Origin of the sequence: Pseudoalteromonas luteoviolacea (assembly GCF_021654285.1) — a bacterium.
Lineage (GTDB): Bacteria > Pseudomonadota > Gammaproteobacteria > Enterobacterales > Alteromonadaceae > Pseudoalteromonas > Pseudoalteromonas luteoviolacea_J.
In genome coordinates this window covers 115,344-173,014 of sequence record NZ_JAKFZS010000004.1, presented here as the reverse complement: position 1 = coordinate 173,014, position 57,671 = coordinate 115,344, and the positions used below count along the sequence as shown (strand labels likewise).

Sequence of the window (57,671 nt, the reverse complement as noted above, 5' to 3'; positions counted from 1 at the left end):
GCACTCGACAGCGTATCAGGAAATGTGATGATAGCCGACCCTGACCTCAATGTGATTTATGCCAATAATGCGCTGCAAAATATGATGTTAGACTCCGAGCAAGATATCAGACAGCATGTCGGTGCTTTTGAAAGCACGAACCTAATGGGTTTTGCAATTCATAACTTTTATTTAGAACCTGAGCAGCAAAAGCTGGTATTTGAAAACTTAGATGATACCCACCGCAGTGTAGAGCACATTGGTAATAAGGTGTTTGCCCTCACAGCCAATCCGATTGAAGTAGATGGCAAGCGCATTGGTACCGTGTTGGAATGGGTAGACCGTACTGCTGAGGTGAACATAGAGAAGGAGATTGACGACATTGTACAAGCCGCTTCTCAAGGTGACCTAAGTAAGAAAATTGACCCAACAGGAAAGTCTGGTTTCTTTGGCAACTTAAGCCAAGGACTAAATGATTTATTAGGCACCGTTGAAGTCGCGCTCGATGATGTGATGCAAACACTGGGGGCGCTGGCTCATGGCGATCTCACAACCCGTATCACCAATGAATACCAAGGTAAATTTGGCAAACTCAAAGGAGATACGAATGCAACCGCAGATAAGCTAACGGAAATAATTTCTAGCATTCGCTCATCTGCAGGCAGTATTTCCCAAAGTGCCAATGAAATCGCGCAAGGCAATATGGACTTGAGCCAGCGCACAGAGGAGCAAGCATCCAGTCTTGAAGAAACCTCAGCCAGTATGGATGCCATGACAGACAGTGTGAAACAAAGTAGTAAACGCGCTGAAAATGCCAATGAGTTGTCACTTGATGCAGAGCGTCGTGCAGAGCAAGGCGGCCAAGTCGTCAATATGGCCGTTACCGCCATGAAAGAGATCAGTGATTCAAGTAAAGAAATTTCTGAGATCATCGGGGTAATAGACGAAATTGCCTTCCAAACTAATTTATTGGCTTTAAATGCTGCGGTTGAAGCAGCCAGAGCGGGCGAACAAGGGCGTGGATTTGCCGTCGTCGCAGGGGAAGTCAGAAACCTCGCTCAGCGCTCCTCTGAAGCAGCCAAAGAAATCAAAGATCTAATACGTGATAGCCAAACTAAAGTTGAAGAAGGTACCTCTTTAGTCAACAAGTCTGGTGAAACACTGTTGGAAATTGTCGAGGCGACCTCAAAAGTGCGCGTCATGATGCAAGATCTCGCAGAATCTTCACGACAACAATCTGAAGGCATAGTACAAGTGAACAGTGCTGTGACTCAAATGGATGAAATGACGCAGCAAAACGCAGCATTGGTTGAGCAAGCAACAGCTGCTGGCCAGTCTATGGCAGATCAAGCCAATAGTATGAATAGCACTATGGATTTCTTTACCATAGAGCAAAGGAGTACCGGACTTAGGACTTTAGCGTCCTAATTGATAGCGTAAAAACCAAGGGGCATTCGCCCCTTTTTTCTTGCCTCTCATCTTTTTTCTTCATTTTTATAATCAAGCTTGACCTGTCTATCACTTTATACTTTAAAGTCTGTACTCATTAATTTTATTGAGTGACGTTCATGTACAAAATATCAGAACTCGCAAAGCGCGTTGGACTGTCTCGCACGGCACTACTCTACTATGAAAAGCAGCAGCTCATTACAGGGAAGCGCCAAAGCAATGGCTACCGAGTCTATCTTGATCGCGATGTGCAACGGGTACGACTTATACAAAAGTTGCTCGCGGGCGGGCTTACCATAAAAGAATGTAAGGCATGTCTTGATAGCAAAATAGACCCTCAACTTTTACGTCAGCGGCTGTCTGTATTAGACGAGGAAATAAAACAAAAACAGCAAGCTCGCGATTTGCTATCAGCAATGTTAGGTGATGCGCCGCAACACGCTTGGCATGAAGAGCTCAATGCAATTGCGCCTGATGCACACTTAAACTGGTTAATACAACAAGGCTTTAATGAAAAAGAAGCCCTCAGATTAAAATGGTTATCAAAAGATATGAATGAACATGAAAAATATATGGCTGATTTTATGAAAGTTTTTTCTCCTCTAGCACGCTGGGCGCCGGGTAGTGAGGAAGATACGCTTAAAGCGCTGTCATATGTTCCCTTTTCTCCACAATTAATTGCCGACATAGGCTGTGGAAAAGGCTATGCAACTCAGCTACTTGCAGCGCATACTAAAGCCAACATTATTGCCGTAGACAACGAGCAAAGCGCACTTGATGCACTGACCGACAGCTTTACTCAACAAGGGCTGAGCCACAGGTTACAAACTGAATGCGCAAGTATGACTGAACTGAGTTTTAACACGCAAAGCATTGACCTTATGTGGTCAGAAGGCAGCGCCTATATCATGGGCGTACAAAACGCATTAAAGCAATGGAGCGCGATGCTCAACAGTGACGGTGTGCTTGTTTTTAGTGACATGGTATGGCACACAGCAAAGCCAAGTGAGCAGCCACAAGACTTTTGGGCTAAAGAATATCCTGATATGCAATCAGTTGAATCGAGATTGGCGCAAATATCCACACTCGGATACAAAGTCCTAGCGCATTTCCCACAAAGTGCTCAAGCGTGGCACAACTATTACGGACCTTTGCATGAACGCGTCATTGAACTCAAAGACACAATGGCAGATTCTACCGCACTGCAAGATATTCAAAAAGAAGTCGATGTGTGCACTGAGTATGCCAATGAATTCGGCTACCACATGTTTATTTTGCAAAAAATTTAACATGACACAGATAAAGGCGCTCAATGCGCCTTTTTACAAAACAGAATTAATATTTAGTGATCGCCAATAGTGCGTTATTGCTCTCACCATCGTGACACCTTCTGTCGCCGCTATCGCGGTTTTCTACAACTAGTGTATATTTTACTTGGTTGTTTTTTGACTGACGAATTGCTTCTAGCACAGGGCCTAGCAAGTAAGTTTGCTCTGGATAAATGATCAAAGGCTCTAGCTCAAAACCGCCATCAGAATAGCGAGAATAACGTACTTCATACGCGTTATTACCAATTGAAAAAACGTTTTTTAAATAACCAGAACAGTTAAAAACAGTTGCAGCTTGAGACTGAGCGGCAAACATTAACGCACTTACTGATAATACCTTAATATAGTTTTTCATTTTTTGTCCTTAAATTTTATTTATTAGTCACCATTTTGGTGACACCTCAACTTAAAGAACAAAAGTTAAAATAATATTAAAAGCAAGAAAGTAACAAGGTAGAAGCTGAAAATTAAATGCTTCCACTAACTATTATCACTTATTACCTGAAATCAGGAGTAGGCAAATTAGCATGAAAATCGATATAAAGCGTTTTCAATAATTCCGGTAACACCTGCCAGTAACCTTGTGCGTTTTCTACTCTGACTTGCCAAAATAGATTTTCTGTAAAAGATACATCAATACAGTCTTTTACCTCATCAATTCCACATTTATATTGTGTCTCAAAGTACTTAAAAACATCTACATAGTGCGCAGAGGGTGCTCCCTTGTTCATTTCAATGTTAATTGCTTTAGCGACACTTTCAAACCAAGAGTACGCATATTCAGGGTCGAGATCTCCCCATAACTTTAAGTGTGCTTGATCTGCCTTTTGGGTAACTTCAGCAAAACGGCACCTGAAGTCAAAATACATGTCTAATACGGTCATTGTGATGCTGCTTGGTGTATTTTAGTAAACCGCTCAGACAGCTCACTTGCTTGGCAATACCCTAAAGTCAGTGCATAGGCATAGTTTTCATCAGTCACATAAAACAATGCCGGGAAGCCACCCACTTGTAACTGGCGGGTTAACGCCAAATGCTGCTGCAGCTGCGCTTGCGTATCTTGTGCATTAAGTGAAGATAAAAACTGCGCTTCGTCTAGTCCAATAGACACCGCGCATGCTGCCAAAGTCGCATCTAATGATGGGTTTGCTGCTTGTTGATAATAGGCCGATTGAATCGCCTTTGACATTGCTTCTGCACCATTTTCTTTCATAGTTTGCGCCACAATCACAGCCCGACAAGCTTGGTAAGTAGAACGGTAAGGCGTGTTCTGGTGCCAATAATCGTGATTAAACGAGACTTGGGTTCTTTGTTCTATCTGATGCCAATATGAAGCGATTGTGTCCCTTAAGCTTTGCTCCATTGGCTCAGTATTGTCTGGCGCAAGGCCGCCCATAACCCATTCTACCCGAGCACTTGCATGCCCACTTAAAAACGCCTCTAATTCTGGCCCAAACCCAAAGCACCAAGCACACATTGGGTCCATCACATATACAAAACGCATCGACACTTAACTCCATCTCTTTAATTATACAGCCAGAAGATACACACAATTATATAAGTATCAACTATATCACTGATATTTAAAGCATCCATGCTAGTTTATCAGCCATGCATCAAGCTAACGCATACTCAAAGCTTGCTCCAACTGGTTGTCCCTACATATCGCCTTTGCCAGCTTTTACCAAAATGGAGTTTAAGCTTTCTAATTTGCCCTAGTTCATTGCGAACAATTTCAAATTGTTCATTTAATTCACCAGAAGGGTTTATTACAGTATTTTTATCAGTCCATTTAAGAGGCAAAATATAGTTCCCTTCACTGCGCGCAATCAGCCTGCCATCTTGCACAATCACTTCAAATATTTTGCCATTATTAGACACATACTTTCCTAGCAGCTCATCCAACTCTTTTGATGTTGCTTTATAGTCTGGCGTGACATGAAAGTTTACTGCATTGCGTACTCTAGAAATAATGTCAAAGTCCAAGCGCTCAGGATAATACGTTTTAAAAAATGACTTTATTTCTTGATGTTCAGTGATCTCCTCTGGTGATAGACCTTTAGCTGAAAGTTTTTGTACAAGTGACTTAAACAAACCTGTACTTTTGATTTGCTGCATGACGTCTGCACGGCTTGCAAATAACTGATCGGGTAATACGTTACCCGGTACAATCACGGTCTGCTCATCAATCATTGTCAATGCAGACTCAAGGCCCCCAATATGCCCATCAACCCCCTTTGGTCCAAATACCGTTAACCAGTCACTGCGGTAGCTGTCAGCCATAAACAGAATATTGGCTTGCTTTAACCGTATATTCATATGCCCAAATGAGTGCCCGCCACTGTGGTGCATTGAAATGGTTTGCCCACCAAATTCCATAGAGTAACCATCATCAACCAGGTTTTGTGTGAAAATAGTGCTGTATTTAAGCGCTTGGTGAGAAATGATCTGTGCGCCTTTATGAGCAAAATAGCCATTGAGGTGCGCATTGCCACCATCATAATTATTGTTTAATACATATTTGACGGGTAAGTCTGATATTTTCCGAAGTGCCTCTTCAAAAGGATGCGCATCTGACGCGATATTGCAATTAACCAACAGCAAGCCATCTTGCCCAACAACTACCCCATAGCTAATACTAACGCCTTCCCAGTGACGGGTCATAATATACACGTTATCTGTTAATTTTTGATGCGTATATTTTTGAGCACTGATCACCATACTCGAAAAGAAAAGCATAAACAGTGCGTAGATAAATAGACTCGTGTTCTTCATTTTTTGCCTCAATTACAACTTGAATACAATCAATAAAACCTAAACAAAGCGCACAGTAAATGTGCGCAGGGTATGGTTTTACTGATGCTTAACTGATGTAACTAAAAGCAATAAATTCATATAGATAAGAATGCCAACTCAATTAAGCATCACAGCAGTTGAGCAATAAACTCCACGGGATGCTTTGGCTTACGCCCTTCAAAGCGTTTAATTTGACTGCGGCAAGAGAACCCTGTTGCGACTACGATTGATGACTGCACATGTGGTTGCCAAGATGCGTTATATAATGCTCTTGATGCAACTTGATTTTTACTCTCATGGCCAAAGGTACCTGCCATGCCACAGCACCCGATACTAGGCGCGTTAATTTGTATGCCGAGCATATCAAAAATACTTTTCCAAGTTGCCGATGCTGCTCGTGCGTTCGTTTCTTCGGTGCAATGAGGCATTAGAGTCAATGACTCAGCCACCGATGTTGGCGTTAAAGTACCAAGGTCTTGTTGCTTGAGCCATTCATGAATTGTGAGTACATGAAAATCCCCTCGCTCTGCGTCACTAAGTACTTTGCGATATTCATCATCGTATACAAATACCAGTGCGGAATCTAAGCCAACCATAGGAATGTTTAAGCTTGCAGCTTGCTGTAAAAACGCGCTGGTGGCTTTGGCGGTTGCTTTAAACTCAGGCAAAAACCCTTTCACATGCTGGGTTTTACCGTTGCCATGAAAAGGCAAAAGAATGGCTTTTTTACCGAGCTTATTTACTAATTTAATGGTTGCAGCTATTAATTCAGCTTCATAAAACCAAGTGAATGGGTCTAATACCACCAGCACATGGTTATCTTTTTGCGACTGACTGAGCTGACTTAACGATTCATAGTTATATTCAACTCCTTTGGGCTGTTTGGTACTGAGCAATGGTAAATCTTGATAACCTAATCCCCACTTACTGAGCTTATTCACAAGCTTTGAGCCAATCACAGGATTGAGTATTGATGCGCCAAGCGACATCAAAGGCAGCAGCTTTTCAATATTGCCGACGACATAATCCTTAAGCCCACGACCATACTTTTGATGATAGAAATGCAAAAAATACGCCCGCGAATTTGGGATATCCACTTTGACAGGGCATGCCGTTGAACATGCTTTACAGGCCAAGCAAGTATCCATAGCACGCTTTACCTCGTGGTTTAACTGGGCAAGCTCTCCTGCTTCTGAGATCTGTACCTGAGACTTAGTTGCATCAAAGTATGCAGACTGTTGTAATGGTAACTCCACACCTTGGGCTGCTTGTAAGCGTGTCCACTCTTTAAATAACATAGCGCGCCCTTTGGGAGAGTCTCGCCTATCTTTGGTTATTTTGTATGATGGGCACATTTGCGTGCTTTCGTTGTAGTTAAAACACAGCCCGTTGCCGTTGCAATTTAGCGTATCTTGAAACGAGGTTTTTATATTAATAGGTATAAGCTGATCATATCGCGCTCTAAGCGGCCCCTCTACGCCTGCAAGTGCAGCCTCTTTATCAATCGGCGTACATATTTTCCCAGGGTTGAGTTTGTTATTTTTATCAAATGCAGTTTTAATCTTTCTCAATTCTAAAAATAATTCGGGACCAAAAAAATCAGGGCCATACTCACTGCGAAACCCTTTACCATGCTCACCCCAAAACAAGCCACCATACTTTTTTGTCAACTCAGACACTTTATCTGATATGGGTTTTAACATGGCTTGCTGCTTATCATCACACAAATCCAAGGCCGGTCGTACATGCAAAACACCAGCATCAACATGACCAAACATGCCATAACTCAAGTTATAGCTATCAAGCAGCGCTCTGAATTCAGTGATAAAATCAGCAAGGTTTTCTGGTGGCACAGCGGTGTCTTCAACAAATGCAACTGGCTTTTGCGCGCCTTTGGTATTGCCCAATAATCCCACCGCTTTTTTGCGCATCGCATAAATTTTTAAAATATCAGCCTTATTGGTGGTAATTGAATAAGATAAAACCCCAGCTTTTTTGCTTTCAATTAATGAATCTAATTGGTTCGTTAATGCCCTCACCTTGGTATTGATGTCAGACTCATTTGTGCCATTAAACTCCACCATATTTAACCCATCAGAGACAATATGAGCCGGAGTTTCTAAAAAATCGGCGACACTGCGCCAAATCATATCTTCACGTGCCAGATTTAAAACTTTGCTGTCCACGGTTTCAACAGAAGTCGAACGGGCACTCACCAAAAAAGGCGAGTGCCTCAAAGCAGAATCAAAGTTGTCATAGTTAATATTGACCAGTGTTTTGTATGGCTCAATAGGTAGGATGTTCAGTTTTGCTTCGGCGACGACCGCAAGGGAGCCCTCACTGCCTGCAATAATACGGGTTAGATCAAAGGACTGCATATCGTCACTGAGTACATTTTTAAGGTCATACCCAGTTAAAAAGCGATTTAATTTTGGGAAAATGTCTAAGATTTTGGTGCGGTTTTCTAAACAGCTGTTAAGTACGTCACGAAAGATATGTCCTTGGCGGCTATCCTGCTTGGCGATTGTCTGTGCTGCCTTCATCGGCATTTGGCATGTCTCAAGCTCATAGCCATCAGCTAAAAAGCACTTTAAAGCCAATAAGTGATCGCTGGTTTTACCATAAACCAAAGAGCCCTGCCCTGATGCGTCAGTATTTATCATGCCGCCCACCGTTGCACGGTTGCTGGTAGATAAATCAGGCGCAAAAAAGAATCCCAGCGGCCTTAAAAAATCATTGAGTTGATCTTTGATAACGCCACCTTGTACTCTAACCCACTGTTCTTCCGTGTTTACCTCTAAGATTTGTCGCATATGCCGCGATAAATCCAATACAATGCCTCCTGTGAGTGATTGTCCATTAGTACCTGTGCCACCGCCACGTGGACCAAAGCTGAGCTGACGAAACTCCGCTTTCTCAGATAACGACAATGCTGTTTGAATATCCTTATTTGACTTGGCAAATATCACAGCTTGTGGAAATTGCTGGTAAATACTGTTATCCGTTGAGTGCACCAAAGTGGTTGAATAACTGGTATCAACTTCCCCTTTAAACCCTGACGCTTTCAACTCGTTTAGGTATTTTTTAACGATACTGTCCAGATTCAAACGGACTTTATTTTCCTGACCCATTCTTGCGCCCCACGCAAAAATGATACAATATAACATAACTTAAAATATTCGTAACTAGACTTAACGCGCGAACACAGTCCAAAAAGCAGCACATAAAAAAGCGGCAAGATTGTCATCTTGCCGCTTTGAATTAGTTGGGAGATCTAATTTTAATAGTGTAGTTGAATTACTCAGCTTTGCTTAATTGAATATTGGCAGCCTGACCAAAAAAACTGTGCGTTTTGATAAGCGTATTGCCTTTAATATGTTGATAGTCGGCATCATTTGTTTGCCAAATGCCTTTTAGAAGGATTTCAATAGGCACACTCTGTGTTGTATGTGTTTTACTTACTTTTAACTCTGGCGAAGACACACTTAGAGTTGCCTGCTTAGCATTTAATTGCACAAGTAACTGCGCAGTCGTACTCACTGAACGCACCGGACCAAACTTAAAGTTTGTGAAGTCAGTACTGCTGTAACCATATAAGTTATTTATGCGATTACGGATGTACATACCTTTTTGATCTGTTTTACGAATATTAAAATAAGGGTAGCGAGCCATTTTTTGTGCCAATTCACTCATCTGACTCGGTGTCGCATCCATTACAACAACATATTCATAACTTGCATTAAGTGGCGCTGTACCGTGATTGATCCACGCTTTGGTAAATACACCTTTTGTTTGCTGCTTCGTCTTATTATGACGAGACGTTTGAGATCCACGACTGACTTTTACTTGCTCAACATTTTGTAAAAAGTAGCCAACGCCATTGTCATCTATCAACCAATCCCCTGTGCCTAGCGTCAAATCAAAGCGAGTACTATTAATTTCTTCGCCATTGACCCAGATTGAACGCGGCGTGTCTGCGACTGCCAATTGGAACAATGTCGTTTCAGTGACATTTTTACCATCTAGATTTGAGATCCCGTTGCCAGTTAAAAACAACATGTTGTCGGCAGCAAGCACATGCTTTTCTGCTACAAAACTCGACTCAAACTTGTCTTTATCTTGCGGTGCTTGGTGCTTAAACGTAAATAAACTAAATTTATCCTGCAGCGATGTAGATCCACTCACTCCAGTGTCAGAGCGCAACATTAAACTATGTTTATTTGGGCTTTCTAACTCGTCTAGACTCACGCGAATAGTAGTTGCACCTGGGTTTCGGTTCCAATCCCAACCAGCTTCTTGATAGCCCCACTCATCGGGCTCACCAAATGGCATCACATGCACGCTACCATGGCTTTGATAACGACCATAACGGTTGTCTTTTCTGTAAATTTCAGACGACCACACATCTTTATTATAGCCTTTTATAAGCGCCATCCGATCCCCGTGTCTATGCACGACAAACGCACCGCCATTATAGCTCCAGCTCCCTTCTGGTAATTTCGCTGGCGCAATATTTTGACCAAATATCTGGCTTCCTTGATCTGCTGATAGATTTGTCACTTGCAAGTAAATGGCGGCCAGCTCTTCATCCAATATAGGATATGCCATAGCCAAATCACGCAGGCCGCTACTGTAGTGCTTAACACCCAATTTGCTAAATGGATGCCTACCAGATAAACCTAGAGGCACATACGGGTTGGTATAACGCCAACCTGCGACCATGACCTTTTTCAAGCTGTCTAGCGCGGTGTTTTGCAGTGCAAACTCAGTGCCTTTTAGAATATACGCAACTTGTGCCGCACGCTTAAATGCTGGAAAAGCATAGCCTGCATAATGGCCATAGTGACGCCATGCTGTGCCATCTGGCCTAAAACCGTCGTGATATCCAGAAGGCGTTTGGCTTAGCGCTCCAGAAAAGAAATGAGAAAACTGCTTAACCAACGCAACACGTTCTTTAACATCAGGATTTAAAAGCAGTAATGCTAAATGTTGATTAGACAAGGTATTAAAATAGTCTAGGTTAGAGCTTTTCTCGTTTAGTGCCATATCAAAGCTCGATTTAAACTCACGTGAGAACCATAGTAACGCTTCATAAGTGGGCTTAAGTAGGTTCTGCTGTTCAAGTTCATTAGCCATCATCAGTGCAGAAATATACCACCAACGAGTGCTATAACCCCAGTGATGTGTCGTCACCAAACCACTACCGGCTGCGTAGCCTTGATCAAGTAAGTGCTTGGTCAGTAGGCTATACATGTTCACAATGTCAGACTTGTATCCATCAAACGCGCTGTTATGGTAGGCCTTTGCCAAATCCAACATCAAGTCAGTGTAATCATCTAATTCACGATATGCGTTCACTAATGCTTTATCTTCGCTAGATAAGTGCTTAGTTTGATATATGGTCTTTTGATAGCCCATGACGATATGGCGACCAGTTATAGTGCCATCTGCTGCGATGCTGATCTGATAGTCATCAAATCGTTTTTGCAACGACGCAAAACTACCCGAGCGACCTTTGAACTGATCAATCAGTTGCTGTTGCACCCTATCGATATCTGCCAACTGAGCTGTAGTTGGCGAAGGTAAATCTTTGCTTAAACCAAAATGAATCTCAGGTAATTTATATCGCGTCGTGACTTGATGATCTGACCATTGGTAACGCTTATCATCAACTGACACCATAACACGGTCAATAAAAACAGGCTGTGCTGCCTGTGTAATCGTACTCGGTGCTTTAAATATCAGTTTAGATAAATTATGTGTCACCGCAGGTTTAAAATCAGCATTCAGTGACACACCTACAGCACGCCAACCTGTGAAGTTCATATTGACTGGAAGCGTGGCCGTTTGCTCTGCATCCGTTAGCAACACTTGCATAATGTCATTTACAGCAACTGGATTATAAATCCAAAAAGACAGCACTTGTGTCGCACCTCGACCATACGCTTTACTCGCCTGCTTATCAGTCATGCGTACAAAGTCTTGCTCAATGGTAAGCTCATGTGACTTACCCCAATCCCAAAGCAGTGACTGTTCACCATTTATTGCTCTTTGCTGTGTGAGCCGAGCGTCATTGCTATGTACATTATCAGGGAGTCCATTTCCTTCAAAACTCAAAATTTGCGACTGTAAACTGTGAGCAGATACATTGCTCGCAACACCTAAAGAAAGTGCAGCCAACAGTGACAGTTTAAATTTTGCTTTGTGCATGTTTTGAAGCATATTGCTTTGCGCCTATCATTACTTTTTACTAAACCCCAAGTTAAAAACAATACCTAGGGATGAAATTCGGTGCGCATAATGCGTTATTCGCAATAATTTGGTCAACCGTTCCAAAACAAGTGTCATAAAAATTTAATAAACAACATACCAGAAAAAACGTTTAACATTAAAAATAAAACATAAAAATCAATACCTTAAAAACTAGAGAATTTTAAATTAGCCAAAAAACCTAAAGCAGAAACAAATACAATAAACTTTATCCCGCACATAAAAAGATCAAAAAACGCACGCAAATAAGAACAAAAAACCAAAGAAAAAAACAAAATATAGGTAGTTAGGATTAATCCAAATAACACAGCAGCACTTGGAACGATACAATGAAGGCAAGCGCTTCGTATGCACAAGCCATATTCATGACTTGTGCGACTTTACTATCACTTGTGTACATTACTGTAGCCTGTAATATGCTGTGCAATAAGCTGGTAGCAGATATCGTTTCTTGTGATACATAATGTATGTTCACCCACAGTTGATGAAAGCGCAATCCAGTCTGTTTGTGACAACTGCTTCGCATTGACGCCATTAAAGCTCACAACTTCATCACCTATCTTGATCCCTGAACCAAAGGCTGCCATATCCGGCATCACATACCTCACAACAAACGCACCATTGGTCAGCTTTCTCAATTCCAAACCCAGCAAATTGTATCGTGCTGTAAACTTAGTTGACCGATATGGCTTTAAGTGCAGCGTTAAGTTACTGTAGTCAATAACATAACTAAAATGCGATAACGCTGAGCTACCAAGCACAGACTTGCCATCATCGTCCCCTTCAATAAAATTGGTTTTCACATTGGTTAAAGTTAAATCCCCAATTTTAACTTGAGGTACTGTGCCACGCTGGTGAACAGTTTGACCATTTAAACCAAAGTCCGAGCCTGTGACTGTTTTACCCTTGAATTCAAAGCCCGCATCACGCACATAATAATTGTTCAGTTTGAAATAATGACGACTACCGGTATCAAGCGCGACCTCATGTTCAAGCACCTGGTTATTGCCTAGGTCAATTTCACTATCAAAATAAAGTTTGCTGAGAAACACACGCATAGGGATGGTTATATCTTCTTGTGATGATTGATAAGGTGCTTTTGAAATAGCGACAGTGCCTTTTTTAGGATCTACGTGCCACGTAAAATGCTTTAAAATATCATGACCAAGTACACCATCAAAAACAGCCTCCTCAGGACGTAAAAAGTAATCGGTTTGAGACAGAGGCATAAATGCAAAACTCACTTCATCAAAGCTGGCATCGCCAAGCTTTATATGGCTCACTTGCGTTTGATACGCGCGCGAATTTTCACCATCGCCCCACCCGCCTAGCTCAAGAGGATATCCTTCTTTTAAACCCAGCGCCTTAACTTTACTTGTATCTTCCAACAACGAAATCGATGCCCCAGTATCAATCATCATTTTAAAACCGCTGACACCGTTAATGGTCATATAAACATAGGGCTTAGCACTAATTTCGGCATCTAGTTGAGAGTGCGTTTTTCCTGCTTGCCAATTTGGCTCTAGATCATCATTCTCATATTTAAGTCGAAGATAATTAGCGACACTACAGCCACTTAATACCATGGTGCCCAGAAGTAGAATTAGAAGTTTCATCAATCATTCCTTTTTGTATGTGAAAGCCACAACAATACAAAAGGGCTTGTGAAGAGAACGTCAAATTGTGAGATTAAAATGAATCGAAAACACACAAAAAAAGTAACAAACAGGAGCGTTCTCTGCTGTGTCGGACTAGCTAATCCACTACCATTTTTCCTTATTTTCACTGTGAATTTTCTTAAAGTATGCCCTGTAGTGCGCTTTTACTGCGTGTGCGCCGACAGCTCGCCTCTGCTGTGACTCTTCTTCTTTAAGTAATTTCATATATTTATCAAAATGTGACTGGCTAATTATATTGTCCGAAATCGCAGCTTGAACTGCACAGCTGGGTTCATTTGTATGTGTGCAATCGCTATATTTACATTGTGAAATTAAATCAATGATTGAACTAAAAGTACGCTCTATACCTTGTTCAGCATTGTATAGTTGAAGTTCTCGCACTCCAGGGGTATCTATAATTGCCACATTTTCATCTTTGAAAAACAACTGGCGATGAGTCGTAGTATGTTTACCATGATCATCACTTTCTCTTACCTCTTTCGTTGACTGAGTAGTACGAAACATTTTATTAATTAAAGTAGACTTACCTACACCTGACGAACCAATTAACGCAATACTCGTTCCCTCATATAAATAAGTTTGCAGAGTATTTAAACTCTCGGGTTGATTTACACTCACCGGGTGAAGATTTGGTATGTCTAAATGGTCCATCTGTGACAAGAAATATTCTAGATCTTCGAAAAGATCTAACTTTGTCAAAACAACAACGGGAGTGATATCAAATTCATGTGCCAGAGAAACATAGCGCTCTAAACGTTTAACATTAAATTCTTCATTCGCACTTGTTACTATCCACAAGTAATCCAAATTAGCAGCTATGACTTGTGGCAAGCCGTTTGATATTCTGCGTACTCTATTTTTAGGTTCAAAAATTTTAATTATTTTATAATGTCCATTGGCTAACTCTGTAAGCACCCAGTCGCCCACAGCAAGGTTTTGACTTATAGGATGATATTCAGAACCACAAATAACCGACTGTTCTCCATTTAACCCCATGGCTACAATGCGATTACGATGAACTTCTGTGATTCTTAAAACAAGATAACAGGTGTTTTCGTCACAAATTTCTTCGTAACTGAGCTGTTGAAAGCACAGATTTGACCAACCTAGTTGGTTTAATTTTGAAAATGACATTCCTTGTGTCCCAATTTGAATTAGTGGTGTGCTTAGTCAATAGTTTCTAGTTGATTAAATTGAAATAACTCGCCAAATAACTGATTATTTTCTAGAATATCGAACTGTTTAATTAATCTATTTTTAATTCCGAGAGGGAGTTGCAGTATAAAAAGAAGTAAAGCTCAATCTTCACACAGTCCAAAACCACCCTTTGATAGCAACTTTATTATCTATGAATAAAAAGACAAAAATCTACTAACATTTTAAAAATAAAAAACCAACCAATTTAAGAAAAGAGCGGTCATTACTGGTTTTGTTATGGGGGCTATGATATGTATATTGATGTTCAGATAATCAAGATTTTCACTCTAAATAAATGGTCATGGCGTTTAAAAATATCAGTTCAGAGCAAGAGATGTTCCTATTTTCTTTACTCACTAAAGTTTATCAATATCGCGTAGCAAATATGCCTGCTAGGCAGGCACATTAAACAAAAGCTCTCTGGGTTAACTCATTTAAAATTGATAATTAACACCTAAGGAGAAACCACTTACGCTTGTATCAATGGGGTTAAACTCACCTAAATTTGAATACTCCAATGACACTTGCCAGTTTTCAGGAAAGCTGTACTTAACACCTAGCCCATAACCAAGCCCACCATCATCATAGGTATACTTGCTAGATTGATAGTGTTCACTTTCTTTTTTGAAGCGAAATTTATGTTGAATACGTGTATCAACCATTTGTAAATATCCATAAGCGGACCAGTTGTTAATTATTGGCACTTCACCAATTGCTTTTACTTTAACTTGTTGCTCTATCCTATATTCAGATGCAGATGAATAGTTAGCAGAAGGGTTTGAGTAATAAGGCTCTTCTTTCATAAATGCGCCAACGCCTAGGCCGTACGCCACTTCAAAAGATAAAAAGTCATTGTACTTGTACCCACCTTTGAGTGAAACGACACCCAAGTCCAATTGACCAAATTCATAATTACTGTATTCCGCCCCAGTGTAGAAGTCCTCACTCAGCTTGTCAGATGCATGAGTGTTAAATGCCATCAATGTTAATAGGCTTGCTGAAATGATTGCGTGTTTCATAATTTTAATCCCTTTACAGTATTTTTAAGCTGGGATTAATTTATCAATAAAAAATGTTAGAAAGGGTACAAAAGTGTTTAAGCAACAGTTATTAGTGTAAAAACACTAACAACCTACCCCATTGAAATGTACGCACCTACACTTTATAAACCGAAAAATTCAGAGTGAGTTAACTCGCCTGAATAATTCCACATAACAGTTTCAACACATAACAACGATTTAACTCTCTATGACCAAATAACCATGTGTAATAGTCGTGTAATTTAAAATTATCAAAAACAGCGCTATGCTCCATTAAAGTGTGATGCACTATTTATTTTCTTAATAAAGTTAGCACTTATTTTTTAAGAGTATTATAGATAGTAAGCACACACCCACATATTTATATAGCCAACTATCTAGCAGGAGAAGTGTCATGCCAAATACAGTAAATGGAGCAATTACAGATTCAGTAACGCAAGTAAATACCAAAGTGCTGGGAGAGACACCAGCGACGGCTATGGGAAACTTGATGATGACCACAAGCCAAGCGCTATCAGTCAGTGAGCAAAACCTTACGACTGGGCAACAGCAAGCAAATGTGATGTATCAAGCTGCCACAGTGCAAGGTATTAACGCGCTCTTAAACACAGGTAATGCAGTAACGGGTAAAGCGATAACCGAAAAAGAAGATCAACAAAATACCTAACCCTTACTTGTCCTGAAATAGTGTTAACGCCTGTTACTTTTATCGCTATTCACTTTGAACTGAATTTTTTAATCTGGAAAACGCATGTCTCACGATAATCAAGAACTTCAAAAGCCTGTGACGTCATTAAAAACACAGACAAGTGCACTCTCTACGGAAGATGCGCTCAATAATATACACGACATAAATAGGTTATCGGAAACTGCTGCGGGGGTTGCCCTAGCCAATTACATCGAGACAGGCGACCCAAAATTTCTCAGCGCACTAGATACTTTAAATAACCAAGCCAAACAGAACATGCCTAACAACAACCCTAGAGCCCAAAGCACTGTTACATCATCCGAAAAGCAGGCTGGTGCAATGTCTATGGAAGATACACTCAATAACATACATGACGTGAATAGGCTATTGGAAACAGCTTCAGGGGTTGCTTTAGCCAATTTCATCGAGACCGGTGACTCACAATTTCTGGATGCATTAAATAATTTAAATAACCAATCTGAACAAAGCCGCAGTGAATTTAGCAAGCTGTATAATAATGTCAAGTCTTCCAAATAAGGCTGGTATAGGCCTCTCATGCAGAGTCTAAAGGTATAAGCGCCGATTAATCAAAATAAGTCTCTACTCGACTTTTCCCTAAAATCTTTTTAGCATTGAAATTGCTAACATAATTAAAATAACAGCCCAGTAAAATTAAAAGGATCTTGATATTTAAATAGTGAACTTCTCGGTTTAACCAATCATTATTTATCTATTTTCAATCATAATAAGGAATTTTATATATGAAAAAATTAATCGCACTCCTACTTGCAACAGGCTTTCAAAGCGTAGCGTATGCAAGTGTAGAAGCAAATATCGATTACTTAGAAATGAAAACGAGTAGTCATATTAAAAAGCTTCTCATCGCAGAAAACATTGGTCGAGGCAATGTTGAGTTGACTATCGAGCCAATGAGATTAGGCGCAAGTGACGGAAAAGGGATTGAGATCACAGATTCTGCTGGAAGAAGTATTTTCTTTTCGATTGACGATGGGCACTCCGCCATTATTTGGGATAATGCAGTTGTTGCATCGACAAACTCATTCCCAGTGTATGTTGGTGGTAAGTATAGATTCTTCTTAAATATCACTGACAGTGCTATTAAAGTGAACAGAGTCACTGAAAACGGCATGGTTTCGATGTTTGAGTATAATAAAGTACTTACACCACCACTAGATTATAAATTGGTCACCCAAAGATCTGGGGCCAGATTTCATAACGTACTCATCACGACATACTAAAAGCTATTAACTTAAGCTGCAAACACGCCTTTTAAAAGTTGGGGTGTTTGCAAACAGCATTTCCCTTAATGAATCCATTTTCACCTTGTTCACCGTCAGTCGGCTATATAATTACATTCCTAACAGCGCTTTACCGATGGATACTGATAAATTTTAAAAGCCACAACTAATTTTAAAGAGCAACAATATTAATAAAAGAAAAACAATACCGCGCTTAAATTTCAGAAAAGAGTAATAAAAAATAGACATTCATATCTTTTTGCCACTTTCGATCACTCTCAGAAGCCTAATGCCTTTTACACAAGTGAGGAGGCGGTTAGCTTAAAAGTAGACTTTTTACCTGTCAATATTTACAGGGTGAAAACAGTAAATAAGACACTAAAGCAGTCTATACCATCACATCAAAGGAAAAACTTAAAACTAGCTATTGTTATGATTATTAAGGTTTATTTTCACTTTATAGTTGTAAATAGAAAGCTGATATGTTGAATTCTGAGTAAAATGCATGTTAACCAAGCGCGAGTTATCGCCCTTGAACTTAATTTCATTTATCGCTATAAATAATTCGTCAATATTTATAAATTGGCAATTTTAAAATAATAAAGGAATAAAGATGAAAGCTATGAAACTTCAAAAAACAGTTCTTAAAAATTTCAATAACAACAATGTATTAAACCCAAAAATGACAAAAGAAATAATTGGGGCAGGAGGTGGTCACTCAGGTAATGGTGATGTAACCCGTAACTGCACTGTTAAATGGCGTTAATTTTTCCCTAAAGCCAGTTTAAGTGCTCCACTCATTCAGTGGAGCATGTTCTAATCTTCTTCAATTGTAAGTCTGCGTATTCAACTTCTATGAGTCACTACTAATTTATTGAAGCTGCATAAAAAATCATATTGATAAAACATGAAACAGCAGGAACGTAATGACTGCTAGAGGAGCTATTAGACTTTAAATTTAATGTTTTCGGCTTTAACTCTAATGAAGATTATAATCTAAAAAGTTGCCATGATTCTTATGTTAAAAAGACATCATGACAACCGAATTAATTAAAAATACCAAATTAATTCTAAAAATAAAAATCACAAATTTATTAACAAATTAAATTGTAATTAATACCTGTACCCTGTTCGATTAGCTTTTCTTTCTTTCATATGATGATACACTTCACCATAGGATTTATGAGATATAGCCGACATAGGTCGTGTTGATCTGTATTCATCATTTATAAACCTAAAACGTGTTTCTTTCCCTTCTACATTTGATGAGGTTACATCAAATCCATATTCATCCTTTATATCAGCCTCTAAATCAACCAAGCACTTCAAATCTCCATCCTCCCAATTTTTACATCCATAAATATCAATATCTGTAATATCAATATTGTAACCATAATTTTTATAATATTTGACTAAATACTCACTTAGTGTGTCAGTACTCGGTGTAGGCGGTCTCGTTACATAAAACACAGTAGCTGCCACAGCAAACCCACAGCTTAATAATACGTATTTTATATCCCAGTTCTTGATTGATGCCGTGAGCTTCTTGCTCAAGCTGTTTTTGCAATCTAATAAGAAAGAATCTTTTCTATCCCCAGTCCTATTAGATTTATTCAACCCGATCAAAGCTAGCAATCCACTGTTTCTTTTATATTTAGGTGAAAAAAGGCTTATAGGAAGGAGTAACAAACCCAAACAAAAAATATAAAGCCCGTAACCAGGACTTTCTACTATCATAGGATCAATACTAATACTATCTCCTGTTTCTTGATGATATTTATCAAATTTATACTCTGCATTATTTTTAATATGCTCACCTAGCAAGCTATTATCAAAGTCTAATGATGCTTTATGTACTAAAAACACCATGGTTATAATCGCGACTAAATAAGACAAAAAAACATATCGTTTTTTTATTCCTAAAGTATAGATAACCACTGCAGGAAAAAAGGCAAGTGCAAAAAACCAACTTGGAATAAAATCAGATAGGTAGGCATCAAACGACTCTACAGATATCATAGGAAATAGGCATGCACCCAGCAAAAGTAAAAATGGTGGAAAGGCTGCAATAAGGTTTGGAATATGAAAAACTTTTGGCTTGTCGCCACTTATCGACGTTGATTGTTCCATTGTATTTAACTCCATTTCAATGACTTACGATTTTGTCATGCGGCATGATGGTCGAAGTAAACAACGAAAGCAATCATATTGAATGATAAGTTATACTGAGTGAATACAAATCGAACTAAAAATTATTTTTAAAACAATAAAAACAAAATTAATTAATATAAAAAACCAAAGGTCAACTTTCAATAACAAATAACACACAATAAAAATAGCAACTCACCCACTCCATTAAAAAATAAACTCAAAAAAATCATCGTTAAAAATAATAAAAACTAAGCACACCTAAAAATAAAATCAATTATTCAAAATCGACCTTTTGATAAATTGATATAGAAGTTTTTATAAAGCTTTTTATCACTATTCCAGCTGTGAAAATAAAAAGCGTCACACAGCCTGAAAGTATGCTCTAGGTACTTCACATATATTTAAAAAATCAAAGTGAAGTGCATGACTACTTTAGCTGTGACGAATACATGGTTTCCGGGGCCAACTCAGATGACCAGAGTGAGATTGATAAAAGTTTATTCCAGTGAAGATAGCCTGTGCGTCATCCCAGCAGCGCACACAATGAACCAAACCGTCGTCCTGAACTCGATTCAGGATCCATATCACTATTAGCAACGCATAGATCCCGAGGCAAGCTCGGGATGACGAGAGTGAGATTAACCGAGAGTGGTTCACCACACCTTAGATTAATCAGATAAATTCCTTAGAGCATTCTTGATTAAGCAAACCGTCGTCCTGAACTCGATTCAGGATCCATATCACGATTAGTCAACGCATGGATCCCGAGGCAAGCTCGGGATGACGAGATTGAGATTAACCGAGAGTGGTTCACCACACCTTAAATTACTCAGATAAATTCCTTAAAGCATTCTTGATTAACCAAACTCGTCGTCCTGAACTCGATTCAAGATCCATATCACTATTAGCCAACACATAGATCCCGAGCCAAGCTCGGGATGACGAGGGTGAGATTAACCGAGAGTGGTTCACTACACCTTAAATTACTCAGATTAATTCCTTATCGCATTTTTGATTAACCAAACCCATGGTCCTGTACTTGATTCAGGGTCTATTTCACTTAGAGCAAATACAAAAAACCCGGGACGAGCCCGGGAGCAATATGTTCAGGTAAATATCAATTACCAATACTTAACCACCAAAGGTTTTTGTCAAATGCGTCGCTAAGTTTATTTGAATTGGCTGCGGCTGGTTTGCAATATCAACCAACGCATCTTCAAAATCCCCTTTAGATAACGCACTGTATGCGTCGTTAGATAAGCCATAGGGCTCACTTGGCATGCCAATAAATGGAAATACCATGCGATCAAGCGTGCCATCACCGTCTTTGTCATGCACGACACTGATGGCGTATTTACCTGCAGGAATACCTTCTAGCACCACTTCTGTTGCCGGAATACTTGGCGCAACCACCATACGGTGAAAGTACTTGATACTCGATGCGCTGTAATTATCATCGCTGTAGTAAGAGTCCGCGTTGTCATGCAAATACACTAACAACTGCCCTTCAGTACTTGCCACCTGATTCACCACAATACGGACCTCAGTCGGCGCACCTTTTACTTCATTCACGCTCATATTAGAAGTAGACGAGCAAGCCGCTAACACTGTAAGTGCCAATGACGATAACAATACCTTTTTCATATAAAATACCTTTTAACCTTTATTGCCAAAACCAAACTCATGTTCCAATACGGCCTTGATTTCAGCATGACTTTGCAAGATATCACCATGATTTCGCTGTTTAAGTAAAGTACAATCTACTTTACCACCGATAAATGCTTCCACGTTGTTATCCGAAATAGCATCCAGCGTTTGTGACCATTCACGTGTCAGCGCATCCGACACCTGCGCCTCATATTGACCTGCTTTAAATAAATGCACCTGAGTCGTTTTCAGCGGTTGGCTCAATGGACATAAATCCAACCGCCCTTCCGCTTTACGTGCTTTTATCATCGCCTCAATACTGCCTTTCTCGTGGCCAAGCTCGCGCATGCGTACAACAAATAATTGCTCATTCTCAGACTCAAATTCTTGCGTCAGCGTTTTGAGTTTACCAGACTTGATAATAGTGTCTAAAAGCAGCACTTTTATGTCAGCACTGTGGTTTCTTTCAAATAAACCTGCCATTTCTAGTGCGATATTGCCCCCCAGTGACCAGCCTAAGAGACAAACTTTATCAGCTTCAATCTGAGCGCACACTTCATCGTAATACACCTTGGCAAGCTCATCTAACTGACTAATTTTTTTGTCATTAATGAGGTTATAGTTATCAACGCCTAAGCAATTAAACGACCCGTTTAACTCTGCTGCAAGCCCTTGATAAACCTCACAGCCGCCGCTGCCAGCATGGACCATCACAAGCGTTGGTAAGCCGTCGCTAAAGTCATTTAAGCGTTTCACTAATTGCCCGTCACGCGCTTGATTACGTACCAAACTTGCCAGGCCTCGTACGGTAGGAGATTTAAACAAATCAGCCACAGAGAGCCTACAGTTAATGGTTTGATTTATTACTCGTGTCAGTTTAATCGCAGCAATTGAAGTCCCGCCAAGCTTGAAGTAGTCATCGCTGATCCCTATTTGCGAGTGACCTAGTGCAGATTGCCATAACTCACATAACTTAAGTTCAAGGGCATCGCGTGGCGCTACATATTCATCACTTTTAATAAAATTAGGTTCTGGCAAAGACTTTACATCCAGCTTGCCGTTGACATTGAGTGGAATATTATCAAGTAACGTCATCGCAGAAGGCACCATAAAGTCGGGCAGCGCAGTCTGCAAATATCCCATGATCTGCTCTGCTTTATCAGCATCGGTATCGTCGCTCACAACATACGCTGCGAGATACTTTTCAGTCCCGTTTTGCTTTGCAATTACCGCAGCTTGCTTCACCCCAGCAACGCTACAAATGGCGCTCTCGATTTCACCCAGCTCAATCCTAAAGCCGCGTATCTTCACTTGTTTATCGTTTCGACCAACGTACTCTATATTGCCATCAGCTTGCCACTTTACAATGTCTCCCGTGCGATACATGCGAGGTTCGATATGGCTGTTTATTGAAATGTCTACAAATGGGTTTGTAACAAATTTCTCTGCCGTGAGATCTGGACGGTTTAAATACCCTCTAGCAAGCCCTTCACCGCCAATGTAAAGCTCACCCGGTGTACCCACAGGAACTGGCTCCCCCATCGGATCTAATACATATAAAGTTTTGCCTGTTAAGGCGTGACCAATGGGCGCATTGGTTCGACTATCATCAAGATGACAGACTGAGGCAAACACTGTGGTTTCTGTCGGACCATATACATGACTTAACTTCACCTGCGGTGTACTTTGCTTAAAGGCATTCACCACATTTAAATTAACCTGCTCGCCGCCAAACAAAATGTGCTTAAGCGGGCTATTTTTAAGCTGTCCACTGGTTGCCAGTGCATTAAATAATGCGGTGGTCATAAAGCTCGCATCGATTTTATGCGCTTCAACATACTGAGCAAATAACTCTGGAGAGAGTCGTGTGTATTTATCCACTAAATGCACACACAAGCCATTGAGCAAACTGAACATGGCATCAAAAATAAATCCATCAAATGCATAAGACGACATACTGGCAATACGGCGCACTTTAGTCGCATCCAAGTAATTGTTGCCCAGTGCAAAAGAATTTACCGCATGGTGCTCAATCTCAACCCCTTTTGGTTGCCCCGTGGTTCCTGAGGTATAAATGACATACGCTAAGCTCGTTAAATCCGTATCCACGTCCAAATTCTCGATGCTTTCACCACCGACATGTTCGGCAACTAAGACACTCGGTCCCGAGTCGGTATTAAAAACACCCGATAACTCAGCATGATAGTCCGCTTGGGTAAGTACCAAAGAGACATTTGCATCGCGGGCAATAAAGCGTGTGCGCTCATCAGGATTATCCATCGACAACGGGACATACGCAGCGCCTGCTTTGAGCACCGCTAGAATGGCCACCACCATATCGATATTTTGTGGGTAATAGAGCGCAATTAAAGTATCCGGCTTAATCGTGGATTTTTGGTCTATTTCATAGGCCTGACGGATAAATTGAGCAAGCTTATTGGCTTTTTGATTAAGCTGCTGGTATGTCAATTGCTCATCGCCACACACCACAGCAATGTCACTGCTACGCCTGTTGGCTACACGCTCAAAAATACGATGAATAGAGAGTGAGCTTGGTGTATGCACGGGCTTTTGATTAAATTGTTCTAATACTTGTGTGCGCTCAGCGTCACTCAGTACATTAATGTGATGCAACGCGTCAGCAGGCGCCGCCAGCATGCTTTTAAGTATTCGAACATAACGCTGTGCAAATGCATCGATGGTCGCTTGCTCAAATAAACTGGTCGCGTAGTTAAACTGCAAACTCAGCTGCTCTGTGCTGTCATCAACGACTAAGGTCAAATCATATTTCGCACTCTTGCCACTGAGCTTATCGCTTAGCACTGGCTTTAACTGCAAATCACCCTGCACGATTTGCTCGGCATTCATGCTCTGCACACTAAACATCACCTGAAAAATAGGATGGCGCGAGCTGTCTCTTTCTAACGCCAACAGCTCCACTATTTGTTCAAATGGTAAATCCTGATGCACTTTCGCTTGGGTAACCAGCTGATGCGTGTGCTGAATAAACTCGCTCGCACTCCTGTTTGTATCAACTTGGCTACGCAGCGCCATCGAATTGACAAAAAACCCGATAAGCGCCTGCACTTGGCTATGATGACGGTTATCCGAAGGCGTACCAACCACAATATCTTGCTGCCCAGATACACTCGCCAATGTGACATACAACGCGCTCAGCATCACAGTGTACACACTGGTTTGCTGTGCTTTAGCACTGTCCTTAACCTGCTTGGACAGCGTTTTATCTAGGGCTAAATCAAGGTTCTCACCTGCATAGCTCACTTGGTTTGGTCTTGCCCTGTCATAAGGCAGATCCAATGTTTCAAACCCTTGCAGCGCGCCTTTCCAGTAGCTTTGTAACTTGCTCAGAGTCTCACCTTGTAGATAATCTCTTTGCCATTTTGCATAGTCCGCATAACGAATACTCAACTCTGGCAGTTGAGCGGCTTTACCATTCAACGCTGCTAGATACGCTTTCGTTAGCTCTTCAGTAAATACGAACGTCGACCAACCATCAAATGCGATATGGTGCCACACAAAAAGCAAATACTGGGTGGATGCACGGCTAATGTGATACACCCGCATTGGGCTATCTTGCGATAGCTCGAATGGTTTTGAGGCCAGTTCACTAACAAGCGCTTCAAGGGCAATTTCATCCGCCACCGAGTGCTGTACAATAGCGATATTTGACGGTAATGTGTGCTGACTTAAAATGCCGTTATCTTGGGTGTTAAATACCGAATTTAATACCTCATGGCGGGCCACAACTTGATTAAGTGCTTTTTGAAATGCATCCAGGTTTAGCGACTCTCCAACTTCAAACAAGGCTGGAATATGATACGCGCTACTGCCTTTTTCATAGCTGTCGATAAAGAGTAATCGCTCCTGTGCGAACGACAGCGGTAAAGATTCCGTATCACTGCGAGGGATCACAATGGCCTGTGATGCATCAATGACGTTAGCCAGCTTGGCGACGGTATTATGAGTGAACAGCACTTCGAGAGGAATATCACGCTTAAGCGCTTTGCGGCTGGCCGCAGATAAACGAATCGCCGTAATTGAATTCCCCCCTAACTCGTAAAAGTTATCATCCACACCCACAGAGTCAACATTGAGCACCTGTTGCCAAAGCGCACATAAGGTCGACTCAAGCTCACTGCTTGGCGCTTTGTAACTCTGTTTAACGCTTTGATTAGGAACGGGCAGTGCCTTTTCATCCAACTTACCATTGCCTGTTAAAGGGAACACCTCTAATTGTGTATAGCTGGCTGGCACCATGTATTTTGGTAATGTTGACGCTAAATATGCGTTAATGTTTTCCTCACAGGCAGTACTGCCTACACTGGCAATCCAGTAAGCATGTAACGCACCATCTGCATGGCTTTTATCCGCAATGACGGCCGCACTTTGAACCCCCTCAACATCACATATGGCGTGCTCAATCTCACCAAGCTCAATTCGATAACCGCGAATTTTAACTTGGTTGTCGTTACGGCCAAGGTATTCAATTTCACCATTGTCGAGCCAACGAACTAAATCACCCGTTTTGTAAATCCGTTGATTGTACACATCATCACTACTTGCAAATGGATTTTGAATAAAGCGCGATTGTGTCAAATCGTCGCGATTTAAGTAGCCTCTGGCCACCCCTGCCCCGCCGATATATAACTCGCCAATTGCACCTACTGGCACAGGTTTAAGTGCCGATGACAAAACATACAACGCCACATTGGGATAAGCATGCCCGATGCCGTTGACCACTTGGCTTGGGTCAACGCATTTGTTCATGGCGCCTACTGTCGCCTCTGTTGGACCATATTCATCAATCAATGTCTCCGTAACCATTGAGAGCTTATCAATAACTGGCTTCGTCAGTGCTTCACCGCCGACCATTAAGCTGCGCAAGGTTATCTCACTGTCAGCCAATAAGAGGTTGGCAAGGCTTGGCGTGGTTTTTACAAAACGCACTTGATTGTCTGCCAAATGTGCCTGATATGCTGACACATTGGCAATGTCACCCTGATAAACACACACAGTTCCACCTGCCATGAGTGGGCATAAGGTGGTTGTCACGGTCAAATCAAAGCAATAGTTGGTCGAAAAATCACATACCTCTAAGGCATTTGATAAAGTACTTTGCACCCCAAAAAAGTAATTAAGTACTTGCGCTTGCTCTACCATCACGCCCTTTGGCTTGCCTGTGGTGCCTGAGGTATATATGACATATGCAATGTTATTCATGCGGCAGCGACGCTCAGCAAAAGCTTGTGAATTATCCAACACCAACATGGGTTTATCACAGCTGATGAAACCAACTTGCGTTCCTGTCAACCAAGTATCCAGTCGATGGGCATACTGTGATTGCGTCAGGACCAAGCGCATGTCTGTATCAGACAAGATAAACTGCACCCTATCCTCTGGGGCATCTGGTGAGATGGGGACATATCCCGCTCCTAACTTCAATACCGCCAACATGGCCACCAGAATGTCAGCACTTGGACTCAAATACAGCCCAATCAAGGTATCGGCTTGTACCGATTCACCTTGCTGAGCAAGGCGCTGCACTATGGTGTTTGCTAAATGCTCTGCTCGCTCGTTTAATTGCTGATAACTTAAAGTAGTTTTCCCTGCTTTAACAGCCACCTTGTCTGGCATAGCTTGTGCGTGCTGGGCAATCATGCCAGCAATGTCGTTTTCAAACTCAAAGTGCGCTTGTTGGCAGTGCCACTGCTGCGTGATTGCCTCACACTCAGCAGATGTCAACAACCCTAATTGCTGATGCGGTTGCTCTGGCGCTTCCACCAGCTGCTCAAGCAGCACTTTAAGCTGCGATACCAGCTTGCCCGCTTTGTCAGCATCTAGCCAATTTGCACTGTAGTTAATGGCTATATCGAGCGTATTCCCTTGCTCTGTCGCAACAAGGGACAGCGGATAATCAATTTTCTCAACCACCTTTTTGAGCTGCCACTTACGCGTATCACCTTGATGATTGATCGGGTAATTTTCAAAAGTGAACAAGGTATGGAATAACCGCTCACCTTGCGGCTGTAACTCAGCCAGTGCAACACTACTGGCGCTGTTGAGTGACGCAATCGACAGCTGAATCTCTGCCATGATTTGCGCACTAGACGCATCTTCTGGCCAAAACACTTGCAATGGCAAGGTGTTGATGAACAAACCGACACTGTTGTCGATGCCTTCTACTGGTAGGTTACGACCCGAGACAACGGTCCCCACGGTGGTTTGCTCATCGCCCGCATAAACCTGGATAAGCTTGTGCCAACAAAATTGTAATGCCACGTTGAGTGTCACCCCAGCATTTTGGCACATCGCTTTGAGCGCATGAAACTCAGCGCCTGTGACCATCAATTGTTGTGTATCAGGTTCTGTGACCTGCATCGGCTTGGTCAAATCAAGGGGCGCACTCAACATCTCTGAGATGTCATTTGCCCCTTCAAATTGCTGCTTTTTTTCTTGCCAATACTGCAGTGTCTGCACTTGGTGTTGCTGATAATACTGCTGCGTTGCTATGTAGGCCGTTTCCACCTCAACCGTCGGCACTGTGCCACCGAGTAACTGCTCATAATACTCATGGACGCTGCGCAGCAACAAAGGCGCACTCCAGCCATCACTGATGCTGTGATGCTCCGTTTTTAGTAAGGTGTATAAGTCATCTGCTTGCTTGATAAGTGAAATGCGGATCAAGCCCGGCTTTGACAAATCAAACCCTTTTGCGCGCTCTGCTTGCTGCAACGTATCTATTTTCGCTGCGCGCTCTACTTCACCTAATGCGCTAATATCTTCATAATAAAAACTATTGCTATCAATACTCGCTTTGGGTGAGACAATTTGCAACAGGGCTTCATCCCAGTTAAAAAAAGTGCGCAGCGCAGGGAACCTTAAAGAGGTTAACTCCCAGGCCTTTTGGTACAAAGGGACGTTCAGCGGCTCTTGATAATCCAACATCATTTGCACACGATATGCATCATCGTCTGGCTGGTTCAAATGATGATAAATAAACCCTTGTTGCAAGCTGTTTGCCGGACTCACCGACTCAATACCACGCGAAGGCGCAGTTTGACTCTGGATATAACGTTTAAACGCTTTCGCCGAGTCAATGTTTTGCTCACTCAAAAATGCAATTAATTCCGGCTTATTGGCTTTGATTTTATTCACCAGCTGCGGATCCGGAGACGCATTGCCAAAAGCCAGTTTTAACTTACCTTGCTCTGCCCAAATAGACAGGTTATGTGCGCTGATTTCCTTGATAAGTAACATTGCTTAAATCTCCATGATGTTGTCGTCGCAGGTATCGTCTTGCTCATCCAAATCAGCCTCTTCGAGTACGCTGTTTAAGTGCGCAAGATGCTCTACGGATAAGTCATTGGCAATAAAGTCACTAGGGGTGGCGACTGCGCCCTGATCGGCAATATGTGCGGTATGTTCAATCACATGTTGCAAGTTTGTCGCAAAGTAGCGTTCAAAATCAGCACTGAGCTGCAGGCCTAGACGCGACTGAACTGAAAACACCAGTTGGTCAGAGTCAATCATGCCGTTAATGTTAAGCATCAATGCCATCTCATTTTGCTCGCCAATTAACTGCCCACAAAACTCTTGAACAATCTGCCAACTCTCTACGCCCGAAGCGCTACTATTGAACTGACCTAAGTAGTTGAAGCTAATCAGTGGCAGCTTTTGAGTAATTTGGCCTCCTTGGAAAAAGGCCCCATAACCTACCCCTTTGTTCGGCACGGCGCGCAACATTTCCTTGGTTTGCACCACCGCTGATGAAAGGTCGTCATAAGCTGTTAACTTCACTGGATATAAGCTGGTAAACCAGCCTAGGGTTTGCGATACATCTAAGTGCTCATCAATGTCTTCTCGACCGTGACCTTCTAACGTGATCACATGCTCTGTACCAGATAATACTTGCGGCAAAGTTAAGCTTAACGCAGCTAACAATAAGTCATTGATTTCCGTGTTGTAGCCTTCGTTTGACTGTCTTAGTAGCATTTGTGTGTGCTCAGCCGACAAAGACAGGGAGTGTTCACTGACAGATTCAGTAACATTGAGTGCATTACTATGCTCAACCACATGTTGCCAGTAATTCAACTCACTGCTGTGATCTGTTGGGTAGGTTTGCATGCTCTTAACCCACTGGCGATAACTGCTGGTTTTTGCCGCCAATGTTTTACCCGTTAGCAAGGTTTGCATATCTTGTGACAACACCCGCCACGACACACCATCAATAATTAAATGGTGGAAAATAAAACAAACCCGCGCAACACCATCGCCATAACCTTGCAGATGTACCAGCTTAAATAACGGCCCATCATTAAGATCAAAACTTTGCTGCCATTGGCTCAACTGCGCTCCAATTTGCGTATCAGAGAGCCCGGTCGCATCTATCTGAGCGACACCACACCAAGCAGCCAAATCTAACTCGTTAAAAGATAAATAAGATTGACGATAAGTATCACCTTGCAGCGCAAAACGGACGCGCATCATATCGTGGTGCTCAACCAAAGCCTGGCATGCCTGCTCAACTTGCGACGTGGTTAGCGCTTCAGGTACCGTCAGCATAAATGACTGGTTCCAATGATTAGGTTGCGATAGGCCTAAGTCAAAGAACCAAGACTGTACAGGCAGTAAATCAAACTCACCTGTTAGTACTCCTTGCTCTGTCTCTACTGTCTGGGCTTGCGGCAATTGCGCTAGCTTTTTCGCCAATTGCGCCACAGTCGGTGATTCATAGATGTCTTTCACTTTGATCGTATAGCCCAATAAGCGCAGCTGCGACATCAATTGAATACTAATGATTGAATCGCCGCCGATACGGAAGAAGTGCTCATCAATCCCCACTTTTTCAAGGCCAAGTAACGCCTGCCAAATATCACACAGCTGGCTCTCAAGTTCAGTGGTCGGTGCCACATAATCGCTTTGTGCATCAAATACAGGATCTGGTAAGGCTTTACGATCGACTTTGTTGTTTACAGTCAGTGGCACTTGCTCAATGGCCATAATGGCGCTGGGCACCATGTACTCTGGCAATTGCTCAGCTAAATACGTGCTTAGCACGTCATGGTTAAGTGCGGTTTCTCTTTGTGATACCACATACGCAATCAATTGCTGTGTGCCTTGCAGCAATCGCGGGATCACAACTGCTTGCTTCACATCTTGATGTGCAATGAGAATGTTTTCAATTTCTCCCAGCTCGATTCTAAAGCCTCGGATCTTAACCTGCTCATCATTTCGGCCAATGTACTCTAGCTGACCATCAGCAAGTCGGCGCACCAAGTCACCACTGCGGTACAAGCGGGATTCATGAGAAGCAGGCAATTGCGCAGCAAATGGGTTTTCAATAAAGCGCTCACGGGTCAGCTCTTCGCGGTTTAAATAGCCGCGAGCAAGACCAGCCCCACCGACATACAATTCACCTACAACTCCAACTGGCACGAGGTTTTGGTTGGCATCAAGTACATACGCTGACATGTCACTCAATGGTCGACCAATGAGTGATTGATGCTGATTGTTATCCGGTGAGAGTTCCTGATATGTCACATGCACGGTAGTTTCTGTGATGCCGTACATATTGATTAACTTAGTGTGCGTATCACCATAGGCCTGCCACCAAGGGGCAAGGCGCGCCATATTAAGCTTGTCTCCACCAAAAATAACATAACGCAGCGCAGGTAGCTGTGCACTTTGCGATACCGCGGTGTCAGTGAAAGAATAGAAAGCACTCGGCGTTTGGTTTAATACCGTGACGCCTTGGTTTTGACACAAAGCAATGAACTCACGTGGGTCACGGGTGCAGGCTTTGTCAGGGATCACAAGGCAGCCACCGTGTAATAGCGCGCCCCAAATTTCCCACACACTAAAGTCAAAGGTACAAGCATGGTACATCACCCACACATCTTGCTCGGTGAACTGATACGCTTGCTCACAAGAGTCAAACAGTCGTACCACGTTGTGATGCGGTTGCATCACGCCTTTGGGCTGTCCTGTGGTGCCTGATGTGTAAATCACGTATGCCAGATCATCTGCTGTGGTATTCACCACAGACAAGTCGATATCCACTTCTTCCTGACTGAGTTCGTCATAACTGAATACTTGCACAGATGTATCTAAGCCATCGAGTACTTGCGAAAGGTCCGCCTCTAACCCTGCTTCACAAAGCAATATGGGCGTTTGTGTGTCGCTCAAAATAAACTGGCTACGTGATTTTGGATACTCTGGCGTCAAAGGCACATAGGTGGCTCCAAGCTTTAATATCGCCATCATGCTCACTAACAACTCAAGGCTGGGAGCAAAATACAGACCAATGTAAACCGGCGCTTGGCTTGTGGCAGAGGCAATACTGGGGTCTCGCGCTAAAATTGCCTTAGCCAGCGCCGTCGACTGTGCATCTAAGGCTTGATAGCTAAGCGCTTTGTCTTGGAACTTAAGCGCTGTATTATTTGGGTACTTTTGCACTTGTTCGGCAAAAATCTCACTCAAGCTGCCACGCTCAGGGAGTGGCCCAACTTGCGGCTGAATTTGCATCAGCAACTCATGGCTTTGTTGCTTTGACAGCAAGCTAATTTGACTGTGTGGCTGCTCAACTTCAGTAGCGATGGCATTAACGATAATTTGCAGCTGCGCGATTAATTGCTCAGCCTGAGACGCATTAATTTGCCGTGTACAATAATTCAAAGAAAACTCAACCTGATCCGGTGTGGCAGTGACAATAACGGTGATCGGGTAATCGCTTTTCTCACGCGTCTCACGATACTGCATTGCCTGCTCTACGCGCTCAGCATCACTTTCTTGCACTTCTGGAATTGGATAATTCTCAAACACAAATAAAGTATGGAATAACGCATCCCCTTGGCTTTGTACACGAGATAACTCTGCACCACTGTGGGTATTAATATCGGCGATTTCCAGCTGAATTTGCGACATCATCTGTGTGATCGTTGCATCCGTTTGCCAATTTACCGCCAGAGGTAAGGTATTGATAAACAGACCTACACTTGAATGAATATCCGCAACAGGCATATCTCGACCAGATACTGTGGTCCCAACGATTGTTTGCTGATCTTGGCAATAGCTTTGCAGTAACTTGTGCCAAACAAATTGCATGGCAGCATTGAGCGTCACACCTGCATGCTTACACACTTGATTTAACGCACTAAACTCATCACCTGCAATCACAAACTGGCTGCGTGCAGGTTCAGTGATGACGCGCTCATTGGCTAAATCAAATGACTGGCTCAGCAGGTAATTAATGTCATTGGCATGCTCAAATTCAGGCATTTTTTGCTGCCAAAATGCATCCGTTTTGTCTTTGTTTTCATACAGGTACACCTGCGCGGCTTGATAAGCATGGTCATGTTGGATAACGGGCTGTTCACCGGCTTTCAGCTGGTTGTAAAAACCGTTGACTGTCTCCAGTAGATTCCCGACACTCCAGCCATCGCCAATGCTGTGATGCTCCGTTTTTAGGACGCTATAATGGGTGTCGCTGTGCTTGAACACCACCACTCTAAAGAGCCCAGGCTTTGCCAAATCAAACGCTGTGAGCCTATCTTGAGTGAGTAGCTCATTCATTTTTTGCGCGCTTTCACCTTCTGGCAAAGTAGTGAGATCTACCACTTTGAAATGCGCATCACTGAGCACAAGCTTTTGGCTGATCACTTGCAGCATTTGCGCTTGCCAATTAAATGCCATACGTAGCGCGGGGTGTTTATCTGTCGCTAGTTGCCAAGCTGCTCGATACAGTTCAAGGTCTAGTTGAGTATGATAGTCCACCAGCAATTGTACTCGGTATGCGTCATCATCTGGCTGATTTAAGGCATGATAAATAAAACCTTGTTGCAAACTATTGGCAGGATATAAAGCCTCTACAGGAGCCTGTGACTGGAGGTTTTGCAGCAGCTCAAAACTAATCTTCGCCTGCGGGAAGTCACTTGGCGTGCTCACCCCGCCAGATTGCATTGCCATCACACCTTGAGCAATCACCTGCTCAAGTGCACGCTCAAAGGCACGAACAAATTGCGCACCTTGCGCTGGCGCAAGTCTGGATTCAACCTCAATGCTCAACGCATCCTGTTTAATTAATCCCAACACATTGAGCATTAAGTCGCTGTCATTGTCAGCGCTAACCGCTGCGCCAACAGGCTCCCCGGTAATTTGCCAATCAGCAGGCTCAGCCGCTTTATACTGCCCAAGGTAGTTAAAGCATACTTTTGGCAGCGGCGCAGGTAACTTTTCAGGGTCGAATTGATACAGCGCACCAAAACCAATGCCCTTATCAGGAATAGCGCGCAACATGTCTTTGTTAGCAGCAATGGTTTGCTCTATAGATTGCGCACATTCGAGCTTAACTGGGTATAGGCTGGTAAACCACCCCACTGTTTGGTTCACTTCGAGTGCATCATCAATGGCTTCTCGACCATGGCCTTCGAGCATAATATGATGAGACTTTGACCCAAATACAGTTTCCATGGCAATGGCAAGCGCACTGAGTAACAACTCTTGCGTTTGCGTGTTATAGCCTTGAGCGGCTTGCTGTAACAAAACTTCTGTTTGCTCAATCGATAAAGACAAGGATAATTGCTGTGATGAATGCAAGGGCTGTGGACTAGGCTGTCCTGCTAACACCTCAGACCAATACGCCGTTTGCGTTTGATTACGCGCTGCGTATTGCGCCAGTCCATCCACCCACTGACGATAACTGGTTTGCTTTGCCAACAGGCTTTGTCCAGCAATAAGTTGCTCAAGGTCGTTAAGTAAAATGCCCCAAGAGACGGTATCTATGATCAAATGATGGAAAATAAAACACAGTCTATCGCGGCCATCGCTATACCCTTTTAATCTGACCACACGCCATGTCGGGCCTGCAAAAATATCCAAGCTGGCTTGTAAAGTGCTCAAGGTGTCACTGACTTGTGCCTCATCCAACAAAGAGATATCCAGTTCAGTTAATTCAAACAACACTTCTTCACAGTAACGGTTTTTACGCTCAACAATGCATCGGCTGCGTAACATGTCATGCTGATAGCTCAGTGTGGTTAGCGCCTCATTTAAGTCATCATGAGATAAGTCATTCGGGCAGTAGGCACTAAATGCTTGGTTGAAGTGGTGAACATTGGCAAAGTTTTGTGCAAAGAACCAATTTTGCGTTGGGTGCAGGTCAAAATCACCTAATAAAACCCCTTGCTCTGACAGCACCTCCACTTCCGCGACATCATCATTATCGGTGATAAATTCTGCCAATTCCGCCACACTTGGCGCGACAAAAATATCTTTCACCTTAAGGGAGTAGCCCGCGCGTCTCAGGGCTGATACCAAACTGATACTGACGATTGAGTCGCCACCGATTTGGAAGAAGTTATCGTTTATGCCCACTTTTTCAAGACCCAGTACACCTTGCCAGATATCACAGAGTTCTGTCTCTAATTCATTGCGCGGTGCTTGGTATTCAGTGCAGGCGCTAAACTCAGGCTCTGGTAATGCTTTTCTGTCTAACTTGCCATTGAGCGTTAACGGCAATGCATCTATCACCACAAAAGCGGCCGGTACCATATACTCTGGTAACTGTTTTGCCACAAACTGTCTCACATCGTCTAAATCAATCGATGCATTACGCTCTCCAACTAGATAGGCAACCAGCGCTTTTTGTTGATTGTGCACTTTATCAATCACCGCAACGTGTTTTATTTCAGGGCGCTTTAACAAGCAGTGTTCAATTTCGCCCATTTCGATACGGTAGCCACGTACTTTTACCTGAAAATCTTTACGGCCTTTGAATTCAATATAGCCTTTCTCATTCCAACAACCGTTGTCGCCAGTACGATATAGTCGGCCAAGTTTAGGGTGTTCAAAGTATGCAAGATTAGTACGCTCTGGGTCATTAAAATAGCCCTGAGCGACCCCAATGCCACCGATATGAATTTCACCCAAAATACCAGCAGGACAATGATTGCCATATTGATCCAGCACCCACATCGCTTGGTTCGGCATTGCCAAGCCATAAGGGATACTCTGCCAATCCGGCTCAACTGTTTTTATTTCATGCCATATTGACCAGATACTGCCCTCAGTAGCACCACCTAAGCTCATCACGATGGCATGAGGTGTCATAGCGCTTAGCTGCGTAGGTAGACGCAGTGGGATCCAATCTCCACTCATCATGTAAACACGCAAACTATCCACATTGCGTGCTTGTAATGCTTGTTCATTTACGAGCAGTTGCGCAAGCTGTGGGACCGTATTCCAAATTGTCACTTGGTGCGCTTCGACCATGTCTAACCAATGATCTGTGTCCTGCACTTTGTCTTGCTCAGGCAGCACAATTGCAGCCCCCACGGCCAAGGCACCAAACACATCGTATACAGATAAATCAAAGCTCAAATCCGAAATACCAAAAATACGATCTTCTGGCATAACCTCGAAACGCGCATTAACAGCAAAAATGGTATTCATGGCACTTTCGTGGGTGATCACCACCCCTTTGGGCTGGCCAGTACTGCCCGATGTGAAGATCACATACGCAATCTCATGCGGCAGAGGCAAGGCTAAGCTTTCTCGCCATAGGCAATCTGCCTTTGCACTGTTTGCGGCGGCCTCTTCAACTAAAGTGAATTGGAATTCGCTCAACCATGGTTCATTTTGAATACGCTCGAATAACGTTTTCGAAATTAATACCTGCTGCACGCCGCCTGCCAATAAAACCTGATGAATACGAGAATTTGGCCAAGCTACGTTGATTGGCAAATAAGCACACCCTGCGGTATTAATGGCCAGCAGTGCAGCGACTTGATACTCACTCTTTTCGCACATAACAGCCACCAGCTCACCGCGATTAGCTGCTTTTGAGGCCACTTGGTAGGCAATACCATAGCGGTATTCACTCAGGGTATGATAATCAATTTGACGACTTGACGTGATCACAGAGACGCGTTCAGGGTACTGTGCTACTTGTAAGTCAAAGCCATCAATTAGATTGTGCTCTGGGTATTTTGCAGGAAAGTCATTCCACTGGTGTTCAATCAAATGTGTTTGTGCCTCAGTCAGGGTGCTGATACAGCCACATATTTGATGGGCATCATCTTGCGCTAGATGCGAAATAAACCGTTTTTGTATTTCACCAATTTCTTGTATAGCCTGGGTATTAAATTGCGCGTCTGCTGCAACAATTTTTCGCAGCAACTGTGAACCTGTTTCAAATAACGTAAAGTCTAACTCAAACTGTGCCACAACTGGTGTTAATAGCACGCCTTCCACAGTGACCGCATTATCTTCACCCAAACGGAGCTGCTGTTCAGGTAAGCCTGCAAGCACCTGCATCAAGCCTGGAATAATATGAGACGTTTTTAGCTGTGCAAGATAGTTACACACCACATTGATGTTCTTGCTACTCAAGCCTGATGGGGCTTTATTCAAAAGCAGTGCAGTCAGCTGCTCACTGATGGTCTGTAATAACTCAATCAGTGACTTTTGATGAACCGCCGTGATAGACAACGCTTCTAAATCAACATAATGACCTAACAAGTAACGATTTTTACGCGTTCTTCTGGCGATCGGTACACCAATGGTGACGTCTTCATCGTTAGTCAAACGGCTCACCGTTAAAATAGTACTTGCAAGGATAACGCAGTAAGGGCTGATACCGTGTTCAGCGGCCACTTGCTTTATCGATTCAATACACTCAGAGGTATCGTCTAATAGCACGGCAACCTCGTCACTGGCATCAGCGCTGTGTGGCTTTTTCATGATGAAGTCCACTGGACTCACCTGCACATCGGCAAAGTTTTGATCTTTAGCAGCGTAATATTCAATATCTGGTGTCAATATTGAACTGCCATCCTCGCTCGATAAAAGTCTCAGCAAATCATTCACTAAAATTTGTAAAGACCACTGATCACAGACGATGTGGTGACCTTTGATCAACACAATCACCTCAGAGTCTGTCAGTACTTGATAGTAAAACTCAAAGTTACGCACGCTGGTATCAATAAATTGCGCATTATACTGATCGCATAACTCGGATACATTCAAAGCAGTGTCCGCCATAGCTTGCCACTGCACCGCGCCCTCTTGGAAAATGAGTTCCGGTGTATCCGCTGTCAGCTCCACTTTACTGTGGATCACTGGGTGACGTTGCTGTAATTGAACAAGCGCATTTTGTAGCTGTTCAAAACAATCGTCCATGGTAATTTTAAGTGCACTAGAGACGTTAAAAACTGAGCTCGTTGGTGCAATTTCTTGACCTTGCCAAACTTGTAATTGGCGCTGAGAAAGAGGGAGAGTGTGTTCGTTACGCATTGGGTTTATACTTCCATTATTATTTTTGTGATGGCATAAAAAGACATTCAACGCCGCGAGCGTTATGATTTAACTGATTACTGTCAGTGATTAAGCACATGTGTAGCCTCCATCGACATACACAGTGCTACCTGTGGTCCATTCACTTTCTAATAAATTAATAATTTCTTTTGAAACATGCTCTGGTGAGCCAAATCCTAGCGGGTGCATGCTGGCTAGCTTTTCAAAGTGACCCGGTTGCGCCATACCTTGATAGCCATCATTAAGCTTGGTCTGGATCATGCCTGCGGCAATGCAATTGACCAGTACACGATCTTTAGCCAATTCCAACGCTGCACAGCGACTTAAACTGCCTAGCGCCCCTTTACTGGCCGCGTAGCCGGAGATGCCCGCCTCACCCGCTGACTGACTGACTGATGACAGCAAAACAAGTGAAGTTGTACCTGCTGCATTTCTTACGCTTTTGCGCGTAAATGCCTTAATCATGGCCAGCGCACCACCGCAGTTAATACGGTAAATCTGCTCAAAGTCAGCATAACTGGATTGGCGCAGCGTAGTCATCGCGTGTACGCCTGCACAAAATACAGCCCCTTTAAATGCACCATATTGCTTGGCATTGTCGATAATGAGTGGCGTCAATTCGTCTGGCATATTCAAATCAGCCACGGCCGTTTTATGCTGCCCAGGTAACGACTCAACCAATTCACCCAAGGTTTTTTCATTTCGTCCTATCAGTAGGAGTTCGTAACCTTTATTTGCTAAATCAAGGCAGGTTCTCTGCCCAAGATCTGAGGTTGCACCAAGCACCAAGACTCTTAATGGAGCCCCATCAATATTCATTGTTTCCATTACTATGCTTCTTCTCTTTAAAGGCCACATCACGCCAAAAGCACGGCTGTGCTTTTGGCTCATATGCGTATACTCAATGTTGAATTGTTAAACGGATATTTCTGTGCTCGGGCGCATGGTCATACACTGCCCTGTCATCATGTTGTTGTAGTGTGAAAAGTGCGCGATAAACTCGATAAACTCCTGCTGCAAAAACACAGTTGGTCGCATACCGAATACTGAACGCTTTAGTGCACGGCGCATTTTCTTTCGCTCAGCTTCATCTTTTGCTAAATAAGGGATCACAGCACTGTTAATGAATACGGTATCACTCGTCAGCTCTCTGGCTAAGGTTTTCATAAATGCATTCAAAGCATGGTTGGCCACTGAATTCACTTCTTGCCCGAGATAACTCAAACTGTCCGAATACAGAGGGAAAACAATGTTTGCGCCCACCTCTTTCACAAACGACGCCAGACTTTGATAAATTAAAAAAGTATTATCTAAGTAGGTTGTTATGTGCGCCAAGCAACTCGCATCTGTGAACAGCGCCTGCTCATTTGCGCACTGCACGCCTTGGATAACAACCAGTGGCTGTCCATTATCGAGCATGCCTTTTTCGGTCAATAGCAACTGAATATCAGGTTCATCTTGCGCTTTGATTTCAGCCTGTGACAAGCTGGGTAGTGACACATTTTGCGATTGAAATTGCGCTGAGGGCGCTATCAAAATCACATTGACGTTTGCACTGACGTAGTGATCAACCACCGCTTGATCAAACTCACTTTCTGCTTGTACCAATAATAAAGATTGCGCCGCACTCATATTAAAAACCCTCCGTCCAGATGGATGACTTCTCCATTTTGATAATTTGGCGCATCTGATGTGAGGTGCAATACCGTGCGTGCAACTTCACTACACTGCCCCATGCGTCTAACACTGGTACAGTCGATAATAGGCGCAACAATAGACTGCTCTGCGCTGTCCACCATTTGTGTTTCAATCAAACCTGGTGCGACGGCATTACACAAAATATTGTCTTTTCCATACTCACGCGCAATGGTTCTGGTCATACCGATGATCGCGCCTTTAGACGTGGCATAGTTAATTTGCCCTTCACGCCCGACCACGCCACTTTTTGAGACCATATTGATAATGCGACCAAATTGCTGCGCTTTAAAAATCGGCAGCACCTGTTGGCATAAATTAAACGTGCCTGTTAAATTCGTCGTCAGTACTTTTTGCCAATCTTCTAGGGCCATCAGCTGTATCAGGCTATCGTGATTAATTCCTGCGTTATTAACCAAAATATCAATGCGTTCATCTCGCGCTTTAATGGTCGCAATGCTATCTAACACAAAACCACTGTCAGATATTGACCCCTGTAACCACATAAAATTAGGGTTAGATTGCAATTCACTTGGCACACTTGAGCGTGCAATCCCATAGACTTTTGCTCCTTCTGCCAGATACTGCTGACATATTTCCAGCCCTATACCTTTGGAGCAGCCGCTCACAATCACGACTTTCTCTTTAAACATCCTTTTCTCCTATTTGATCTAAGTATCGAATGGCGATCCGTGCACTCGCAACTTGTTCATCATTAACCCAAGCTGCAACCTTAAACTTCACCAGCTCGCCCAATGCGATCTCTACCATAGCGCGAATTTCTAAAACTTGGCCAGGTAAAACAGGCGTGAGAAACTTGACCTTATCAATGCCAGCGATAACCCCTTTCGATTTGCCAGTAATGCATAGACCACTGGCTTGAGCCATCGCCTCGACAATCAATACACCAGGAAACACAGGTTCATCTGGGAAGTGCCCCTCTAAACAAGGTTCGTTATAGCCAATAAACTTTTGCGCGATAATAGACTCGTTTGGCTGTACCTCGATGACTTTATCAACAAACTTAAATGGCGGTTTATGCGGTAAATTATCCGGTGAAATCATTTTTCATCTCCCCAGTCGAATAAAAAGTAAATCATCACTAAAAGCACCACGGTAAACCCTGCTAGGGTTTGCACTTGCACAGAGACATCTGCAAGCGATGCCCCTTGATTAGCCGTTAGTCTAAATGCATCTAAAAATGCCGTAGACGGTAACCACTGAACGATGTTTTGAATCGTCTGTGGGAAGTTGGAAGTGTCAAAATAAATCCCAGATAAAAACATCAATGGGAAATACAGCAAGTTAGAGATACCCGTGGCCACTTCCACTTTTTGGCTACGCGCACCAACCAGCACACCGATTAAGCACAGGACGACAGAGCCCAATAACAGCACGGTTAAAATACTTAACCAATTGCCAAGGGGCTGATAGCCAAACAAAAAGTAGAAAGTCGCAAACAGCGCAACCAGCTGGAATATCAATAAAAACACTCTGGCGAAAACAATCCCAATCACATAATCTAAGCGGCTAAACGGAGATAACTTCAAGCGTTTAAAAAAGCCCTGCTGACGGTCTGAAACCAATCCATTTGAAATAGAGGTGATACCAATACCGATGATCTGCAGCACAATGATGCCGGGGATCAGCCAGTCAATGTACCTAAACCCTTGAAGGTCAATCACCCCATCCAGATAAGGCTTACGGGCTTGGTCTTGAAGTGCCATGACATGGCTAAAAGCAATCGCTTGCTCATGACTGTTGCGTGTTGAAAACAAACCGCTAGGCGTCAAAATCAGCACATCACCATGATTTGAAAGAATCGAAGATAACCCTTCACCCGGAGACACTTCCGATCTTGGCTCAGCAAAATGCGCATTGATCCGTGCGATCAACGCGGCATCTTCAATGTTGAGTATGCTGACCTTGTTATCTTTCTCAATGGCTTGATACCACTCAGCGTCGATTTTTTCCTGTTCAATGACAACCACATTCACTTCTGCCATCGGCTTCTCACCTGAGAAGGCTTGTACTAATAGCAACGCCATAAAAATGGGGAAGCCAAAAGTCCAAAACAAGGTGGCAGGCTCGCGGAAAAACGGTCGGATATTAAGCAGCATGAGCTGCCAAAATGGCTTTCTTGTCAGTACATTACTAGGCATGACTTGTTTCCTGCTTGAGAATATCGTGGCCAGTGAGTTTTAAAAACACATCATTGAGCGTGGCTTTGCGCGGCTCTCTGATAACCGGATCGGTAAACGTGCGGTGGATAATGGCATCAGGCGTACCTGACTCAATAATTTTGCCCTGCTCGATGATAAGTAGCTCATCACACAGATAATCGGCCTCATCCATATAATGTGTGGTGAGAATGACCGTCATGCCCTCTTCTTTGAGCGATTTGATGATCTCCCAAAAGCTCTGGCGGCTGGTTGGATCAAGACCCGTGGTGGGCTCATCTAAAAAAATCAGTTCAGGTTTGCCCACTATGGTCATGGCTAAAAAAACACGCTGCTTTTGACCACCACTGAGGCTGTCTAGCCATGCATTGGCTTTGTCAGTTAAGCCAAAGCGCTCTATCAGCTCATCGACATCCATCGGATCTTTGTAAAAGCTGGCAAATAAACGGACAGCTTCTTTTACTTTGGTTCTGCCGTACAAATTATTGGACTGCAACAGTCCGCCGATTTTCATGCGGATCTGCTTTTCATTGTCCTTCCAATCCATGCCAAACAAGCTGACTTTGCCAGATGTTGGTTTTTTCAGACCTTGTAATATTTCCAATGTGGTTGACTTACCCGCCCCGTTTGGACCGAGTAATCCAAAGCATTGCCCCTTTTTAACTTGGAAAGATAACCCCTTTAAAACAAGCGTATTATTCTTGTTATAAGACTTCTTTAAGTCTGCTACATCAATGACCGCTGACATCTCTATTTCCCTTTTACTGTCGACACCAAACATGTCGTTGCACTGAGCTGTGTATTCACACTCATTACCAATACGGACTCTGGTTTACTGGTATTTTGCAGTGCCACGTCACGGCCCATAAACATGCGTCCGTTCAGTGCACAGGTGGCAAGGCTAATTGCGTCAAGACTTTGGCACGCAATGCCCGATTCTTTATACGCTCTGCCATTAATCACTTGAGTAGTTGAAAACTGCGCTTGTAGCGCATTTGAAATCGCCTCAAATTGTTCAGCGTTAACCATAGAAAGGACTATCAAATCTGGTTTTGCTGCAAGTTGTGTAAGCGCTGCACAGTCCCACTGTAGGTTTTCTTCATCAAATACCCAACGACCGGCATTGAAATCACTCACTTGGGCAAGTGCTCGACTCGCACGCGGGTCTTGTTCATTGACCGCGACCAGTGCATTGGCTGAACTTGCCAACCTGCGCTCATCCACTTGCATTTGCTGCCAAACTAAATCAGATGTGTCGCTCTTGTCTTCTGCGCTACACACCAAAGCACAGGCAATTTTGTCTTCACTTAAATCCATGAATGCATGCCACAGTGCGTGCATACCTTCATTGCCTAAGTCGCTAAAATTGGCAGAACAGCCTTTTAAATCAAATGCCAAAGCGAGATTTCCAAGCGGCGCATTGAGCACGGTATCTGGAAATAAAGTACTCTTAACTCCTGTCGGACCATATTCTTGTAAGTCAGACAGATTACGTTGCTGTACTTGAGATGCCCCCAAAGTAGTGCCGAAGTACGCACCCATCGGCGGCTTTTCAGCATCACTGTAATCCACATCCGCACCGCTAAAGGCAAGGTATGACGCGCCAATGGCATATTGACCTATGGTACTCATGCGACGACGATATAGTTTTGCTTGGAAAGGCTTTAAGGCAAATTCTTCCTCATAGCTAAGCAAAGGTTGATCCGCACCATTGCTATAACCACCTTGCTCAGCAATGCCCCCGTGGCCAAGGATATAAACCTTCTTACCCTCAGCCTTAGGAATGGCTGAAACAGATTTACGTGCTAGCATGGTGGTATTGTGGCCGCCAAACGCCGAATTAGTTGCGCCGATGCACTCAACCTTGTGATCTATCAGTCCATTCACAACGATATGGTGACCTTGGCAGTCTTCGCGAATGTCATCACCATTTAATGTCGAAGGCAGTTGCCCGTTGTCGATAGCGACCAGTGCAGAAATAAATTCAATGGCTCCCGCTGCGCCTAATGTATGACCAAAATAAGACTTGGAACTTGATACTGGGATAGATGCTTTATCCTGTGGGTTTAGCGCAGCGAAAATACCTTTTAGTTCAGCACCGTCATTGGCGGGTGTACCAGTCCCGTGGGTGTTGACGTAATCTAGATCTTCAGGATTCACATCACTTGAGCGCAAAGCACTTTCAAATGAGCGTCTTACACCAGCCCCCTGCGGCTCAGGTGCGGTCGCATGATATGCATCTAGACTTGAGGCTGTGCCCGCCAATTGCATGATGCTCGGTTGATTTCGAGCCTCGGCATGCTTGTGATTCTCTAACACAAGGAAGCCTGCGCCCTCGCCTAGGCTTAAACCCATTTTTACGTCATAAGGAGAGCAAACCTCCGGCGCAACCGACTGCAAAGAGTGAAAGCCGGCATAAATTGTTTTCGCCAAGGCGTCGGTGCCACCGGCTATCACAATATCAACCACATCATGGTCTAAAAGCTGTTTTGCAAAGCCCAGTGCGCTGCTACTCGATGTACATGCACTGGTAAAGGTTAGTACAGGGCCTAGTACGCCAAAGTGTTTAGCTATGTTGTCACTTTGCTTGTGCGCTGGGTACTCCAAAAGACCGTCATGCTGATTCTCCATGATGCCCTTTTCAAGCTTCTCCATACCCGTATTTGCGTTGCCGACACACAGTGCGACACGTTTGTTTGCTAAGGTATGACGTGAGATATTTGCAGTACTCAGTGCTTCTTCTATCGCTTCAATGGCAAATAGGGTTGAAAAATCAGGTAAATCAGTTTGTTTATCTTGATATTTTTCTCGTACTGAGCGAACAATACCTGCAATATCGCTCGGCAAGCCAGTCACGTCAAAACAGCTTAGTGGTGCAACTCCTGAGCGTTGTGATTGCATTGAGTTATATAACTCCTGTGCATTGTCTCCACACGACGAAATTACACCGTATCCGGTTATCACAACTTGTGATTTACACTCTGGCATTTCTTACTTTCTCCTGTAAACCCTGCAATGTCACTTTGCCCATTGCATTGGTAGGTAACTCATCAATGAATTCTATTTTGGGGATGGGTAAATCTTGGAATAACGCTCTGACTTCATCTGTGATGTCAAAATGTGAGGATCCTTTGGCAACAAAAGCTATCAGCTCTCCGCCGCGCACATTGTCTGCTTGCTCGATGAAATACACCCGCAAAGCATGCCCTGAAAACAACTGAGATAGCTTGTCTTCGATGGCCTTCAACGAGTAGCGTTTGCCCTTGAACTTAAATACGCTGTCCTTTCGGCCCAGATGTACAATTTGGTTGTTAGCGAGTATTTCAATCTTGTCATCTAGCGGCGCACATTCGACTCCCAAAGGTAGGAAGTCAGAATAAATCAGATATTCACCACCCGATGGTTGCAAACTAACGGTAGGCAGTAGCTGGTACGTTTGAATATGGTCTTGACCTATCATGCGATAAGCAATGGCACCTGTTTCGGTGCTACCAAGCACGTCAATGCCTTGCAGATCTGGGAGCTTGCTTTGAACTAGCTCAGCAAATTGTGTATCCCTTTGCTCACCAAACTTGCCACCCGAATTGACGATGTAGCGATATTGAGCCGTCAAAGCACCTGACAAGTTTCGCCAAATGCTTGGCACACTCACCGCCATGACATGATTGACCGCCTCAGGCACAGGCCTTAGTAACGTATTTGATTGATACATCACAGGGGTCTCAAGCTTAAGTGGCAACAAAAAGCTCCAAATAAACCCGTACATGTGTACAGGTGACACATAGGCATCTATTAAATCAAGGACACTAAAATCAAATAAAGTCGTCAGCTCCTCTACCTCTTGCACCATGCTCGCTAACGATTTTTCAATGCGCACAGGCACACCTGTGCTGCCTGAAGTTTCAAAAACAATGACAGCCTCTTGCTGCAAAGACGCTAACTGCTGATAAATAGACTTTGAGTCCAACAACGACAGCTCAACCTGCTTTGATGACAATTGCGTAAAACTCACCGTGTTTTCACCTTGAGGCTGTGCACTCATCAGCGGTTTATAACCACTTAGTACCGCCGCAACCGCGACCATCATCATTTTGACGGGATCCGTATCTAATACTCTCAGTGGCTTAGTTTTATCAAGCCCAGTGCTTTGCAGTGCTGTGATTAATTGCGCAATATGCTGCTTAAACTCAACATCGCTATAACGATTGCCATCAGAGGAGTAAAACAGTGCACTGTTCGTGTTTGCACTTTTAGTCTCTTTTGCCACTATAGTCCGAGTCACAATACTGCGAACAGTATGCCTGCCCTCATAGTCGGCATTATTAAACACAACGCCAAATTTACGCTGACAATCAGCGTAAATTTGTAGTAAATCGACTGAATCAAGAAATAAAGGACTACCCAATAAATCATCATCATCTGATAGCTGCGCTATTTCTGACTCTTCAAGTTCAACCGAGATTACGATTTGTCGACGTACCTGATTGATTAAGCCTTCAAAATCCTTCATTCAGTTACCAATTCCTGTAATTCAATTGCTGCAACGCGTTTTTTGAACGATGCTTTAGGCGGCACGGCTTCGACCTCACCACTGCAAATCAGCGTTTTATTCTGATTTACAATGGCAATGGCCAATCGCACATGCCGGTTTGGTAATTTTTCAGACACTTTGACTTGCGCATAAATGGTGTCACCGATATACAAAGGTGCATGATGGCTTACGGTCATATTCGTCACCATAGAGCCCACACCTGGCAACTGCATACCAATAACTTGCGCAATCATGGCTGGCGCTATCCCTGCGTGGGCTATTCTGCCTGCTAACCCCATTTGCTCTGCAAATACAGCGTCTACATGCAACGGGTTAAAATCCCCAGTGATCCCAGCAAAGCTATATACATCTGCCTCAGAGATAGTTTTTGAATGTACCGCACTATCTCCTTCATTTATTTCCCTATACGTTTTTCCAGCCGTGTAAAGAGTCATAATTACCTCAACTTTTATGCTGCTAATTGCTCAGAAATAAATTCGCTTAACGTATGAATTGACGACATTTTTTGCTGTACAAGTTCGCTTGGAAACTCTTTAAACTTCAGGCCATACTTTTTTTCTACCGCTGAAACCAAGTCTAAAAGTTCAATGCTGTCTAAATCTAAACCAGCACCGACTAGCTCCGCGTGCTCATCGATTTCTTCCAGTGAGTCAGCCACTTCAAGCTCTTCAATTAAGATGTCAGTTTTAATAAAGGTGATGATGTCTTGTGTACTATTCATTGTTCTTCCTTAGCTTATAAAAAGTGAATTAAATCAGTATCTAGTCGAATAAAAAGGCAACCATTTCTTCGATTTCACCATCCAGCGCTCGGTCTTGGATGACAGGTGAGAAAGTTTCAGCAAGTGAATCAAAGAAGGGACGAGATAAGCTATTGAGCTTCTCTGCAGATTGGTCTTTATCAAGCACATAGTAAGCCTGACGAATTGCCATCGCTTGAATTGCAATCACTGACTTCACCAAAGATAAAATGGTTTTCAAATCACGGGCTGCAATGGTGCCCATGCTCACGATGTCTTGGTTTAGGGCTTCAGTCGTGCGGGAGAAAACCGACATAGGGCCAGACTGCTTAAGCGCTTCTGCAACCAATGCCGATGCGCTGATCTGCATCGCTTTAAAGCCGTGGTTGATCCACGCTTTGTCACCTAAGTCGTCAACAGCCACTAGGTTGTTTGGAATGCCACCGTTTAATCTGTCATCAACAAGAATACCCAACTCTCGCTCTAACAATGCGCCCATATTGGCTACTTGTGGTTTAAGTGCATCACAAATTGCAGCAACATGACCACCATAGAAGTGACCTGCGTTGAGAATTAAATCACTTTCATGGTCAATTAATGGGTTGTCATTTACTGAGTTGATTTCTACCTGAAGCACTGATTTTGCCCAGTTCAACGTATCTACCAAAGAACCTAGCACTTGTGGAGAACAGCGAATTGAGTAGCTATCTTGCAAGCGGAACTTCTCTTTTAGACCATGTTCAATCACTTGGTCATCCGTTCTTTGTCTGCGTCCCAATCTTTGTTCTGGGTTAGACAAACGTTTGTAAATTAAATCAGCACAATACCTTTGACCTTGATGTGGCTTTAATTCGTGCACTTTAGGGTGGAATGGTGATGCTCTGCCATCGATAAGCTCTACAAACAACGCAATTAACTTACATGAGATGTCAATTGCTGTATCAATCTCATTGATGGTATTAGCAGCAATGGCACTCATCACAGACGTCCCGTTCATAATTGCCAAGCCTTCTTTGGCTTTTAATTCATAGGGTGCAATGTTGAGTTCTTCCAATACTTCAGAAGTAGGTCTAATCTCACCTTGGTAATACACATTTCTTTGTCCATTTAATGCAGCACCAATGTATGAAAGTGGTGTTAAATCACCGCTAGCACCAACAGAACCTTTCGCTGGTATTGCTGGGAATATATTGTGTTGTAAAAATAGCTCCATTTGCTTGAGCAACTCCCAACTCACGCCTGAGTAACCTCTTGCATTACAATTTAAGCGGATCAAAAGCGTGACGGCGCAGTCGCGCTCACTCAAGTATTCACCTACACCACAACCGTGATAGGCCATTAAATTCTTTTGCAACTCTTGTGACATCACAGGCGAAATACGATTACTGGCCGAATTCCCGAATCCGGTTGTTACACCATATATGTCATCCCTATCAGAAATACGCTGATCTATATATCTGCGATTATTCTCAATGAGTGATTTGTGAACCTCTCCATTCAACTGCACTTTTGGATAATTTTCCTTGATAAACTTTTTAATATCCTCAAGCGTTAGTTGGCTTATTAAGTCTATATCTAATGTTGATACTACTTTACTTTCAGACTCAACTTTTGATTCTGAAAAAGAGAGATCATTACTCATTTTTCTTGCTTCCTTTAACGATTTAAAAAACGGTCATTTTTAATTTATATTTAGACTTTATAATCAAGTTAAATATAAATAACACATACATAATAGGCATTATAAATAAACTGCCTTATGTCGACTTTAAGTCACTCACTTAGTTCGTTACTGATCTTGCTCAACTGTAAAACAACTTTCTGTAACTGAACTCACCCACCCAAAAGCGTGTGTGTCATTTTTTACACCATTACATTTAATCAATCAATAGTACCCACAAGAATTACACCAAGTACATTTATTGCTATAAACTTTTACAAAATAGTGGATAAAACGACCTCACTTAACAAAAAACATACAATGGGCATGAAGGAATGATTTACCAATAAATACGATAAAAGAGAAAGGTTAAGCTGAGATCTTTCCATACAAGCAAGTCAGAAAAACCTGATTTATAGATTAATTATTACAAGAAAGTTTAAAATAGAAGACATTAAGAAAGTAATAGCAAATTAATTAAAATATGTTTGACATTTTAACTAGCCTTATAAATAAAGTCATAAAGCGAACTTTAGAATATATACTCAATTTAAAACCCAACTAAAAAAACCAACCTGTACCTATAATGGTTAATTTATTATGTTATTTATATGAATACATGTCATTGAATATAAATAAAGACAGTGACTATGCTAAACATAATTTTATATTTTTATGAATTGATACTTTTTTGTGCAAACATTTCCATTTTTACAAGTAACCATTTAAGGTACATTAACCAAATCCTCGTTTAAAATGCCGTTTTTATCAACAATTAAGTTTTAATGACGAGTAAAAAAAGCAAAACATAGACTTGTTTCTTCTAACGAAATAGTAGAACTCAATACAAAAAAGCATTTCTATGACCTCTGCCTTGGTGTTATTTTGCTATGCCTTTCCCACAAAACTTCGATTGTGGCTAAGTTAAAAAACAAAGAATTCATATGGCTAAATAAGAATACACTTACTGGAATGAATTTAAGGTAGATTTGAGTAAATGTAAGTTCCAGCTGCACTGAGCTTCATGATATTCAACGCAGGTAGGGTGAATCGGTGTTTAGTAAGGGTTAAAAATAATCTAAGCATTTTACATATGGGCATAAAAAAGGGCCTCCACTATCTTGGAAGCCCTCAAAATCGTAGCATTTGGATAACTAACTATGAGTGTATCGAAATGATCAAATTAATTTGCTTTCTCACTCGTAGCTGGCTCGCCATACTTTAGGGAACGAGGTCCATGAAGTAGACCGTTGTGAACCTCTGATGAAAGTAATCGATGCGAAGCAATTCTAGCAATATCAAAGCCAGCATCAAATGCGCTTTCAACAATTTGGTTCACTGCCGCTTCGACTAACATACCCACTAGTCCATGACCACCACTGCTGCGTGTTTCTGCAGATGAAGCTCTTGCGGCATGTTCCCACAGTAAATTACCCGTTTTAAGATCAACCAGTTTCGCAGATACTGAAACTACAGTATCACTGCTCAGCACCACATAGCTTGTACCATACTCTTCAATTGACACATAAAGTGCTGTATCTGCACCAAATATTTCTTGTAACTTTGTTGTTGGTAACGCGTGTGCATCAGTCGCAACAGTAATACCGTTATTTCTAAATGTCTGCTCAACAACAGCTACAGGAAAAACATAGAATCCGGACTCAGCAATTGGCTGAGACATTTGCGATAACAAACTGTACGGAGCAATTACCTCTGGTGAATTATTTAAAGGAGGTAAAATCACAACAGAGCGTGGATCTGAGTTTCTAAACTCTGAATAATCATGTGGTTCAGGTGAGCTGACACAACCACTTAGCAAAGTTAGCATAGCTAAAATAAACAAGCCCTTTTTCATGTTACGATCCCTTTGCCGAGTTTAGTAGAAAATCAATGTATTGTGCTGACTCTGGAAAAAGTGACTTTTCCGTCTCGAAATGCTGTACGCCTAACTCAGAATTGCCTGACTCAAAATAGAGCATCCCCAAATGTGCGTGCACACCAGGTGCAACCGGTTTGCTTTTACCTGAGGCCTGTTGAATAATTTGCTCAAGAGATGAAATTTGCTCAGAAATGTCCTTCTCATCAGCTTTAAAATAGTTATATACAACCTCACTATACTCGCCATGGTAAAATAGAGGCTCTTTTGTTTTACAACCAGTTAGGGCTGCAGCGGCAGCAACAGCAATAAGTAACTTCTTCATACTACTTTGGGACCTTAAATCTTCCAAGCACCAGATTCGATGCCATTTACTAATTTATTTACTACTTGACGAATAGCAAGATCTAACACCTTGCCATTAAGTGTTGCGTCATAACTTGCCGTGCTTCCAAAGCCAACAACCTCACGTTGAGATAGGCTATATTCACCTGCACCTTGTACTGTATAAATAACTTCCGAAGTTGTAATATCAACTACATTTAAAGTTACTTTTGCATAAGCAATTTGTGACTTACCGCGGCCTAAAATACCAAAAAGCTGCTTATCACCAATTGCCTTGCGACCAAATTCAGTTACGTCACCAGTAATGACAAATCGAGCACCAGCAATCTTCTGTTGTGCACCAGAATAATTCGCTTCTGTTGCTAACATATCCATATTATCTCTGTCTAATACAGAGAATCTGTTCGTTTGCTGCAAGTGGCTCATTAAAGTTGTTTTTGCTTGGCTTCCTAGGCGATCCTGACCCGAAGAAAAAATACCATTTTGAAAGCTTGATCTATTTACAAATTTACCAACCGCAATTTTACTCTTTACACCAGAGTATTGGGTGTTGTAACTATCAACCTTTGGGGTTTCAATAACTTTTGATGAAGTAGTTGCGCACCCAGCAAGCGTGCCAGTGACTAAAGCGGCTAAGAATAAAGGCCGTACAAGCGTTTTTTTATTTTTTATCATTTAGCTTCCCTATGCTAGAAAGATGTATTACTGGAATAAAGTGCCCACGAAGATAGAATATAAAATTCTTAAATTCCATGCTTTTACACTTACATTAGTAATTTTAACCTAAATGTACCTAAAATTACAATATTCAGACAAAAACATATAAGTATTCATAATCTTAAACCCTACAATTACAACCTCTATCGCTTACCACCTCATGATCAGCGATAAATGCGTCAAAACATGCTTAGAGAGTGTGCGTAGCAATCATAGAACAAAACACTCTATAAAACCGAACAACTCGTCCTTATTTTTAAGTTTTACGTCATGGCGCTTTGAAACTAGTATCAAACTAAACATGCAATATGATTGGAGTTTCATTCTGTGGCGCAAATACTCAAAGCAACCACCCACGACATTGGCGGCTTGACAGTTAGTCGGCTACTGCCACATATGAAAAAGCGCATGGTCGGCCCGTTTATCTTTTTTGACCATATGGGCCCGACCCACTTTCCAGCTGGCCAAGGGATTGAAGTTCAACCTCACCCTCATATCGGCTTATCCACATTAACTTACTTGTTTGAAGGGCGCATCCTGCACCGTGACTCTTTAGGAAACAAATTAGAGATAACCCCAGGTGACGTTAATTGGATGGCAGCAGGGAGCGGCATTGTGCACTCAGAAAGAGAGAGCTTTGAGGTTAGAGGGGGTGAGCATGCCACCAATGGCTTGCAATCATGGATTGCTCTGCCAGAACAATACTCTGATATCGACCCAAGCTTTGAACACATAGGCCGACATGATCTGCCGCAGACCACATATAATGGCGTCATGAAAAGGGTTATTGCTGGCGAGGCTTATGGCCTTAAGTCCCCAATAACAACCTATTCAGAGATGTTTTATGTGGATGTAATTGCTCCACTACAACGTACAATCACAGTGCCCAACCCAGATCAAGAAACGGCTTTATATGTGATTTTTGGTGAAGTGACCATCTCTGGCACACCCTACTTGCCGGGACAATTAGTACTCTTAAAGCAAGAGGAGACACATATAACGACCACCAAAGCTACTCGCCTGATCTTATTGGGCGGCGATAAATGGGAAAAGGTACCTTATATACACTGGAATTTTGTCTCCTTCAGTAAAGAGCGAATAGAGCAAGCCAAACATGATTGGCGTGAAGGCAACTTTCCGTCCATACCCGATGATGACCGTGAATTTGTTCCGCTGCCAGCAGGCAAACCAAAAGCTCAGCCACTGCGCTAACAATCTAGCTTTGATTAATTTGAGGAAAGGTAATGAGAGAAAAAATTGAATTTGTCAGTAATGGAAACACACTTGCAGGGCTGCTGGAGCGTCCGACTCAGCATATCAAAGCAGTCGCGCTATTTGCACATTGCTTTACTTGCGGTAAAGACATTGCGGCAGCTTCTCGTATTTCAAGAGCCTTGGTTAAGCATGGTTATGCAGTGCTGCGCTTCGACTTTACTGGCCTTGGTAATAGCGATGGAGACTTTGCCAATAGTAACTTTTCATCAAATCTAGAAGATTTATATGCAGCAGCAGACTATTTGCGCCAAAACCTGCACGCACCGCAATTGCTTATTGGGCACAGTTTGGGCGGCGCAGCGGTGTTAGCGGCGGCGGATCAAGTTGAAGAGGTTAAAGCGGTCGTTACCATTGGCGCACCTGCAAACGCCAAACATGTCGCACACAACTTTTCAGCTCAAATTGAGCAGATAAAGCAAACTGGTGAAGCTCAGGTTCAACTCGGTAGACGTACTTTTAACATCAAAAAACAGTTTTTAGACGATTTAGATACCCATAGTAAGACACAACACACGTTAAAGAATAAAGCACTACTTGTTATGCACAGCCCTATTGATGACGTGGTTAGCATTGAACAAGCAGAAGCGATTTATATAGCAGCCAAGCACCCAAAAAGCTTTATTTCTTTAGACAATGCAGATCATCTATTGAGCAGAGCACAGGATGCTGAATACGCTGCCACGGCAATTTCTGGCTGGGCCAGTAAATACATTGTTCCACACCCTGAAACCGCAGCTGACCCCGTTGAAAGTGGCCACCTTGTTGTCAGCGAGAAAGACCATAAATTTACCTTAAATGTTGTCAGTGATAGTCACAGCTGGCTGGCTGATGAACCAACCCAAGTTGGCGGAAAAAACCTCGGCCCCGATCCTTATGAGCATTTGCTAGCGGCTTTGGGTACGTGCACAGTGATGACAATGCGCATGTATGCGACCCATAAAAACTTGCCACTCAAGCACATAAAAGTGACGTTACAGCATCAAAAAAACCATCATCAAGACTGTGACACCTGTGAGCAAAAAGACAGTTATGCGGAACTTATCACTCGCAAAGTTGAGATCGAAGGTAATTTGACACCAGAGCAAGAGCAAAGGCTGTTGGCCATTGCCGATAAATGTCCCGTGCATAAAACGTTGCATAATCACATCGAGGTCAATACACAGCTAGTCAATGATGCCTAATAGGTTTGGATAATAGATTTGGACACTCACTCTGGCGATGCAATGTGCATCGCCAAGTGAATATTGCAGCAATTTATTTATCTTCAAGCCTACCTTTGTACTTATCGAACCACCATAAGATATATTCTAACTTTTGTTGCAGGTACGAAGGTCTTGCTGTTAGCGCGTGGCTCATATGTGGCATTCGCACCATGGCTGTATCAACATCCTGTAACTTTAATGCTTGATAAAACTGCTCTGTTTCAGAGATGGGCGTGCGATAGTCTGCCTCTCCGGTGATCAATAAGCTCGGTGTTTTGATGTTATTCATATACGTGATGGGTGAGTGCTTAAGATAATGCTCTGTGTTTTCCCACGGCTTTCCATTAAACCAGTACTTTGGAAACATTGGATAAAAATCAGAGGTCAGCACAAAGCTATATAGGTTAACCGCCGGCTTCATAATCGCAGCAGCTGCAAACTGCTGTGTTTTACCCAACATCCAGGTGCCAATCATACCACCGCCAGAGCCGCCCATAATGTATTGCCTTGTTTCATCAATAAAGCCACGTTTAATCAAAGCGTCAATACCACTGATCAAATCTTCATGCTCATGATTAGGAAAGTTATTATGGATCAACTGAGCAAATTCATTGCCATACGAGTCGCTGCCTCTTGGGTTCATGTAAAGCACAACATACCCACGGGCCGCCAACATTTGCAGCTCAGCAGTAAAATGCGGACCGTAGTTCGCCATAGGGCCGCCATGTATTTCCAATACCAATGGATACTTTTTAGATTTATCGAAATTAGGCGGATAGATCACCCAACCATGAATATGCTTATCATCATATTTTGATTTACTCCACAGCGCTTCCACTTGACCAAGCGTCACAGTATCTAAAAATTTACCATTAAAATCGCTGAGTGTGCTGATCTTGCCCTCGCGCAACACAGCCAATTCTGGCGGCCTTTGAGTATTGGCAACAGGAAATGCAACCATACCATTACTCGCCACATCAAACTCTCCTCCAGCGTATGGTCGACCAGAAGTCATGTTACCGAGCCTGTCAGTCAGCACTTTGAAATCACCAGCTAAACCGCTATAACCTAACTGCGTCTTTCCCTGATCATCATAACTGAAATAGATGCCAGCACTATCGTGTCGCCACTGCAAACGCGCCACACTTCTATCGAGCCCTGCAGTTAAAACAGACACTTTACCTGTCTTCAAGTCTTTTACATGCAACTCTTTATTTTGATAAATCATGCCATTGTCATCATAACCCGTATAGGCAAGGTATCGGCCATCAGGGGATACGGTCGGCATGTCATCGGGGCCATCACGCTCAACAACGCTTGTTATTGCATGGTTTTTTAAATCTAGATAATGTATATCGGTATTAAAGTGTGAAAACTCAGGATTGGCATAACGCTTTGCAGAAAAATAAATACCTCCCCCATCCTGTGCAAAGCTGATTCTTCCGCCATGACTGTGCTCGCCTTTTGTCAGCTGCTGAGGTGCGCCCGCAGTAGCTGATTGTAGAAAAATTTGGCTCGCTCCCGGCCTCAAATACCCCGCCCCATTTAAACGATACCGGTTCGACTCAATCAGTTTTGGCGCTGGGGCCCAGTTGGCATTATCTGGTTTGCCCTTCAATGGGATAGGTAGCGCCTTTGGCTGCTCAACAAACATGGTAAAAGCAACCGTTTGATTATCTGGTGACCATACAAGATTACTTGGCATACTCGGGTACCATGATGAGTGATGAATATTACCCGTTTGAGTATCTTTAAAATTAATACGTGCTCTGCCGTCTGTGACTGAAACAAAAGCCAATATATTTTGATTGGGGCTTAATACTGGTGCAAAGCTCGCATCCGATTGAATATCGATAGGTTGAAATTTTTCTGTAGCCTGATGATAAACCCAAACATGGCTAGTTTTTTGGTCATTGACTCTATCAAACTGATTTTTAACGAAGTAAATATCATTGCTTACATTTGAGACATCTACCTGATCGACATATTTAAGTTCAAAGTAGTCTTCAGGTTGCAAATACTGTTCATTGGCTGCTTGCACAACATCAGTATTCAACACACAGGTTGCTGCAACCCATATAGTTGCAATTACATTGGTTTTTTTCATAGTTATTCCTCCTGTGTTTTCTTTGTATAACGACCAAAAACATCTAGCCAGTGAACAAACCCTTTTATCAGAAAACAGTCAGGAGAAATAAAAATTAAAAGACTATAAAACAAAAATTTAAGCCACATTAAAAATGTAGGCCAAAGTGTAAGCACGTCATCATGACGTCAAATTTAAGTAGAATAATCAACCGCGGTGACTTCTAGAAACACCATGGTTGACCAAACCATATTAGTCGAGGTTAAGTTGCGTTTCGTGCAGATCCAGCGGATAAACTGTAGATATTTTATCTTCTTTGGTACATTTTACGGCAATCTTATTTGACCCTACCGTGGTGGAATTTCGGCAAGTAACGAATTGCGCTTTCATACCAAACCTACGTTTATAGTCAGCAACCACTTTGTCTATTTGCTGTTGCATCTGAGGGGTTGCTTTCGCGTAGAGTACATCATAGAAATTGACCCACTCTTCAATACCTGACTCCGCAGCGACACCTAACCAGCCCATACCAATTAATGTTGATTGCTCGACGTGCTGGCCTTTTAAAAACATAAATGCCAAATAATACTGTGCATCTTTATAACCCCATGTAGCGAGTTCGCCAAGCGCCTCAAATGCCTCGGGATATGCTTTTTGATGATAGAGCTTAATGCCCTTTTTTTCTTGCTTATGGATGGCGTCAATATCTTTAATGATGGCGCGATTAGATTGGCACCCAGGGAGTAGCGTGATCAATACAACAAGAAGAAGTAACTTATGAATCATAATTAAAACCCAACCAATTTGGCTACAACACTTATAATTTGAGCAAGAGTAACTGGTTGCGATTAAAAGCGCAAAAGAGAATAAGGTGTAAAATTGAGGGGTTTGAACTAAAAAAGCGGCGGGACACACCCCCACCGCTTTATTCAACACACTCTCTTCTTTCGAAGATAAAGGAACATAAGTATGCGAATACTTTGAATATTAACGATATTTTATTACAAAACAACGAAAATATTCGATATTTTTTTAAAGTCGAATACCACCGTCAATTTCGACGACACGACCGGTAAAGAACTCATTTTCAATAATATATTGCGCAGTATGGGCAATTTCTCGTGCTTCACCCAAACGGCCTACTGGCTTCATTTTAACCAAGCGGTCTTTTGCTTCTGGCTTCATCGCATCCGTCATCTTAGTACGAATAACACCTGGCGCAATAGCGCCGACACGAATACCATAACGACCTAGCTCTTTTGCCCATGTTGTCGTCATTGCCACAACACCAGCTTTTGCAGCTGAGTAATTAGTTTGGCCAATGTTACCAGCACGTGCCACACTCGACATGTTAATAATCACGCCACCTTGATCTGCCTCAATCATTTTTACAGCCGCTTCACGACCACATAGGAACACACCTGTAAGATTGACATCCATCAGTGATTGGAACTGATCAAGCGACATTTTATTAATCACTTCGCCTTCTTTGACTTTAACAAATAAGCCATCACGTAAAATACCCGCAT

At 42.6% G+C, this 57,671-nt stretch carries 38 protein-coding genes (2 of these 38 cut by a window edge); 8 read left to right on the top strand and 30 right to left on the bottom strand.

What is annotated here, in order from left to right; translation table 11 throughout:
- Nucleotides 1-1,407, top strand: partial view of a methyl-accepting chemotaxis protein gene (locus tag L1077_RS04835; RefSeq protein ID WP_237135822.1) — the end only. 1,965 nt of this gene lie to the left of the window's left edge; 1,407 of the gene's 3,372 nt are visible here — the last part of the coding sequence; the start codon falls outside the window, past its left edge; its stop codon occupies nt 1,405-1,407.
- A gap of 140 nt (nt 1,408-1,547) precedes the next feature.
- Nucleotides 1,548-2,717 (top strand): MerR family transcriptional regulator, encoded by a 1,170-nt coding sequence (locus L1077_RS04830; RefSeq protein WP_237135821.1) that lies wholly within the window; start codon nt 1,548-1,550, stop codon nt 2,715-2,717.
- A 46-nt stretch (nt 2,718-2,763) separates the two neighbouring features.
- Here the strand turns inward: L1077_RS04830 and L1077_RS04825 are convergent, their stop codons facing one another.
- The 9 genes from L1077_RS04825 to L1077_RS04785 all read right to left on the bottom strand — a co-directional run bounded on the left by L1077_RS04825 (nt 2,764) and on the right by L1077_RS04785 (nt 15,717).
- Nucleotides 2,764-3,111, bottom strand: a complete 348-nt coding sequence (locus L1077_RS04825; protein WP_211037435.1) for a hypothetical protein — start codon at nt 3,109-3,111, stop codon at nt 2,764-2,766.
- Between the two features lie 142 nt (nt 3,112-3,253).
- Nucleotides 3,254-3,640, bottom strand: coding sequence for a DUF7674 family protein (locus L1077_RS04820; protein ID WP_237135820.1), 387 nt, complete (start codon nt 3,638-3,640; stop codon nt 3,254-3,256).
- The gene (locus L1077_RS04815) at nt 3,637-4,260 is read right to left on the bottom strand and encodes a DsbA family protein (protein WP_237135819.1); all 624 of its coding nucleotides are present in this window, start codon (nt 4,258-4,260) and stop codon (nt 3,637-3,639) included. Before L1077_RS04815 ends, L1077_RS04820 begins: the two co-directional genes overlap by 4 nt.
- Nucleotides 4,261-4,388: 128 nt before the next feature.
- The gene (locus L1077_RS04810) at nt 4,389-5,531 is read right to left on the bottom strand and encodes a hypothetical protein (RefSeq protein WP_237135818.1); all 1,143 of its coding nucleotides are present in this window, start codon (nt 5,529-5,531) and stop codon (nt 4,389-4,391) included.
- A 149-nt stretch (nt 5,532-5,680) separates the two neighbouring features.
- Nucleotides 5,681-8,683: a D-2-hydroxyglutarate dehydrogenase YdiJ gene (ydiJ, locus tag L1077_RS04805; RefSeq protein WP_237135817.1), complete on the bottom strand. Its 3,003-nt coding sequence runs from the start codon at nt 8,681-8,683 to the stop codon at nt 5,681-5,683.
- A 166-nt stretch (nt 8,684-8,849) separates the two neighbouring features.
- Nucleotides 8,850-11,762, bottom strand: a complete 2,913-nt coding sequence (locus L1077_RS04800) for a chondroitinase family polysaccharide lyase (RefSeq protein ID WP_237135816.1) — start codon at nt 11,760-11,762, stop codon at nt 8,850-8,852.
- Between the two features lie 446 nt (nt 11,763-12,208).
- On the bottom strand, nt 12,209-13,438 hold the full coding sequence (locus L1077_RS04795; RefSeq protein WP_237135815.1) for an aspartyl protease family protein: 1,230 nt from the start codon (nt 13,436-13,438) through the stop codon (nt 12,209-12,211).
- A 147-nt stretch (nt 13,439-13,585) separates the two neighbouring features.
- Nucleotides 13,586-14,635, bottom strand: a complete 1,050-nt coding sequence (rsgA, locus tag L1077_RS04790) for a ribosome small subunit-dependent GTPase A (protein WP_237135814.1) — start codon at nt 14,633-14,635, stop codon at nt 13,586-13,588.
- A 497-nt stretch (nt 14,636-15,132) separates the two neighbouring features.
- The gene (locus tag L1077_RS04785) at nt 15,133-15,717 is read right to left on the bottom strand and encodes an outer membrane beta-barrel protein (protein ID WP_237135813.1); all 585 of its coding nucleotides are present in this window, start codon (nt 15,715-15,717) and stop codon (nt 15,133-15,135) included.
- Nucleotides 15,718-16,132: 415 nt separating this feature from the next.
- Here L1077_RS04785 and L1077_RS04780 point away from each other — a divergent pair, with 415 nt between their 5' ends.
- From L1077_RS04780 to L1077_RS04765, 4 genes are all read left to right on the top strand, one after another.
- Nucleotides 16,133-16,405, top strand: coding sequence for a RebB family R body protein (locus L1077_RS04780; RefSeq protein WP_237135812.1), 273 nt, complete (start codon nt 16,133-16,135; stop codon nt 16,403-16,405).
- Nucleotides 16,406-16,489: 84 nt separating this feature from the next.
- The gene (locus L1077_RS04775) at nt 16,490-16,963 is read left to right on the top strand and encodes a hypothetical protein (protein WP_237135811.1); all 474 of its coding nucleotides are present in this window, start codon (nt 16,490-16,492) and stop codon (nt 16,961-16,963) included.
- A 224-nt stretch (nt 16,964-17,187) separates the two neighbouring features.
- Nucleotides 17,188-17,685, top strand: coding sequence for a hypothetical protein (locus L1077_RS04770; RefSeq protein WP_237135810.1), 498 nt, complete (start codon nt 17,188-17,190; stop codon nt 17,683-17,685).
- A 613-nt stretch (nt 17,686-18,298) separates the two neighbouring features.
- Entirely contained in the window at nt 18,299-18,451 is a 153-nt protein-coding gene (locus L1077_RS04765) for a hypothetical protein (RefSeq protein WP_237135809.1), read from the top strand.
- 347 nt (nt 18,452-18,798) lie between these two features.
- On the opposite strand, the gene L1077_RS04760 is transcribed toward L1077_RS04765, so the two are convergent.
- From L1077_RS04760 to L1077_RS04675, 18 genes are all read right to left on the bottom strand, one after another.
- Entirely contained in the window at nt 18,799-19,815 is a 1,017-nt protein-coding gene (locus tag L1077_RS04760; protein ID WP_237135808.1) for a hypothetical protein, read from the bottom strand.
- A 1,152-nt stretch (nt 19,816-20,967) separates the two neighbouring features.
- Complete coding sequence (locus tag L1077_RS04755; RefSeq protein WP_237135807.1) at nt 20,968-21,480, bottom strand: DUF2141 domain-containing protein; 513 nt, start codon at nt 21,478-21,480, stop codon at nt 20,968-20,970.
- Nucleotides 21,481-21,492: 12 nt separating this feature from the next.
- Nucleotides 21,493-28,761 (bottom strand): non-ribosomal peptide synthetase, encoded by a 7,269-nt coding sequence (locus tag L1077_RS04750; protein ID WP_237135806.1) that lies wholly within the window; start codon nt 28,759-28,761, stop codon nt 21,493-21,495.
- A gap of 3 nt (nt 28,762-28,764) precedes the next feature.
- Nucleotides 28,765-37,794, bottom strand: a complete 9,030-nt coding sequence (locus L1077_RS04745; protein WP_237135805.1) for a non-ribosomal peptide synthetase — start codon at nt 37,792-37,794, stop codon at nt 28,765-28,767.
- Nucleotides 37,795-37,884: 90 nt separating this feature from the next.
- Nucleotides 37,885-38,643, bottom strand: coding sequence for an SDR family NAD(P)-dependent oxidoreductase (locus L1077_RS04740; RefSeq protein ID WP_237135804.1), 759 nt, complete (start codon nt 38,641-38,643; stop codon nt 37,885-37,887).
- Nucleotides 38,644-38,730: 87 nt separating this feature from the next.
- The gene (locus L1077_RS04735) at nt 38,731-39,447 is read right to left on the bottom strand and encodes a hypothetical protein (protein WP_237135803.1); all 717 of its coding nucleotides are present in this window, start codon (nt 39,445-39,447) and stop codon (nt 38,731-38,733) included.
- On the bottom strand, nt 39,444-40,163 hold the full coding sequence (locus L1077_RS04730; protein WP_237135802.1) for an SDR family NAD(P)-dependent oxidoreductase: 720 nt from the start codon (nt 40,161-40,163) through the stop codon (nt 39,444-39,446). The genes L1077_RS04735 and L1077_RS04730 overlap by 4 nt, the downstream gene beginning before the upstream one ends.
- On the bottom strand, nt 40,156-40,575 hold the full coding sequence (gene fabZ, locus L1077_RS04725; RefSeq protein ID WP_237135801.1) for a 3-hydroxyacyl-ACP dehydratase FabZ: 420 nt from the start codon (nt 40,573-40,575) through the stop codon (nt 40,156-40,158). Before fabZ ends, L1077_RS04730 begins: the two co-directional genes overlap by 8 nt.
- Complete coding sequence (locus tag L1077_RS04720) at nt 40,572-41,672, bottom strand: ABC transporter permease (protein ID WP_237135800.1); 1,101 nt, start codon at nt 41,670-41,672, stop codon at nt 40,572-40,574. The genes fabZ and L1077_RS04720 overlap by 4 nt, the downstream gene beginning before the upstream one ends.
- Complete coding sequence (locus tag L1077_RS04715; protein ID WP_237135799.1) at nt 41,665-42,438, bottom strand: ABC transporter ATP-binding protein; 774 nt, start codon at nt 42,436-42,438, stop codon at nt 41,665-41,667. The genes L1077_RS04720 and L1077_RS04715 overlap by 8 nt, the downstream gene beginning before the upstream one ends.
- Before the next feature lie 2 nt (nt 42,439-42,440).
- Complete coding sequence (locus tag L1077_RS04710) at nt 42,441-44,678, bottom strand: beta-ketoacyl-[acyl-carrier-protein] synthase family protein (protein ID WP_237135798.1); 2,238 nt, start codon at nt 44,676-44,678, stop codon at nt 42,441-42,443.
- Nucleotides 44,665-46,200, bottom strand: coding sequence for a hypothetical protein (locus L1077_RS04705; RefSeq protein ID WP_237135797.1), 1,536 nt, complete (start codon nt 46,198-46,200; stop codon nt 44,665-44,667). Before L1077_RS04705 ends, L1077_RS04710 begins: the two co-directional genes overlap by 14 nt.
- On the bottom strand, nt 46,197-46,676 hold the full coding sequence (locus tag L1077_RS04700) for a MaoC family dehydratase (protein WP_237135796.1): 480 nt from the start codon (nt 46,674-46,676) through the stop codon (nt 46,197-46,199). The genes L1077_RS04705 and L1077_RS04700 overlap by 4 nt, the downstream gene beginning before the upstream one ends.
- 14 nt (nt 46,677-46,690) lie before the next feature.
- Nucleotides 46,691-46,963: a phosphopantetheine-binding protein gene (locus tag L1077_RS04695; RefSeq protein ID WP_039607946.1), complete on the bottom strand. Its 273-nt coding sequence runs from the start codon at nt 46,961-46,963 to the stop codon at nt 46,691-46,693.
- Between the two features lie 40 nt (nt 46,964-47,003).
- On the bottom strand, nt 47,004-48,623 hold the full coding sequence (locus tag L1077_RS04690; RefSeq protein WP_237135795.1) for an HAL/PAL/TAL family ammonia-lyase: 1,620 nt from the start codon (nt 48,621-48,623) through the stop codon (nt 47,004-47,006).
- 1,201 nt (nt 48,624-49,824) lie between these two features.
- Nucleotides 49,825-50,496 (bottom strand): DUF799 domain-containing protein, encoded by a 672-nt coding sequence (locus L1077_RS04685; protein WP_237135794.1) that lies wholly within the window; start codon nt 50,494-50,496, stop codon nt 49,825-49,827.
- Between the two features lies 1 nt (nt 50,497).
- Nucleotides 50,498-50,842 (bottom strand): DUF4810 domain-containing protein, encoded by a 345-nt coding sequence (locus L1077_RS04680; protein WP_237135793.1) that lies wholly within the window; start codon nt 50,840-50,842, stop codon nt 50,498-50,500.
- A 14-nt stretch (nt 50,843-50,856) separates the two neighbouring features.
- Nucleotides 50,857-51,537, bottom strand: a complete 681-nt coding sequence (locus L1077_RS04675) for a CsgG/HfaB family protein (RefSeq protein ID WP_239032891.1) — start codon at nt 51,535-51,537, stop codon at nt 50,857-50,859.
- Nucleotides 51,538-51,906: 369 nt separating this feature from the next.
- Between L1077_RS04675 and L1077_RS04670 the strand changes: the two genes are divergently transcribed.
- Together L1077_RS04670 and L1077_RS04665 are read left to right on the top strand one after the other, a co-directional pair.
- Nucleotides 51,907-52,791: a pirin family protein gene (locus L1077_RS04670; RefSeq protein ID WP_237135792.1), complete on the top strand. Its 885-nt coding sequence runs from the start codon at nt 51,907-51,909 to the stop codon at nt 52,789-52,791.
- 32 nt (nt 52,792-52,823) lie between these two features.
- Nucleotides 52,824-54,035, top strand: coding sequence for a bifunctional alpha/beta hydrolase/OsmC family protein (locus L1077_RS04665; protein WP_237135791.1), 1,212 nt, complete (start codon nt 52,824-52,826; stop codon nt 54,033-54,035).
- A 73-nt stretch (nt 54,036-54,108) separates the two neighbouring features.
- Here L1077_RS04665 and L1077_RS04660 read toward each other — a convergent pair whose 3' ends face one another.
- The 3 genes from L1077_RS04660 to L1077_RS04650 form a co-directional block, all read right to left on the bottom strand.
- On the bottom strand, nt 54,109-56,163 hold the full coding sequence (locus tag L1077_RS04660) for a S9 family peptidase (RefSeq protein WP_237135790.1): 2,055 nt from the start codon (nt 56,161-56,163) through the stop codon (nt 54,109-54,111).
- A 231-nt stretch (nt 56,164-56,394) separates the two neighbouring features.
- Nucleotides 56,395-56,928, bottom strand: coding sequence for a sel1 repeat family protein (locus L1077_RS04655; RefSeq protein ID WP_237135789.1), 534 nt, complete (start codon nt 56,926-56,928; stop codon nt 56,395-56,397).
- A gap of 246 nt (nt 56,929-57,174) precedes the next feature.
- Nucleotides 57,175-57,671: the 3' portion of an SDR family oxidoreductase gene (locus L1077_RS04650; RefSeq protein ID WP_237135788.1), read on the bottom strand. 265 nt of this gene lie beyond the right edge of the window; 497 of the gene's 762 nt are visible here — the last part of the coding sequence; the start codon falls outside the window, past its right edge; its stop codon occupies nt 57,175-57,177.

Bases quoted from the DNA above. Each gene is read 5' to 3' on its own strand.
- L1077_RS04715 (WP_237135799.1), bottom strand. From the start codon at position 42,438: ATGTCAGCGGTCATTGATGTAGCAGACTTAAAGAAGTCTTATAACAAG.
- L1077_RS04735 (WP_237135803.1), bottom strand. From the start codon at position 39,447: ATGAGTGCGGCGCAATCTTTATTATTGGTACAAGCAGAAAGTGAGTTT.
- ydiJ (WP_237135817.1), bottom strand. From the start codon at position 8,683: ATGGGTCAGGAAAATAAAGTCCGTTTGAATCTGGACAGTATCGTTAAA.
- L1077_RS04820 (WP_237135820.1), bottom strand. From the start codon at position 3,640: ATGACCGTATTAGACATGTATTTTGACTTCAGGTGCCGTTTTGCTGAA.
- L1077_RS04780 (WP_237135812.1), top strand. From the start codon at position 16,133: ATGCCAAATACAGTAAATGGAGCAATTACAGATTCAGTAACGCAAGTA.
- L1077_RS04800 (WP_237135816.1), bottom strand. From the start codon at position 11,762: ATGCACAAAGCAAAATTTAAACTGTCACTGTTGGCTGCACTTTCTTTA.
- L1077_RS04750 (WP_237135806.1), bottom strand. From the start codon at position 28,761: ATGTTACTTATCAAGGAAATCAGCGCACATAACCTGTCTATTTGGGCA.
- L1077_RS04745 (WP_237135805.1), bottom strand. From the start codon at position 37,794: ATGCGTAACGAACACACTCTCCCTCTTTCTCAGCGCCAATTACAAGTT.
- L1077_RS04755 (WP_237135807.1), bottom strand. From the start codon at position 21,480: ATGAAAAAGGTATTGTTATCGTCATTGGCACTTACAGTGTTAGCGGCT.
- L1077_RS04675 (WP_239032891.1), bottom strand. From the start codon at position 51,537: ATGATAAAAAATAAAAAAACGCTTGTACGGCCTTTATTCTTAGCCGCT.
- L1077_RS04710 (WP_237135798.1), bottom strand. From the start codon at position 44,678: ATGCCAGAGTGTAAATCACAAGTTGTGATAACCGGATACGGTGTAATT.
- rsgA (WP_237135814.1), bottom strand. From the start codon at position 14,635: ATGTCATTTTCAAAATTAAACCAACTAGGTTGGTCAAATCTGTGCTTT.
- L1077_RS04740 (WP_237135804.1), bottom strand. From the start codon at position 38,643: ATGGAAACAATGAATATTGATGGGGCTCCATTAAGAGTCTTGGTGCTT.
- L1077_RS04695 (WP_039607946.1), bottom strand. From the start codon at position 46,963: ATGAATAGTACACAAGACATCATCACCTTTATTAAAACTGACATCTTA.
- L1077_RS04815 (WP_237135819.1), bottom strand. From the start codon at position 4,260: ATGCGTTTTGTATATGTGATGGACCCAATGTGTGCTTGGTGCTTTGGG.
- L1077_RS04655 (WP_237135789.1), bottom strand. From the start codon at position 56,928: ATGATTCATAAGTTACTTCTTCTTGTTGTATTGATCACGCTACTCCCT.
- L1077_RS04770 (WP_237135810.1), top strand. From the start codon at position 17,188: ATGAAAAAATTAATCGCACTCCTACTTGCAACAGGCTTTCAAAGCGTA.
- L1077_RS04825 (WP_211037435.1), bottom strand. From the start codon at position 3,111: ATGAAAAACTATATTAAGGTATTATCAGTAAGTGCGTTAATGTTTGCC.
- L1077_RS04700 (WP_237135796.1), bottom strand. From the start codon at position 46,676: ATGACTCTTTACACGGCTGGAAAAACGTATAGGGAAATAAATGAAGGA.
- L1077_RS04665 (WP_237135791.1), top strand. From the start codon at position 52,824: ATGAGAGAAAAAATTGAATTTGTCAGTAATGGAAACACACTTGCAGGG.
- L1077_RS04680 (WP_237135793.1), bottom strand. From the start codon at position 50,842: ATGAAGAAGTTACTTATTGCTGTTGCTGCCGCTGCAGCCCTAACTGGT.
- L1077_RS04660 (WP_237135790.1), bottom strand. From the start codon at position 56,163: ATGAAAAAAACCAATGTAATTGCAACTATATGGGTTGCAGCAACCTGT.
- L1077_RS04760 (WP_237135808.1), bottom strand. From the start codon at position 19,815: ATGGAACAATCAACGTCGATAAGTGGCGACAAGCCAAAAGTTTTTCAT.
- L1077_RS04705 (WP_237135797.1), bottom strand. From the start codon at position 46,200: ATGAAGGATTTTGAAGGCTTAATCAATCAGGTACGTCGACAAATCGTA.
- L1077_RS04730 (WP_237135802.1), bottom strand. From the start codon at position 40,163: ATGTTTAAAGAGAAAGTCGTGATTGTGAGCGGCTGCTCCAAAGGTATA.
- L1077_RS04785 (WP_237135813.1), bottom strand. From the start codon at position 15,717: ATGAAACACGCAATCATTTCAGCAAGCCTATTAACATTGATGGCATTT.
- L1077_RS04690 (WP_237135795.1), bottom strand. From the start codon at position 48,623: ATGAGTAATGATCTCTCTTTTTCAGAATCAAAAGTTGAGTCTGAAAGT.
- fabZ (WP_237135801.1), bottom strand. From the start codon at position 40,575: ATGATTTCACCGGATAATTTACCGCATAAACCGCCATTTAAGTTTGTT.
- L1077_RS04810 (WP_237135818.1), bottom strand. From the start codon at position 5,531: ATGAAGAACACGAGTCTATTTATCTACGCACTGTTTATGCTTTTCTTT.
- L1077_RS04765 (WP_237135809.1), top strand. From the start codon at position 18,299: ATGAAAGCTATGAAACTTCAAAAAACAGTTCTTAAAAATTTCAATAAC.
- L1077_RS04685 (WP_237135794.1), bottom strand. From the start codon at position 50,496: ATGAAAAAGGGCTTGTTTATTTTAGCTATGCTAACTTTGCTAAGTGGT.
- L1077_RS04830 (WP_237135821.1), top strand. From the start codon at position 1,548: ATGTACAAAATATCAGAACTCGCAAAGCGCGTTGGACTGTCTCGCACG.
- L1077_RS04720 (WP_237135800.1), bottom strand. From the start codon at position 41,672: ATGCCTAGTAATGTACTGACAAGAAAGCCATTTTGGCAGCTCATGCTG.
- L1077_RS04795 (WP_237135815.1), bottom strand. From the start codon at position 13,438: ATGAAACTTCTAATTCTACTTCTGGGCACCATGGTATTAAGTGGCTGT.
- L1077_RS04775 (WP_237135811.1), top strand. From the start codon at position 16,490: ATGTCTCACGATAATCAAGAACTTCAAAAGCCTGTGACGTCATTAAAA.